Annotated in this window: 47 protein-coding genes and 1 tRNA gene (1 of these 48 cut by a window edge); 26 read left to right on the top strand and 22 right to left on the bottom strand. The window is 65.3% G+C overall.

Annotated features, from left to right (window positions below):
- Nucleotides 1–74 precede the first annotated feature (74 nt).
- The 4 genes from KP010_RS00505 to rpe all read right to left on the bottom strand — a co-directional run bounded on the left by KP010_RS00505 (nt 75) and on the right by rpe (nt 3,173).
- Nucleotides 75–467, bottom strand: a complete 393-nt coding sequence (locus tag KP010_RS00505; RefSeq protein ID WP_216280277.1) for a hypothetical protein — start codon at nt 465–467, stop codon at nt 75–77.
- Nucleotides 468–757: 290 nt separating this feature from the next.
- Nucleotides 758–832: transfer RNA gene (locus tag KP010_RS00500), tRNA-Gln, on the bottom strand.
- Nucleotides 833–912: 80 nt separating this feature from the next.
- Nucleotides 913–2,403, bottom strand: coding sequence for a pyruvate kinase (locus KP010_RS00495; RefSeq protein ID WP_142862473.1), 1,491 nt, complete (start codon nt 2,401–2,403; stop codon nt 913–915).
- Nucleotides 2,404–2,486: 83 nt separating this feature from the next.
- On the bottom strand, nt 2,487–3,173 hold the full coding sequence (rpe, locus tag KP010_RS00490; RefSeq protein ID WP_142862543.1) for a ribulose-phosphate 3-epimerase: 687 nt from the start codon (nt 3,171–3,173) through the stop codon (nt 2,487–2,489).
- A 178-nt stretch (nt 3,174–3,351) separates the two neighbouring features.
- Here rpe and KP010_RS00485 point away from each other — a divergent pair, with 178 nt between their 5' ends.
- Nucleotides 3,352–3,714 (top strand): hypothetical protein, encoded by a 363-nt coding sequence (locus tag KP010_RS00485; protein WP_142862474.1) that lies wholly within the window; start codon nt 3,352–3,354, stop codon nt 3,712–3,714.
- A gap of 53 nt (nt 3,715–3,767) precedes the next feature.
- Here the strand turns inward: KP010_RS00485 and fba are convergent, their stop codons facing one another.
- The 3 genes from fba to KP010_RS00470 all read right to left on the bottom strand — a co-directional run bounded on the left by fba (nt 3,768) and on the right by KP010_RS00470 (nt 8,005).
- Nucleotides 3,768–4,850, bottom strand: a complete 1,083-nt coding sequence (gene fba / locus KP010_RS00480) for a class II fructose-bisphosphate aldolase (protein ID WP_108915999.1) — start codon at nt 4,848–4,850, stop codon at nt 3,768–3,770.
- A gap of 265 nt (nt 4,851–5,115) precedes the next feature.
- Nucleotides 5,116–7,116 (bottom strand): transketolase, encoded by a 2,001-nt coding sequence (gene tkt / locus KP010_RS00475; protein WP_142862475.1) that lies wholly within the window; start codon nt 7,114–7,116, stop codon nt 5,116–5,118.
- Nucleotides 7,117–7,129: 13 nt separating this feature from the next.
- The gene (locus tag KP010_RS00470; RefSeq protein WP_142862476.1) at nt 7,130–8,005 is read right to left on the bottom strand and encodes a phosphoribulokinase; all 876 of its coding nucleotides are present in this window, start codon (nt 8,003–8,005) and stop codon (nt 7,130–7,132) included.
- 317 nt (nt 8,006–8,322) lie between these two features.
- On the opposite strand from KP010_RS00470, the gene KP010_RS00465 reads away from it, so the two are divergent.
- Nucleotides 8,323–9,324 carry an adenosine kinase gene (locus tag KP010_RS00465; protein WP_142862477.1) on the top strand — a complete coding sequence of 334 codons (1,002 nt, stop codon included), beginning with the start codon at nt 8,323–8,325 and terminating at the stop codon, nt 9,322–9,324.
- A 150-nt stretch (nt 9,325–9,474) separates the two neighbouring features.
- Here the strand turns inward: KP010_RS00465 and KP010_RS00460 are convergent, their stop codons facing one another.
- From KP010_RS00460 to ubiE, 3 genes are read right to left on the bottom strand one after another with little or no spacing between them, the layout of a single operon-like run.
- Entirely contained in the window at nt 9,475–10,383 is a 909-nt protein-coding gene (locus KP010_RS00460) for a hypothetical protein (protein WP_142862478.1), read from the bottom strand.
- A gap of 5 nt (nt 10,384–10,388) precedes the next feature.
- On the bottom strand, nt 10,389–11,957 hold the full coding sequence (ubiB, locus tag KP010_RS00455; protein ID WP_142862479.1) for a 2-polyprenylphenol 6-hydroxylase: 1,569 nt from the start codon (nt 11,955–11,957) through the stop codon (nt 10,389–10,391).
- A 36-nt stretch (nt 11,958–11,993) separates the two neighbouring features.
- Nucleotides 11,994–12,755, bottom strand: coding sequence for a bifunctional demethylmenaquinone methyltransferase/2-methoxy-6-polyprenyl-1,4-benzoquinol methylase UbiE (ubiE, locus tag KP010_RS00450; RefSeq protein WP_142862480.1), 762 nt, complete (start codon nt 12,753–12,755; stop codon nt 11,994–11,996).
- A 248-nt stretch (nt 12,756–13,003) separates the two neighbouring features.
- Here ubiE and thyX point away from each other — a divergent pair, with 248 nt between their 5' ends.
- The 9 genes from thyX (at nt 13,004) to KP010_RS00400 (ending at nt 20,405) form a co-directional block, all read left to right on the top strand.
- Nucleotides 13,004–13,684, top strand: a complete 681-nt coding sequence (thyX, locus tag KP010_RS00445; RefSeq protein WP_142862481.1) for an FAD-dependent thymidylate synthase — start codon at nt 13,004–13,006, stop codon at nt 13,682–13,684.
- 4 nt (nt 13,685–13,688) lie between these two features.
- A complete protein-coding gene (gene mutM / locus KP010_RS00440; RefSeq protein WP_142862482.1) occupies nt 13,689–14,561 on the top strand; it encodes a bifunctional DNA-formamidopyrimidine glycosylase/DNA-(apurinic or apyrimidinic site) lyase in 873 nt (290 codons plus the stop codon).
- An 89-nt stretch (nt 14,562–14,650) separates the two neighbouring features.
- Nucleotides 14,651–15,526 (top strand): FkbM family methyltransferase, encoded by an 876-nt coding sequence (locus KP010_RS00435; RefSeq protein ID WP_185966456.1) that lies wholly within the window; start codon nt 14,651–14,653, stop codon nt 15,524–15,526.
- A gap of 204 nt (nt 15,527–15,730) precedes the next feature.
- Nucleotides 15,731–15,835, top strand: a complete 105-nt coding sequence (locus tag KP010_RS23170) for a zinc finger domain-containing protein (RefSeq protein ID WP_142862544.1) — start codon at nt 15,731–15,733, stop codon at nt 15,833–15,835.
- A 133-nt stretch (nt 15,836–15,968) separates the two neighbouring features.
- Nucleotides 15,969–16,427 (top strand): hypothetical protein, encoded by a 459-nt coding sequence (locus KP010_RS00420; protein ID WP_142862484.1) that lies wholly within the window; start codon nt 15,969–15,971, stop codon nt 16,425–16,427.
- A 133-nt stretch (nt 16,428–16,560) separates the two neighbouring features.
- Nucleotides 16,561–17,316 carry an ABC transporter ATP-binding protein gene (locus KP010_RS00415; protein ID WP_185966457.1) on the top strand — a complete coding sequence of 252 codons (756 nt, stop codon included), beginning with the start codon at nt 16,561–16,563 and terminating at the stop codon, nt 17,314–17,316.
- Nucleotides 17,313–18,140 carry an ABC transporter permease gene (locus KP010_RS00410; protein WP_108915988.1) on the top strand — a complete coding sequence of 276 codons (828 nt, stop codon included), beginning with the start codon at nt 17,313–17,315 and terminating at the stop codon, nt 18,138–18,140. The genes KP010_RS00415 and KP010_RS00410 overlap by 4 nt, the downstream gene beginning before the upstream one ends.
- Before the next feature lie 145 nt (nt 18,141–18,285).
- A complete protein-coding gene (locus KP010_RS00405) occupies nt 18,286–18,966 on the top strand; it encodes a response regulator transcription factor (RefSeq protein ID WP_108916017.1) in 681 nt (226 codons plus the stop codon).
- Nucleotides 18,963–20,405: a HAMP domain-containing sensor histidine kinase gene (locus tag KP010_RS00400; RefSeq protein ID WP_108915987.1), complete on the top strand. Its 1,443-nt coding sequence runs from the start codon at nt 18,963–18,965 to the stop codon at nt 20,403–20,405. Before KP010_RS00405 ends, KP010_RS00400 begins: the two co-directional genes overlap by 4 nt.
- Here KP010_RS00400 and KP010_RS00395 read toward each other — a convergent pair.
- The 3 genes from KP010_RS00395 to KP010_RS00385 all read right to left on the bottom strand — a co-directional run bounded on the left by KP010_RS00395 (nt 20,369) and on the right by KP010_RS00385 (nt 23,354).
- Nucleotides 20,369–21,208: a tRNA nucleotidyltransferase gene (locus KP010_RS00395; protein ID WP_343219785.1), complete on the bottom strand. Its 840-nt coding sequence runs from the start codon at nt 21,206–21,208 to the stop codon at nt 20,369–20,371. The genes KP010_RS00400 and KP010_RS00395 overlap by 37 nt on opposite strands.
- A 56-nt stretch (nt 21,209–21,264) precedes the next feature.
- Nucleotides 21,265–23,013, bottom strand: coding sequence for a SulP family inorganic anion transporter (locus KP010_RS00390; protein ID WP_142862485.1), 1,749 nt, complete (start codon nt 23,011–23,013; stop codon nt 21,265–21,267).
- Between the two features lie 71 nt (nt 23,014–23,084).
- A complete protein-coding gene (locus tag KP010_RS00385) occupies nt 23,085–23,354 on the bottom strand; it encodes a helix-turn-helix domain-containing protein (protein WP_108915984.1) in 270 nt (89 codons plus the stop codon).
- A gap of 132 nt (nt 23,355–23,486) precedes the next feature.
- Between KP010_RS00385 and ung the strand changes: the two genes are divergently transcribed.
- Together ung and KP010_RS00375 are read left to right on the top strand one after the other, a co-directional pair.
- Complete coding sequence (ung, locus tag KP010_RS00380; protein ID WP_142862486.1) at nt 23,487–24,152, top strand: uracil-DNA glycosylase; 666 nt, start codon at nt 23,487–23,489, stop codon at nt 24,150–24,152.
- Nucleotides 24,153–24,320: 168 nt separating this feature from the next.
- Complete coding sequence (locus tag KP010_RS00375) at nt 24,321–25,367, top strand: phosphatase PAP2 family protein (RefSeq protein ID WP_142862487.1); 1,047 nt, start codon at nt 24,321–24,323, stop codon at nt 25,365–25,367.
- Between the two features lie 124 nt (nt 25,368–25,491).
- On the opposite strand, the gene KP010_RS00370 is transcribed toward KP010_RS00375, so the two are convergent.
- Nucleotides 25,492–26,214, bottom strand: coding sequence for a TonB family protein (locus KP010_RS00370; protein ID WP_142862488.1), 723 nt, complete (start codon nt 26,212–26,214; stop codon nt 25,492–25,494).
- Nucleotides 26,215–27,171: 957 nt separating this feature from the next.
- Here KP010_RS00370 and KP010_RS00365 point away from each other — a divergent pair.
- A complete protein-coding gene (locus tag KP010_RS00365; protein ID WP_142862490.1) occupies nt 27,172–27,699 on the top strand; it encodes a hypothetical protein in 528 nt (175 codons plus the stop codon).
- Nucleotides 27,700–27,808: 109 nt separating this feature from the next.
- On the opposite strand, the gene KP010_RS00360 is transcribed toward KP010_RS00365, so the two are convergent.
- The 4 genes from KP010_RS00360 to recF all read right to left on the bottom strand — a co-directional run bounded on the left by KP010_RS00360 (nt 27,809) and on the right by recF (nt 31,257).
- Nucleotides 27,809–28,108, bottom strand: a complete 300-nt coding sequence (locus KP010_RS00360; protein ID WP_142862491.1) for a hypothetical protein — start codon at nt 28,106–28,108, stop codon at nt 27,809–27,811.
- Between the two features lie 26 nt (nt 28,109–28,134).
- A complete protein-coding gene (locus KP010_RS00355) occupies nt 28,135–28,947 on the bottom strand; it encodes a GDSL-type esterase/lipase family protein (protein WP_142862492.1) in 813 nt (270 codons plus the stop codon).
- The gene (locus tag KP010_RS00350) at nt 28,887–29,990 is read right to left on the bottom strand and encodes an OpgC family protein (RefSeq protein WP_142862493.1); all 1,104 of its coding nucleotides are present in this window, start codon (nt 29,988–29,990) and stop codon (nt 28,887–28,889) included. The genes KP010_RS00355 and KP010_RS00350 overlap by 61 nt, the downstream gene beginning before the upstream one ends.
- 106 nt (nt 29,991–30,096) lie before the next feature.
- On the bottom strand, nt 30,097–31,257 hold the full coding sequence (gene recF / locus KP010_RS00345) for a DNA replication/repair protein RecF (protein ID WP_185966458.1): 1,161 nt from the start codon (nt 31,255–31,257) through the stop codon (nt 30,097–30,099).
- Here recF and KP010_RS00340 point away from each other — a divergent pair.
- Complete coding sequence (locus tag KP010_RS00340) at nt 31,235–32,809, top strand: M48 family metalloprotease (RefSeq protein WP_246659796.1); 1,575 nt, start codon at nt 31,235–31,237, stop codon at nt 32,807–32,809. The genes recF and KP010_RS00340 overlap by 23 nt on opposite strands.
- Before the next feature lie 12 nt (nt 32,810–32,821).
- On the opposite strand, the gene KP010_RS00335 is transcribed toward KP010_RS00340, so the two are convergent.
- The gene (locus KP010_RS00335) at nt 32,822–33,229 is read right to left on the bottom strand and encodes a type II toxin-antitoxin system HicB family antitoxin (protein ID WP_142862494.1); all 408 of its coding nucleotides are present in this window, start codon (nt 33,227–33,229) and stop codon (nt 32,822–32,824) included.
- A 40-nt stretch (nt 33,230–33,269) separates the two neighbouring features.
- Complete coding sequence (locus tag KP010_RS22535) at nt 33,270–33,482, bottom strand: type II toxin-antitoxin system HicA family toxin (protein WP_371824173.1); 213 nt, start codon at nt 33,480–33,482, stop codon at nt 33,270–33,272.
- 61 nt (nt 33,483–33,543) lie between these two features.
- Here KP010_RS22535 and pdxA point away from each other — a divergent pair, with 61 nt between their 5' ends.
- The 7 genes from pdxA to rplA all read left to right on the top strand — a co-directional run bounded on the left by pdxA (nt 33,544) and on the right by rplA (nt 37,956).
- Nucleotides 33,544–34,548, top strand: coding sequence for a 4-hydroxythreonine-4-phosphate dehydrogenase PdxA (gene pdxA, locus KP010_RS00325; protein ID WP_142862496.1), 1,005 nt, complete (start codon nt 33,544–33,546; stop codon nt 34,546–34,548).
- Nucleotides 34,545–35,408: a 16S rRNA (adenine(1518)-N(6)/adenine(1519)-N(6))-dimethyltransferase RsmA gene (gene rsmA, locus KP010_RS00320; protein ID WP_142862497.1), complete on the top strand. Its 864-nt coding sequence runs from the start codon at nt 34,545–34,547 to the stop codon at nt 35,406–35,408. The genes pdxA and rsmA overlap by 4 nt, the downstream gene beginning before the upstream one ends.
- Nucleotides 35,409–35,441: 33 nt before the next feature.
- Nucleotides 35,442–35,663 (top strand): hypothetical protein, encoded by a 222-nt coding sequence (locus KP010_RS00315; protein WP_142862498.1) that lies wholly within the window; start codon nt 35,442–35,444, stop codon nt 35,661–35,663.
- Nucleotides 35,664–35,879: 216 nt separating this feature from the next.
- The gene (gene secE, locus KP010_RS00310; RefSeq protein WP_108915970.1) at nt 35,880–36,071 is read left to right on the top strand and encodes a preprotein translocase subunit SecE; all 192 of its coding nucleotides are present in this window, start codon (nt 35,880–35,882) and stop codon (nt 36,069–36,071) included.
- A 61-nt stretch (nt 36,072–36,132) separates the two neighbouring features.
- Entirely contained in the window at nt 36,133–36,663 is a 531-nt protein-coding gene (gene nusG / locus KP010_RS00305) for a transcription termination/antitermination protein NusG (protein ID WP_108915969.1), read from the top strand.
- 155 nt (nt 36,664–36,818) lie between these two features.
- Nucleotides 36,819–37,247 carry a 50S ribosomal protein L11 gene (rplK, locus tag KP010_RS00300; protein ID WP_108915968.1) on the top strand — a complete coding sequence of 143 codons (429 nt, stop codon included), beginning with the start codon at nt 36,819–36,821 and terminating at the stop codon, nt 37,245–37,247.
- Nucleotides 37,248–37,251: 4 nt separating this feature from the next.
- Nucleotides 37,252–37,956 carry a 50S ribosomal protein L1 gene (rplA, locus tag KP010_RS00295; protein WP_142862499.1) on the top strand — a complete coding sequence of 235 codons (705 nt, stop codon included), beginning with the start codon at nt 37,252–37,254 and terminating at the stop codon, nt 37,954–37,956.
- A 65-nt stretch (nt 37,957–38,021) separates the two neighbouring features.
- Here rplA and KP010_RS00290 read toward each other — a convergent pair whose 3' ends face one another.
- Nucleotides 38,022–38,636, bottom strand: a complete 615-nt coding sequence (locus KP010_RS00290) for a PAS domain-containing protein (RefSeq protein WP_185966459.1) — start codon at nt 38,634–38,636, stop codon at nt 38,022–38,024.
- A gap of 245 nt (nt 38,637–38,881) precedes the next feature.
- Nucleotides 38,882–39,067 carry a hypothetical protein gene (locus tag KP010_RS00285; protein ID WP_142862501.1) on the bottom strand — a complete coding sequence of 62 codons (186 nt, stop codon included), beginning with the start codon at nt 39,065–39,067 and terminating at the stop codon, nt 38,882–38,884.
- Nucleotides 39,068–39,708: 641 nt separating this feature from the next.
- Here KP010_RS00285 and rplJ point away from each other — a divergent pair.
- The 4 genes from rplJ to rpoC form a co-directional block, all read left to right on the top strand.
- Nucleotides 39,709–40,230 (top strand): 50S ribosomal protein L10, encoded by a 522-nt coding sequence (gene rplJ / locus KP010_RS00280; RefSeq protein ID WP_108915963.1) that lies wholly within the window; start codon nt 39,709–39,711, stop codon nt 40,228–40,230.
- Nucleotides 40,231–40,281: 51 nt separating this feature from the next.
- Nucleotides 40,282–40,662, top strand: coding sequence for a 50S ribosomal protein L7/L12 (rplL, locus tag KP010_RS00275; RefSeq protein WP_108915962.1), 381 nt, complete (start codon nt 40,282–40,284; stop codon nt 40,660–40,662).
- 155 nt (nt 40,663–40,817) lie between these two features.
- A complete protein-coding gene (gene rpoB / locus KP010_RS00270; RefSeq protein WP_142862502.1) occupies nt 40,818–44,966 on the top strand; it encodes a DNA-directed RNA polymerase subunit beta in 4,149 nt (1,382 codons plus the stop codon).
- A gap of 235 nt (nt 44,967–45,201) precedes the next feature.
- Nucleotides 45,202–46,536 carry the beginning of a DNA-directed RNA polymerase subunit beta' gene (gene rpoC, locus KP010_RS00265; RefSeq protein ID WP_166143119.1) on the top strand. 2,856 nt of this gene lie beyond the right edge of the window, so the window shows 1,335 of its 4,191 coding nt (coding positions 1–1,335); its start codon is at nt 45,202–45,204; the stop codon falls past the right edge of the window.

Raw genomic sequence — 46,536 nt, 5'->3', positions numbered from 1 at the left:
GCCCTGGAATTTCAAGCCCACCGAGTGAACGGCGCCGGGTGTGCGCTTACGATGCGTCGTCACGATCGGAATCTTCATGATGCTCGGCAGCATGTCGGCGAGCGCGATCGCGTCGCAGTAGATTTCCTCGCTCGGCGTAGCGCCCGAATGCCCCATGATGTCGTCCCGACCTTCTTGCGCTCCTCGGCGTCGGGAATGGCTTGGTGCAGCCTGGCGATCAGCTCGTCATAGAGCCGATCGCCCAGAGGGGACGAGGATGTCGGCGATTTGAGATCGGGGAAGACCATCTCATAGCCGAGCGCTCTCATGGCTACGACATAATCGAGAAAGCCGAGGCGGATGGGCTCTGGATGCAGGACGACCGAGCGCTCGGAATACAGATTCTTGACGCGCCGAACTTCGCTCGTTCCGATCTTTATATAGTGGAACACCTTCTGGATTTGCGGCTGGGAGAGGCGGCGGGTCATGGAGGCCGGAAAGAAACAGCGATCGGCGAGCGCTTAAAATCTGGCCGGCGAGGTAGCGCGCTCTCCCGGGGTTGCTGGCGCCCCGGCCGAGAATCAGCGTCGCAGAATTTCTCGATTCGGCAAGGGCCGACGGCAGTCGACGCCGCCAATAATAGTATGCGCCGCGACGCACGACATGGGGGATGGCGGGCACGAAAATCTCCGTGGTGTGCCAGCCATGTGTCACACGGATGTGGAAACGCGCCCCAGCTGAGGCGATTTTCTAGCAATTCCAATGATTTGCGGAGTTCTGGCTGGGGCGGGAGGATTCGAACCTCCGTATGGCGGAATCAAAATCCGCTGCCTTACCACTTGGCGACGCCCCAATGCGCCGACCGGCCGAGTCGCCGGGCGGCGGCTATCCAATAATGCCCCGGCGTCGGCTCCGCAACTTTTTCGCGCGCCTCTAGTCCCAGGCGCGCAGCGGCATGAAGCGGGCGAATTTCTTCGATTGATGGCGATCCATGCGGGCCAGCACGTCGCATAGGAATGTCACCGCCTCGGCGAGATACGGCCCTTTGTTCAGCATCACGCATTCGGCGCGCTGGGCCATGGCGGCGTCCGTGGTCTCGGCCCGGCTCGGCGCGCCGTCCTTGATGAACTGGTCGAGCACCTGCGTCGCCCAGATCACCGGCGCATGGGCGGCCTCGCAGAGCCATAAAATCTCCTCCTGCATTTCGGAGAGCCGCGCGAAGCCGAGCTCGACGGCGAGATCGCCGCGGGCGATCATCACGGCGGTCGGATGATGCTGGGCCGAGCGCAGAATGAGCTGCGGCAGATTGCGCACGGCGAGGGGCGTCTCGATCTTCAGCACGATCGTCTGCTTCGGCAGCGCGCCGCGCCGCGCCGCGAGATGATCCTGCAGGAGATCGACGTCGCTCGTCTCCTGCACGAAGGAGAAGCCGACGAGATCGGCCTTGGCCGCGACGAAATCGAGATCGCGGAAATCCTTCGGCGTCAGCGGCGGCAGGCGCAGATCGATGGTGGGGAAATTGAGGCCCTTCTCGACCTTCAGCCGCTCGCCCTTGCCGCGCGCGCTGAACACTTCCAGCTCCACGGCGCCCGCGCGCGCCTCTATGACGCGGGCGCCGATCTTCCCGTCATTGATCCACACTTCGGCGCCCGGCGCGAGCTGGTCGATCGCCTGCGGAAAGGAGGGGCGGATCGCGACCGGCCCGGCGGCGCGCGGATCGAGCGCGGCGACCATGGCGAAACGGTCGCCGCGGTAGAGGCGCAGCTTCTCGGGCGCGCGCACTTGCTCGATCCGGCATTTCGGACCGGCGATATCCATCAGCACGCGGCAATTGCGCCCGAGCGCGGCCTCCGCGCCGCGAATATTGGCGATCATCGCCTCCCAGGCGGCGGCGTCGTCATGCGCGCAATTTATGCGCGCGCAGCCCATGCCGGCCTCCATCAGCCGGCGGATGAGCGCAGGCTCGCTCGCCGCCTCGCTCGGCAGCGTCACCATCACCACGGCGTGCGGCTTCGTGGGGACGGTGCCGAAAATCTGGTCGCGCGCGGCGCTCAAGGCGTCCTCGCCGGCGCGCATCGCGGCCGGCGTGGGGTAGGGGGCGTCGGCCTCGCCGTCGAGCCGCCTGAGCGTCGCGAGCAGCGCGTCCAGCGCCTCCATCACCTTGGCCTCGCTGCGGCCGAGCGAGGAGAGGCCGAAGGCCGAGAGGCGAGATTGCAGAGCGCTGAGATCGCGGCGCCGCAAGGCGATGTAATGGGCGAGATTCTCCGCCGCCGGAGCGGCCTGCGGCGTGAAGGGCTCGCCCCAGCGTGTGAGGAGGGCGGCGCCGTCGGCGATGATCTCCTCGCGCAGGCGCGACAGAGCGGTCGATAGCTCGTGGAGTTCGGCGCGAGCCTCGCTCGCCGGCCTGTGTCTGGCGTCGTTCATCCGGTGAGGTCCATTCGCGGCGAGGCCCTCATGGTTTCTTCCTCCATCATGACGATTTCGTAACGTCGCTGTGCGACGCGCCGTCACACGGCGAGCGCGCCGGCCGCCGCCGCCGCATGACGTAGCGCGGCGATATTGTCGCGATAGGCGGAACCCCCCGCGCCGGCGAAGACGGCGGAGCCGGCGACGAGAACGTCCGCGCCCGCTTCGACGATCGCCGTCGTCGTCTGCGGCGTCACCCCGCCGTCGACCTCGAGCATGATGTCGCGACGACCGATCATCTCGCGAATGCGCCGAAGCTTGTCGAGCTGCGAGGGAATGAAGCTCTGCCCGCCGAAGCCTGGATCGACGCTCATCACGAGAATGAGATCGACATCGTCGAGCACATAATCGAGCGTGCGCTCGCTGGTGGCCGGATTGAGCGACACGCCGGCCTTTTTGCCGAGTGAGCGGATGAGCCGCAGCGAGCGATGCAGATGCGCGCCCGCCTCGGCGTGAACGGTGATGATGTCGGCGCCCGCCTCGGCGAAGGCCGCGACATAAGGGTCGATCGGCTCGATCATCAGATGCGCGTCGAAAGTGCAGGCGGCGTGCGGGCGCAGCGCCTTCACCACGGCGGGGCCGAAGGTGATGTTGGGCACGAAGTGCCCGTCCATCACATCGAGATGAATCCAATCGGCGCCGGCGGCGACGACGTCGCGCACCTCCTCGCCGAGCCGTGCGAAATCGGCGGAGAGAATGGAAGGAGCGATGACGATGTCATTGGGCATATGAGAGGCTCCGTCTATGTCGATGTCGAGAGATTGGCGGGACTCCCCGATTGCGATTGCGATTCGGCGGGCCGCGTCGATTTGCGTCACGCAGATTTCGTAATGGCGGTGCACCAATGAGATGGCAGGCGCGCTCAAAACCGCTCGCCCGCCGTACATCACATAGAGGGGGGATCCCATGAAAAAAGCCATCGCTCTCGCGGCGCTGCTGGCGTTGCCGTTCTCGAACGCTTTCGCCGCCGATTGCGTCGTTCACATCAAGCGCACGGCCTGCGCCGGCCAGGAGGCGGAGTCTTACAAGAAGTGCAACGGCAAGCAGGAGTGCGACACGCAGGAATCCGCCGAGAGCGAAGCCGAGTGCTCCGCCGTGGCGCTGAAGCATTGCGACAATTCCCGCCTGGATATCACGAAATACAAAGTCGTGACGGCGACCTTCAAGGGCGCGACGCTGACGGGCGGCTTCGCTTCCAGCGGCAAGCCCAGCTCGAAGGGCGCGAATTTCTGCGCCGGCGATCGCCCCGATCTCAATCAGTGCAAATAAGCTCGAAGCGAGCTTTGGCGCGCCCGACGTTTTAGGGCGCGCCGTTCGCCGCATCACTCCGCGGCCCTCTTTTCTGCGAATTGCGGATCGAGCGCGCCTGCGGCATAGCGCTTCGCCATTTCGCTGAGCGGGATCGGCTTGATCTTGTTCGCCTGGCCCGCCGCGCCGAATTCCTCATAGCGCTGCTTGCACACTTTGCGCATCGCCTCCTGCGCCGGCTTCAGATATTTGCGCGGGTCGAACTCGCCCTTGTTCTTCAGCAGCGTCGCGCGGATGGAGGCGGTGACGGCGATGCGGCAATCGGTGTCGATATTGATCTTGCGCACGCCGAATTTGATGCCGCGCTGAATCTCTTCGACCGGCACGCCCCATGTCTGCGGCATCTCGCCACCGGCCGCATTGAACGCGTCCTGCAAATCCTGCGGCACGGAGGAGGAGCCGTGCATCACGAGATGCGTGTTCGGCAGGCGATTGTGAATCTCCTCGATCACATGCATCGCGAGAATGGCGCCGTCCGGCTTGCGTGAGAATTTGTAAGCGCCATGCGAGGTGCCCATGGCGATGGCGAGAGCGTCGACCTTGGTGCGGGCGACGAAATCCACCGCCTGAGCGGGATCGGTCAGCAGCTGGTCATGGCTGAGCTTGCCTTCGGCGCCATGGCCGTCTTCCTTCTCGCCCTCGCCGGTCTCGAGCGAGCCGAGCACGCCGAGCTCGCCCTCGACCGAAGCGCCGACCCAATGGGCGAGATCGACGACGCGTCGCGTCACCGCGACATTGTAGTCGTAGCTCGCCGGCGTCTTGCCGTCGGCCTCCAGCGAGCCGTCCATCATCACCGAGGTGAAGCCGAAGCGAATGGCGCTGGCGCAGGTGGCTTCGCTATTGCCATGGTCCTGATGCATGACCAGCGGAATGTCGGGATACATGATCGCCAGCGCCTCGATCATCTTGGCGAGCATCACGTCATTGGCGTAGGAGCGGGCGCCGCGGCTCGCCTGGATGATGACCGGAGCGTCGACCGAGGCGGCGGCCTCCATCACCGCGAGGCCCTGCTCCATATTGTTGATGTTGAAGGCCGGCACGCCATAGTCGTGCTCGGCGGCGTGGTCGAGCAATTGTCTCAGGGTGATGAGCGCCATTTGCGGTGTCCTCCCAGTGCCGGAATTCGATCGAAGTCTACGACGGCGCCGCCAGAGCAATGAGTGGGGCGCAGGCCGATTCCGCTGATAGCGATATAGCGGAGCGCGGGCGATGTCATCACCTCCCGCGGCCGCTCGCCGAGAATTGCGGCGCCCTCTCGCGAGGGTTTCTCTTGGTCTATTCGTTCGAGCTCGAAATCGACTATTCATTCCTGCCGGCGCGACGCCCGCGAAGCCGCGGGCGCCGTTCCGATCACGCCGATCGTCAGAGCAGCGCTTGCGCGGTCCCGGCGACGCCTTCGGCCGTTATGCCGAAGCGGGCGTAGAGCGCATCCGCCGGCGCGCTCGCGCCGAAGCCCGTCATGCCGACGAAGGCGCCGCGCTCGCCGATCCAGCGGTCCCAGCCGAGCCGCGCGGCGGCCTCGATGGCGACGCGCGGCGCCGAGCCGAGCACGCTGGCGCGATAGGTCGGCGATTGCGTCTCGAACAGCTCCCAGCAGGGCATGGAGACGACGGCGGCGCGCACGCCCCGCGTCCACAGAAGGTCGGCGGCGGCGAGCGCGATCTGCACTTCCGAGCCGGTGGCGATGAGCGTTACATGGCGCCCGCCGCTCGGCTCGCGCAGCACATAGGCGCCGCGGGCGGTGAGATTCTCGCCGAGCGGCCGCTCCAGCGTCGCCAGATTCTGGCGCGACAGGCTCAGCACGGAGGGCGTCGTCTTCGCATTGAGGGCGATTTCCCAGCTCTCCGCCGTCTCGATCGCATCCGCCGGGCGGAACACATAGAGATTGGGCAGAGCGCGCAGCGAGGCGAGATGCTCGATCGGCTGATGCGTCGGACCATCCTCGCCGAGGCCGATCGAATCATGGGTCAGCACATAGACGACGCGCTGGCCCATCAACGCGGAGAGGCGGATCGCGCCGCGCGCATAATCGGAGAAGACGAGAAAGGTTCCGCCATAGGGAACGAAGCCGCCATGCAGCGCTATGCCGTTCATCGCCGCCGCCATGCCGTGCTCGCGCACGCCATAGTGGATGTAGCGGCCGGCGAAATTCTCCGCCGAGACGGAGCCGAGCCCCTTGGTGATGGTGAAGTTGGAATGGGTGAGATCGGCGGAGCCGCCGATCGTGGCGTCGGTCGCGGCGTTGATGACGCCGAGCACGGTCTCGGAGGATTTGCGCGTCGCCACCTTGGGCCGCTCGGTGGCGAAGCTCTCGCGCAGCGCGCGCAGCGGCGCGGCCACCGCGCCGGAGACGTCGCCTTTCAGAAAATTCTCGAATGCGTCGCGCTTGCCGGAGGCGGCGAGGCGCTGTTCCCAGGCGAGCCTTTCGCTCGTCCCGCGGCGGCCGGCGGCGCGCCAGGCCTCCAGCGTCTCCGCCGGAATCTCGAAGGGCTCATAGGGCCAGCCGAGCTCGGCGCGGGCGAGCTCGATCTCCGAGGCGCCGAGCGGCGCGCCGTGAACCGTCTCCTTGCCCTGCTTGCCCGGCGCGCCATAGCCGATGACGCTGCGGCAGGCGATCAGCGACGGGCGCGGGTCCTGCTGCGCGGCGGCGAGCGCGGCGGCGATCTCCGCCGGCGCATGGCCGTCCACGCGCTGCACATGCCAGCCGGAGGCGGCGAAACGCGCCAGCTGATCGGTGGAGGTGGAGAGCGTCGTCGGCCCGTCGATGGAAATGCCATTGTCGTCCCACAGCACGATCAGCCGGCCGAGCTTCAAATGGCCGGCGAGATCGATCGCCTCATGGCTGACGCCTTCCATCAGGCAGCCGTCGCCGGCGATGACATAGGTGCGATGGTCGACGATCTCATCGCCGAAACGCGCCGCCTGCAGCCGCTCCGCAATGGCGAGGCCGACGGCCGTGGCGAGGCCCTGGCCGAGCGGGCCGGTCGTCGTCTCGACCCCGATCGTGTGGCCGAACTCGGGATGGCCCGGCGTCTTCGAGTCGAGCTGGCGAAAGTTTTTCAGATCGTCGATCGAAACGCCCGGATAGCCGAGCAGATAAATCAGCGCATAGAGCAGCATGGAGCCATGGCCGGCCGACAGCACGAAGCGATCGCGGTCCGCCCAGTCCGGCGCCGAGGCGTCGAATTTCACGAATTGACGAAACAGCACCGCGGCGACGTCGGCCATGCCCATGGGCATTCCGGGGTGGCCGGATTTGGCCTTCTCCACCGCGTCCATCGCCAGCGCGCGAATGGCGTTGGCGGCGCGGCGCTCGTCCTCGGCCGCGGCGACTTCGGCGACAGTCTCCAGAACATTCGACATCGGATTCGTTTCCTCAGGCTTCGCCACGTTTGCGTTTCATCAGCTCCAAGATCCGCGGCGTGAGTATGAGCTGCATGGCGAGATCGAGCTTATTGCCCGGAATGACGATGGAATTGGCGCGCGACATCCAGCTGCCGGCGATCATCGTCACGAGATAGGGAAAATCGACGCCGCGCGGATCGCGAAAGCGAATGACGACGATCGATTCGTCCGGGCTCGGAATGGAGCGCGCGACGAAGGGATTGGATGTGTCCACCGTCGCGGCGCGCTGGAAGTTGATGTCCGTCTCCGAGAATTGCGGGCAGATGTAATACACATAATCGTGCATCCGGCGCAGGATCGTCTCGGTGACGGCCTCGGTGGTGTAGCCGCGCGTGTTGCGGTCGCGATGGAGCTTCTGCGTCCATTCGAGATTGATGACCGGCACGACGCCGATTTTGAGATCGGCATAGCGGGCGACATTGACCTCCTCGGTCACGACCGCGCCATGCAGGCCTTCGTAGAACAGAAGATCGGTATTGGCGGGCAGCTCGCGCCAGGGCGTGAAAGTGCCCGGCGGCGAGGCGAGCACGGCGCCCTCGTTCGCGTCATGGACATAATGGCGATATTGCCCGCTTCCGGTCTCGCCATATTCCTTGAACAAGGTCTCGAGCTCGCCGAGCAGATTGGCCTCTGGGCCGAAATGGCTGAAATGCTGATTGCCCTGCGCCTGAGCGTCGGCCATGGCCGCTTTCATCTGATCGCGGTCGAAGCGGTGGAAGGAGTCGCCTTCGACATAGGCGACCTCCACCTTCTCGCGGCGGAAAATCTGCTCGAATGTCTGTTTGACCGAGCTGGTGCCGGCGCCGGACGAGCCGGTGATCGAGATGATCGGATGCTTGATCGACATGACGACGCTCACCGCAGGCCGGAACGGGACGCGCGAGCCGGAAGGCCGCGCTGTAATTCTCCTACAAGAAAAGCCGGGCGTTTGCTCGGCCCGCGCAAAAAAAATCTCGGACGCTGCCGCGCGCCGTCCCGCGCGCCCGGGCGCATTTTATATAATTACGTTGAATCAGTGTGTTATGTGAAATTTACGGTTTCCCCCCGTCCCGCCGCCGCCGCCGTCGACCGGGCGCGCGGGGAGGCGGCCGGTTGACCTCCCGGCGGCGTCGATTAGGAAGGGCGCTCCGGCGCTCGCGCCCCCGTTCTGCAGCAGGTGATTTCATGTCCGCCACCTATGACGTCCTCGGCGTCGGAAACGCCATTGTCGACACTCTTTCGCGCGCGGAGGACGATCAGCTGGTCGCCGCCGGCCTGCACAAGGGCGCGATGCAGCTCGTCGACGAAGTCCGCGCCGCCGAAATCTATGCGGCCATGGGGCCGACGACGGTGATGTCCGGCGGTTCCGCCGCCAACACTCTGGTCGGCGTCGCCGGCTTCGGCCTCGCCGCGGCCTTCATCGGCAAGGTGAAGGACGACGACGCCGGGCGCGAGTTCGCCCATGACATTCGCAAGGCGGGCGTCGCCTTCGAGACGCCGGTCGCGGCCGACGGCGCCGCCACCGCACGCTGCCTCATTCTGGTGACGCCGGACGGCCAGCGCACGATGAGCACATTCCTCGGCGCCTGCCAGGCTCTCGGGCCGGAGGATGTCGACGAGGCGCTCGTGCGCTCGTCCAAAATTCTCTATCTCGAAGGCTATCTCTGGGATCCGCCGGCCGCCAAGGAGGCGTTTCTGAAGGCGGCCAAGGCCAGCCGCGCCGCCGGCAATCGCGTCGCGCTCTCGCTGTCCGACGCTTTCTGCGTCGATCGCTATCGCGGCGAGTTCCTGGGGCTGGTGCGCGACGGCCTCGTCGATATTCTCTTCGCCAATGAGAGCGAATTGCATTCGCTCTATGAGACGGCCGATTTCGCCACCGCGGTGAAGGCGCTCGGCGCCGAGGCTAATCTTCTCGGCGTCGTCACGCGCTCGGAGAAAGGCGTCGTCGTCGTCGAGGGGAAGAAATGCGTCGCCGTTCCGGCCTATCCGGTGACGGAATTGGTCGACACCACCGGCGCCGGCGATCTCTTCGCCGCGGGCTTCCTGGCGGGCCTCGCGCGCGGCGCGCTCTATGAGGGCGCGGCCTCGCTGGGCGCTCTGGCGGCGGCGGAGGTCATCGCCCATGTCGGCGCGCGGCCGCAGAAGAATCTGCTGCAGCTCGCCCGCGACCACGGCCTGCTGGCCTGACGCGACGCGCGCTTTTACCTCCCCCTAGAGGGGGGAGGTCGAGCGCGAATGCGCTCGGGAGGGGGTGAAACCCCCGAGTCTTCGCCGTTGAACCCCACCCCGGACCGCTTCGCGGTCCGACCCTCCCCCTAGAGGGGAGGGTGGCGTCCTTCAGCGCTTCGCCGCGGCCAATTTGTCGGCGAGCGCTTGCGCCTCCTGCGTCAGCGCGGCGAAGAATTTCTCCGATTTCGCATGTTCGGCGAAGCAGCGGCGGAAGGCGGTCGAGCCCTCGGCCTGCAGATTCGCGTAGTTCTCGAAATCCTTCTCATTGGCGAGGCCGGAGGCGGAATAGGACTCCATCGCCTTCTTGGCCTCGGCTTGATGCTCGGCCCAGATTTTCTCGCAAGCGGGCGCAGACTCGATCTTCGCCTTGGCAGGCGTCGAGGCGATGTAGAGCCGCCCTTCGCGGGCGACGGCGACGATGATCTCGTCGGGCAGCACGCCGCCGGCGTCGTCCTGGCTGCGTAGGTCCAGAATGGCGGCGGCGAGCGTCGCCACCGCGGGCTTGGCGATGGGCAGATCGGCGTATTTCTCGACGCCCGCATCCGGGCTCACCGCCAGAGTGTAGAAAAAGGGCGAAGCCAGCGCCTCGCCGAGCGTTTGCGGCGGCTTTTCGCTTTTCTCCCAATCCTTGCGACGGGCGCGCAAAAAGGCCTCGGCGAGGCCTTGCGTCGAGACGGTGAGCAGCGATTTCTCGTCGTCGCCGGTGAAGGCGAGGCCGTCGAGCTGATCCGCGCCGACGCCCTCGAATAGCGTCTCTATGCTGTATCTGCCGAGCTTCTGAAAACCAGGGACGGAGACGGGGCCGATGATCGCCTCCATCTTCTCGCCGAGCTCTTTGAGGGTCTTCCGCTCCTCCGCCTCGGCCGCTCCGGCGGCTTTGCCGGCCGCCTCCAGCTTGCGCAGCTTGGCGGTCGCGCGGTTGCGGAGGGAGAGATAGGCTTCCTCCGGCGTCGCGGCCGTGGCGGCGATGGGCGTGAAGGAGAGCAGGAGCGCGAGCGACGCCGTTTTCGCCATCATCGATCTCACCTCATCCAGTGAATGGCCAGCAGCGCCACCAGCACGACGGCCAGCATGAACCAGCGATCCGACCGCCGCCGCGCCCGCGCCAGACCTTCGAGCGAATCTTCCGAGAGCCGCAGGCCCTTCGTGCCCGCGGAGGCCAGCATTTCGACGGCGGCCTCGGCGTCATTGAGAATCTTGGGCAGGCGCGTCGTGAATTTGGCGACCTCGATCGCGGCGCGGCCGGCGTCCTCGAGCTTGGCCTTGGGGCCGAGATTATCCTCGATCCAGCTGCGCACGACCGGATCGGACGTCCGCCAAATATTCAGCGTCGGGTCGAGCGAGCGGGCGACGCCCTCGGCCACCACCATGGTCTTTTGCAGCAGCACCAGCTCGGTGCGTGTGCGCATGTCGAACAGCGCCGTCACCTCGAAGAGCAGAGTGAGCAGCCGCGCCATGGAAATGTCCTGCGCATTCGCCGTATGCAGCGGCTCGCCGATGGCGCGCAGCGCCTGCGAGAATTCCTCGACCGAATGGATCGGCGGCACATAGCCCGCCTCGAAATGCACCTCGGCGACGCGCTTGTAATCGCGGGTGATGAAGCCGAACAGGATTTCGGCCAGAAAGCGCCGCTCCTTGAAGCCGAGCCTTCCCATAATGCCGAAGTCGATGGCGACGAGCCGACCCTTGCGATCGACGAAGAGATTGCCCTGATGCATGTCGGCGTGGAAGAAGCCGTCTCGCATCGCCGTGCGCAGGAAGGACTGCAGCACTTTCCGCCCGAGGTCCTTGAGATCATGGCTCATGGCGGCGACGCGGGCGATGTCCGACAGCGGCGCGCCGTCGATCCATTCCAGCGTCAGCACCTCGCGCGTCGTGCGGTCCCAATCGACGCCGGGGGCGCGAATATCGGGATCATCCGCCACATTGTCGCGAAATTCCGAGGCCGCCGCCGCCTCCAGGCGGAAATCTGTCTCGAGCTTCACCGAGCGGGCCAGCGTGTCGACGACCTGGATCATCCGCAGCCGCCGCGCCTCCGCCGAGAAACGCTCGGCGGCCCGGGCGAGAATATACATGTCGGCGAAGTCGCGGCGGAACTGACGTTCCACATCCGGCCGCAGCACCTTCACCGCGACCTTGCGCTCACCCTCGGCATAGGCGACGCGGGCCGGATGCACCTGGGCGATGGAGGCCGCCGCCACCGGCTCTCCGAAGGAGAGGAAAATCTCGTCGATCGGCTTGCCGAAAGCTTTTTCGATGATCTCGACCGCGGCCTTGCGGCCGAAAGGCTCCATGCGGTCCTGCAGCGCGGTCAGCGCGTCGGCGATCTCGCCGCCGACCACATCCGGCCGCGTGGCCAGAAACTGGCCGAGCTTCACATAGGAGGGGCCGATCTGCGCGAAGGCGCGCACCAGCGCCTGCGGCGCGCCGCCGGCGCTGCTGCCGGGCTTGGCGAGGAGATTGCCGAAGCGCAGCAGAAATTGCGCCGGGACGGGCAGGATCGCCGGATCGACGCTCTTGAACACGCCTTCGCGCGCCAGAATGAAGCCGGCGCGCGCCAGTCGGAAGAGATGCCCGAAGCCGATGAGCACGAAGAGCCGCCGTTCGCGTTTAGTTTTAAGGAAAGGTCAGAGCTTCCAGCCGGAGTGGATCGCCACCACGCCGCCGGTCAGCCGCTCGAAGCCCGTGCGGCGGAAGCCCGCCCGACGGATCATCCGCTCGAACTCGTCCGCGCGGGGGAAGCGCTGAATGGATTCGACGAGATAGCGATAGGGCTCGCCGTCGCCGGCGACGAGCTTGCCGATCGCCGGGATCACATTGAAGGAATAGGCCTCGTAGATCTTGTCGAGGCCCGGAATCGCGACTTGCGAGAATTCCAGGCACAGGAAGCGCCCGCCCGGCTTCAGCACGCGATGCGCTTCGGCCAGCGCGACCTCGATCCTCGGCACGTTGCGAATGCCGAAGGCGATCGTATAGGCGTCGAAATGTGCGTCCGGGAAGGGCAGGGATTCGGCGTTGGCCTGGACGAATTCCAGCTTGTCGGAGAGGCCGCGCTCCTGCGCGCGGTCGCGGCCGACGTCCAGCATGTCGCCATTGATGTCGAGCACGACGATCTCCGCCTCTGGCCCGGCGGCCTTGGCGATGCGGAAGGCGATGTCGCCCGTGCCGCCGGCGACGTCCAGATGGCGGAAGGGGCCGCGGCGGGAGGGCCGCACCTTGGCGGCGAAGACATCCTTCCACAGCCTGTGCATTCCGCCGGACATCAGATCGTTCATAATGTCGTAACGGCGCGCCACCTTGTGGAAAACATCGTCCACGAGGCCCTGTTTTTCATCCAATCCGACTTCGGAGAAACCGAAATGGGTCGAGGTCTCGTGCTCAGAGGTCATAATCTCTCGCGTCCGGTGGCGTTCCGGGCGATATAACGCGCCTTCGCGCCTATGGCTATGGCTGGGGGCGAAATGGGCGTAGATGAGGGCGCGGAGCCCGAGCGCCCCCTCCCCAGCCCTCGCGGGAGAGGGAGTAGGGTTCGGGGCTGTCCGAGGTTTTGCGAAACGCCGATCGTAGGCGTCCCGTTCTCCCGCAGAGCGGGGGAGGGCCGGGGAGGGGGCGCGCGGAGCGCTTTGAAGAGAAACGAATGTCCGATCAGATCAAAGTCCTGGACCATGGTTTCGTCCGCCTCGTCGATCATATGGGCTCGGACCTCTCCATCGTGCGCGCGGCCCGTGTCTCCTATGACGCCGCCTGGCGCGCCGGCGAGAATGAGGGCTCGGACAAGAAGCTCATCGATTACCTCTGGAAGAACCGCCATACGACGCCCTTCGAGGTGGTGGAGTTCCAATTCGAGGTGATGGCGCCGATCTTCGTGCTGCGCCAATGGCACCGTCACCGCACCTGGACCTATAATGAGCTTTCCGGCCGCTACCGCGAATTGCCGGAGACCTATTACCTCCCCGACCCGGAAAACATCGGCGAACAGGCGACGACCAATAAGCAGGGCCGCCAGCCCGGCGGCGATCTCGAGGCGCGCCGCGCCGAGGTGGAGAAGCTGCGCGCCGGCTTCGAGGCCGCCTTCGCCACATATCGCGAGCTGCTGGCCGCGGGCTGGCCGCGTGAGCTCGCCCGCACGGTTCTGCCAGTGTCCACCTACAGCCATATGTTCGCAAAGGTCAATTTGCTGAATTTATTCAAGTTTCTGTCGCTCCGGGCCGATCCGCACGCGCAATATGAGATTCGCGTCTATGCCGAGGCGATGGAGACGCTCATCGAGCCCATCGTCCCGGTCGCGGTCGCGGCCTGGAAAGCGGGGCGGTTCTGAGCCCATGCCCGAGCTGCCCGAGGTCGAGACGGTCCGCCGCGGGCTAGAGCCCGTCTTCACCGGCTCGGGCCTCGCGCAGGTGGAGCTGCGCCGCGCCGATCTGCGCTTTCCCTTTCCCCAGGGCTTTGCCGCGCGGCTCGCGGGACGACGCGTCGAGGCGCTGAAGCGGCGGGCCAAATATCTCCTCGGCGAGCTGGACAGCGGCGAGACGCTCATCATGCATCTCGGCATGAGCGGCTCCTTCCGCATCGACGCCGACGACCCCGAGGGCGCCTATCACCGCGCCGTGACCACAAAGCCGGCGCATGACCATGTCGTGTTCCATTTCACGAGCGGCGCCAGCGTCACCTATAACGACCCGCGCCGTTTCGGCTTCATGCTGCTGGTCCCGCCCGGCGAGATGGCGGCGCATCCGCTGTTCGATGGTCTCGGCGTCGAGCCGCTGGGGCCGGAGCTGACGCCGCAGCGCCTCGCTTTAGGATTGCGCGGCCGCAAGGCGCCGCTCAAAGCGGCTCTGCTCGATCAGCGCATCATCGCCGGCCTCGGCAATATCTATGTTTGCGAGGCGATGCACCGCTCGCATCTCTCGCCTTTGCGCGCGGCGGGAACGCTGGTCGACGCCAAGGGCAAGCCGAAACGCGGCCTCGTCGATCTCGTCGAGGCAATCAGGCAGGTTCTGGGCGAGGCGATAGAGGCGGGCGGCTCCAGCCTGCGCGACCATCGCCAGACCGACGGTTCGCTCGGCTATTTCCAGCACTCTTTCCGCGTCTATGACCGCGAGGACGCGCCCTGCCCGACGCCCGGCTGCCGCGGCCATGTCTCGCGCGTGATCCAGAGCGGGCGCTCGACCTTCTTTTGCCGCGATTGCCAGAAATGAGCGCGCGCCAGTCCCGCGCAAGCGGCGGCGCTCAAAGCTCGCTGATATTGGCACGCCGATCGACGCGCCGGCTATCGGGCGAGGCTTTCATGGAACCTGCGGACCTTCTCCCTCCCTTCATCGAGCTCGCCGGGGCGAGCGTCCCGCACAGAATCGTCGACATTGGCGCGCGCCATATCAGCGGCGAGCCGGTCTATGCGCCGCTGCTGCGCGGCGGCGAGGCGACCATCGTCGGCTTCGAGCCCGACGAGGCCGCCGTCGAAGAGCTGAACGCGCGCAAAAATCCGGGCGACGTCTATCTGCCGCACGCCGTCGGCGATGGCGGACGCCATACGCTGCATATATGCGCCGCGCGCGACATGACCTCGCTGCTGAAGCCCAATCCGGCGGCGATGGAGATGTTCCACGGCTTTCCGGTGTGGTCGGAAGTCGTCGCGACGCAAGAGATCGACACGGTGCGGCTCGACGATGTGGCCGAGACAGAAGGCGCGACCTTTCTGGAATTGGACGTGCAGGGCGCGGAGCTGATGATCCTGCAAAACGCAGTCGAAAGGCTGCGGCGCGCCTATGTGCTGCATATCGAGGTCGAGTTCCTGCCGCTCTATGAAGGCCAGCCGCTGTTCTCGGAAATAGAGCTGTTCCTGCGTTCGCAGGGCTATGTGCTGCATCGCTTCACGCCGATGATGAGCCGCGTGCTCAAGCCTTTGATGCTCGGCAATAATGTCTTCGCCGGCATGAGCCAGATCGTCTGGAGCGACGCGATTTTCGTGCGCGACTTCATGCGTCTCGATCTGCTCGCCGACGACGAATTGATCGGCGTCGCGCAGATCGCGCATGATTGCTATCGCTCTGCCGATCTCGCTCTGCGCCTGCTGACCGAGCATGATCGCAGAAGCGGCCGCAATCTGGCGCGCGCTTATATGTTCGGCCTGCGCCATCGTGCGCCGCGTGAGGCTGCGGAGTAGGGCGCCGGTTGATCTCGCCGCCCGGACTTTGCGATAAGGGCGCCGCGAAGCTCGTCGCAACCTTTCCGGGACCCGCAATATCGCCCGACACCTCCCCCATCCTCCGCGTCGCCGGCGTCTCCAAAACCTACGCCGAGACTGTGGCCGTGAAGCCGCTGAGCTTCGCGCTTCCCGCCGGCTCGGTGACGGGGCTGCTCGGCGGCAATGGCGCCGGCAGGACAAGGTCCGACGCCGGGATGCCGCGGCCATGTTTCGCGCGTGATCCAGAGCGGGCGCTCGACGTTTTTTTGTCGCGATTGCCAGAAGTGACGGGCAAGACCGATGATTGCGACGCGGGATCGCGCGGCCGATGCGCTGTCGTTCGAGAGCGAGCGTGAAGGCTCGCTGTCCGAGCGCGTCCTTGACCGCGAGCCTTCAGTCTCGCTCTTCGGAGGGTCGATAAATGAGACGCGTCGTAGAGGAGCTGCTACGCAATGACATGCTGCGCGCCGCCGGCGGATTTCTGCTGCGGGTGGCGGCGTTTTTCGCTTTGATCGCGCTCATCCCTCTGCTCGATCCGTATCGACCGGTCGAGGCTCTCGTCACGAAAGCGGAGCAGCTCTGCGACTTCTACCATCCGAAGACCACGGCGCTCTGGCCCGAGCGCAAGCCCACGCCGCCCGGCTCGATCCCCTGCGACACGGCGAAGGAGCGTGAGCTCGACCGCCTCTACTACCCGGAATTCGCAGCCAGGCGATATTACATCCTCCGAGTCGACTACCGGTCCCCGGCCGATGGAAACGCCTATTCGCAGCGCATCGAGATCGCGGCGGATTTGCTGCCTGAGGACGTTGCGCCGGGTATGACGATAGAGCTGTTCGCTTCGGCGAGGGAGCCCTATTCCTTGCGCAGCGCCCGGTGAAGGCGGCTCCGCCGCTGGAAAGATGCCCGCTCGTCGTTCCGAGCTCAAAGCCCTGGGCTTCACCCTCCCGGATTTGATTTCCCGGCTCGATATGCCGATAAGGACGCGTCTCCGGAAACCATCGCAGAATAGAATGTCGCCCGACACTTCCCCCATCCTCCGCGTCGCCGGCGTCTCCAAAACCTACGCCGAGACCGTGGCCGTGAAGCCGCTCAGCTTCGCGCTTCCCGCCGGCTCGGTGACGGGGCTGCTCGGCGGCAATGGCGCCGGCAAGACCACCACGATCGGCATGGTCATGGGCCTCATCGAGCCGACGACGGGAACAATCGAAATCTTCGGCCGTGATTTTCTGAAAGACCGCTATCACGCGCTCGGCCGCATGAATTTCGAGAGCCCCTATGTGGACATGCCGCATCGTCTCACCGTGCGGCAGAATCTCGCCGTCTTCGGCCGGCTCTATGGCGTGCGCGGCGTCGCCGAGAAGATCGAGGAGCTGGCCGCCGATCTCGCCTTGAAAGAATTTCTCGATCGTCCGAGCGGGCGTCTCTCGGCCGGGCAGAAGACGCGCGTCGCGCTCGCCAAGGCGCTCATCAACGAGCCGGAGCTGCTTCTGCTCGACGAGCCCACCGCCTCGCTCGATCCCGACACGGCCGATTGGGTGCGCGGGCATCTCGAGGATTATCGCCGCCGGCGCAATTGCGCGATCCTGCTCGCCTCGCACAATATGGCGGAGGTGGAGCGGCTCTGCGATCGCGTGATGATGCTGAAGGAGGGAAGCCTCGTCGACGACGGCTCGCCCGCCGAGCTTTTGGCGCGCTATGGCCGCGCCAATCTCGAGGATGTGTTTCTCGACGTCGCGCGCGGGCGCGGCAATGGAGCCGCCGCATGAGCGCGTCTTTGGAATTCTCGCTCGCGCGCGTCGGCGCGATGACCTTGCGCTATTCCTATCTGCTGCGCTCGTCGATGCCGCGCATGTTGGAGATGATGTATTGGCCGACGGTGCAAATGCTCACCTGGGGCTTTCTGCAGACCTATCTCCTGCGCGCGCCGGGCGGTCTCGCGGGCGCCGATAAGACGACGATCGCCGCCGGCTCGCTGATCGGCGCGGTGCTGCTGTGGGATATTTTGCTTCGCGGCCAGCAGGGATTTTCTTTCTCTTTTCTCGAGGAGATGTGGTCCCGCAATATCGCCAATCTCTTCATGAGCCCGCTGCGGCCGGCGGAATTCGTCGTCTCCATGATGGCGATGAGCCTCATTCGCCTCCTGGTCGGCATGGTTCCGGTGACGATCCTGGCCATTTGGTTCTTCGGCTTCAATCTCTGGGCGCTCGGCTTTGCTTTCGCCGCCTTTTTCGCCATTCTGATCTTCTTCGCCTGGAGCGTCGGCCTGTTCGTGTCGGGGTTGCTGCTGCGCTATGGATTGGGCGCGGAAAGTCTCGTCTGGTCGCTGATGTTCGTCATTCAGCCGCTCGGCTGCGTCTATTATCCGGTCGCCGTTCTGCCTTCCTGGCTGCAGCCGATCTGCTGGGCGCTGCCGCCGACTTATGTGTTCGAGGGGCTGCGCGGCGTTCTCGTCGACCATGCGCTTCGCCTCGATCTGATGATTTATGGATTGGCGCTGGACGCCGCGCTATTCGCCGTCGCCTCTTTCGCCTTTGTGCGCCTGCTCGCCGCAGCGCGCCGGGCCGGGACTTTATTACAGACCGGCGAGTGAGCGCGCGCGAGCGACGCGCGCATTTTCTGTTGCGGCCGGCCGGCCGGCGCTCGATAATGGCGCGACAGTCAGTCGAGTGGCGCGCTTTCGGCGTCTCGCGCCTTACGATCTTCGCCTGTCGAAGCTCGATGGGGACTGTCGTTCGATGCGAATTCTGATCGTCGAAGATCAACCCGATATTTCGACATTGATCGCCGATCGCGTCCGGCGCGCCGGCTATTTTCCAGATTGCGTCCGGGCTTTGGCGGATGTGCCGGGGGCGCTCGGCGCCCGCGACTATGCGGTGATGCTGCTCGATCGGCGTCTGCCCGATGGCGACGGCCTCTCGATCGTCGCCGCGGCGAAGCGTATTCGGCCGGGAATCCGCATTCTGGCGGTGACGGCGGCGCGCTCGATCGAGGACCGGGTCGACGGACTCGACGCGGGCGTCGACGATTATCTGACCAAGCCCTTTTCTCCCGAGGAGTTGCTGGCGCGCATTCGCGCGAGCCTTCGGCGCCCCGGCGGCGAAGCGGCGCCGCCGGTCGTCGTCGGCCGGCTCGCTTTCGATCTCAATTCGGAGAGCGCCTCCATCGGCGGGCATCCGCTCGTCGTGCCGAAACGGGAGCTGGTGCTGCTGGGGGCGCTGATGCGTCGCGCCGGACGGGCGGTCACTTTCTCGACGCTGCTCGAAGAGCTCTATGGGGCGGACGATCCCTCGCACATAGGCGCGCTGAAGATGGTCGCCATGCGACTGCGGCAGCGTTTAAAGGATCAGCAGGCCGACGTCGAAATTCACGCGCCGCGCGGCATCGGCTATCTCATCCGCGAAGCGCATGGGCCATGAGGCTGCGGTCGCTTTCGTCGCGATTGATCGTCTATGCGATCTTCGGCTCGATTCTCGGCTATCTCACTCTGCCGCCGGTCGTCGTCGGCGGCGTTCTGGTCTCGGGGTTTCCGGGCGGGCTCGGGTCTCTCGACGATCTGATGCGTCCTCGCGTGGGCTCGATCATGCTCGCGGCGCTGCGCAAGGGCGCAGACGGCGAAAGATCGATCGCGATGACCGATGAATTGCGGCAATTCATGTCCGCAAATCCGGATTTTCGTTTTGCCGCTTTCGATCCGCGCACGGGCAAAGCGCTTCCAGGATCGGCGCCGGAATTGACGAAGGCCTTCGAAGGCGTCGGTCGGCTGAAGCTGTTCCGCTCGCCTATCGAGATCGCTGTCGGCGGCTCCTTGCGCCATGGCGAATCCGCGGTTTTCGATTCGCCGATCGGCGAGGTCGTCATCGCGACTTATGGCGCGAAATTCCAGTGGCGCGACTTTTTTCTGCTGCCCTACCGAATGACCTCGATCTATGGGGCGCTGATCTTTCTTCCGCATTGGGCGGCCATGTGTCTCATCGCGCTATTCGTGGTCGATCGCGGGCTCGCGCCTTTGCGCGCCGCCGCGACGAAAGTCGCGAAAATCGACGTGAATTCGTTGAAGGAGCGCATCGCGCCGGAGGAGGCGCCGTCGGAAGTGCTGCCCTTCGTCGAAGCGGTGAACAAGGCGTTCGAGCGTGTGCGCGAGGGCGTCGAGCGTCAGCGGCGTTTCTCCGCCAATTCGGCGCATGAGCTGCGCACGCCGATCACGATTTTGCGCGCGCGCGTCGGCAAAATGGAGGAGGGCCCGCTCAAATCGGAAATGGAGCGGGATGTGCTGCGCGTGCAGACGATCGTCGAGCAGATGCTGCTGCTCGCGCAGATCGAGGAACGCGGGCGTATCGCGCCGCAGAAGATCGATCTCTACGATGTCGCGCTGACGGTCGCCGCGGATTATGTGCCGATCGCGATCGGCAATAATCGCGAGATTCAGTTCGAGGCGCCGTCGCGTCAAGTCGCGGCGCTCGCATCGCGATGGAGCGTCGACAGCATCGTCACCAATCTCATCGCCAATGCGGTGCGCGCGGAGCCCGAAGGCGGCGTCGTCATCGTTCGCGTGCTGCCCGAATGTGCGATCGAGGTCGTCGATCACGGCGTCGGCGTCGCCGAAGCCGACCGCTCCCGCATTTTCGAGCCCTTCTGGCGAAAGGACGAGGCGACGCCGGGCACGGGGCTCGGATTGGCGATCGTCCGCGAGCTGGTCGATCTGCTCGGGGGCGAAATTCGCGTCGAGGAGACGCCGGGCGGCGGCGCGACCTTCAAGGTGCGGCTCCCCGCCGCGGGCGTCGAGCCGGGCGAGGCGACGGAGGCCGTGGCGCTCGACGTTCAGCCGTTCGACCAGCGCTGCGAGCGCAGCGCCTGAGCGATCGCCTCGGCGCGCGCCTCGGGCGTCGCCGGCTCGATCGGCAGACAGGCGTCGCGCGCCGTCTCCAGCAGCACGGCCTTTGGATAGGCCTCGCCGGAGCGCCCGGAATGGGCGGTGAAATCGCAGCTGCACACTTCCATCAGCAGAGCGAAGCTCTCCGGCGCGTCGAAGGCGCCGAGCCGCTCCAGCATTTGCGCCACCGGGCCGGCGCGCACTTCCGAGGCGCGATGCACGCGCTCGCATTCGCTGAGCGCCGTCAGCGCCAGCGGGACGCAATCCTCTGGAACGCCGAAGCGCTCGGCGATCGAATTTATGCGCGGGCCGCCGCGGTCTATGTGCTTGTAATGATGCGGGAGATGCTCGCGTGGCGAATCCCCTTTGCCGACATTCATCACCAGCAGGGCGAAGCGCACGGGAAGCGGCGCCTCTCTGCGTCCGGCCTCGTCCAGCGAACGCAGCAAATGGGCGCCGAGATCGACCTCGTTCTGGCCGTCCGACAATTGCGGCACGCCGAAAAGGGCGTCGACCTCGGGCAGAACGATCTGCAGCGCGCCGCAGATGCGCAGCACGCGGAACGCCTTGCCGGGCGCCGGCCCGCCGAGCGAGAGCAGCAGCTCCGGCCAGATATCGGCCGGGTCGAGGCCGGCGAGGCAGCCGCTTTCGACCTGCTCGGCCATGAGATCGAGCGTCTCTTCGCCGGGATCGTCATCGGTCTCGGCGAGCAGCGCCGCCATGCGGAGAAGGCCGAGGCCGGGGTCTGTCTGGCCGAATTCGGGCAGGAAGAAAGGTTCTGAGGGCATGAGGCTTCGCGGGTGAGTGGTCGGCTGACGGCCAAGCAAACACCTTGCCGCGCGCCTCACGCACGGCCGGGGAGGGCGGCCCCGCTCAGACGCGGGGCGCGATTTTCGGGCGGCTGCGGCGCCGTGGCGCGCCGTCGCGCATCGGCGACCGTGCCGGCGTAGAGCGTCTCCGGCTCATGCAGCCCGGCCGAGAGCAGCGCCCGCCGCACGGCGGGCCGCGCCCCGGCGACGCAAACCACGGTTCCCGCCTTTCGCAGCCGCGCGACAAAGCTCTCCAGAGCGCGCGCGGCCGTGCTGTCGATCAGCGGCGCCTCGCTGAAATCGAAGATGAAGACATGCGGATAGCGGCCGATCTCGTCCAGAGCCGCGCTCACCGTCGCCGAGGCGCCGAAGAAGATCGCGCCGCTGATCTTATAGACCATCACCTCGGCGTCGGAGGCGGCTGCGGAATCATAGGCGGGGCGATGGCCGCCGTAATCATCCGCCCGGTCTTCGTCGAGAAAGGCCTCGCCGGTCTGCACCTCGACGCTCTCGGCGAGGCGATGCAGGAAGAGGAAGGCGCCGAGCGTCACGCCGACGCCTATGCCCACGGTCAAATCCTCGAAAATGGTGAGCAGGAAGGTCGAGAGCAGCACCAGAGCGTCGCCGCGCGAGGCGCGGAACAGAGCGACGAATTCCTTCTTCTCGGCCATGTTCCAGGAGACGACGGCGAGCACGGCGCCGAGCGAGGCGAGCGGGATGTACGCCGCCAGCGGCGCGGCGACCAGCATGAAGCCGAGCAGGAACAGCGCATGAAGCATTCCCGAGACCGGCCCCTTGGCGCCCGAGCGCACATTGGTCGCGGTGCGGGCGATGGTTCCCGTCACCGGAATGCCGCCGAAGAGCGGCGCGACGACATTGGCGACGCCCTGCGCGGCGAGCTCGCAATTGGAGCGATGGCGTCGGCCGCTCATGCCGTCGGCGACGACGGCGGAGAGCAGCGACTCCATCGCGCCGAGCACGGCGATGGTCAGCGCGTCCGGCAGCAGCGCGCGCAGCCGCGCGAGATCGAAATGCGGGACCGCCGGCGCCGGCAGCGTGCTCGGCACGCCGCCGAAGCGCGAGCCGATCGTCTCTATGTCGAGATGCAGCGCCGCCGTCGCCGCCGCGCAGACCGTCACGGCGATCAGCATTCCCGGCCAGCTCGGACGCCAGCGCCGCAGGCCCAGGATGATGGCCAACGCCAGCGCCGAGACGCCGACCGTCGCCGGCTTCAGCGTGCCGCGCGCCTCCCACAGAGCTGTGAGCTTAGGCGCGAGCGCGGCCGGCTCATTGGCGATGGAGAGGCCGAAAATCTCCTTGAGCTGGCTGGCGAAGATGATGACCGCTATGCCGGCGGTAAAGCCGACCGTCACCGGAAAAGGGATGTATTTTATGTATGTGCCCCAGCGCAGCAGGCCGATGGCGAAGAGAATGACGCCCGCCATCATTGTGGCGAGCGCGAGCCCGTCATAGCCCTGGCGCTGCACGATGGCGAAGACGAGAACGATGAAGGCGCCCGCCGGCCCGCCGATCTGGAAGCGGCTGCCGCCGAGCATGGAGACCAGAAAGCCGCCGATGATCGCCGTATAGAGTCCGCGGTCCGGGCTCAGCCCCGAGGCGATGGCGAAGGCCATGGAGAGCGGAAGCGCGACGATGGCGACAGTGAGGCCGGCGATGGCGTCGGCGCGCAGATCCGCGAGGCCATATCCCTCGCGCAAAATGGTGACGAGCTTGGGCGTGAACAGCTCGATGAAGCTCGGCTGGCGAAAACGTCGATCTCTCAACACTGGCTCCTTTGGTCGAGGAGCGGCGGGATCGTCGGCGCGAAGTCGGCGGTCGTCGTCGCGATTTATCCTCAAGTCGTCGGATTGGGCGGACCGGGGCGACGCATCCTCACGCCGCGTCCGCCGCTTTCGCTGCGGGCGTTCTCGCCGAGCAGTTCGACGCCGGCCTCGTTCAGCGCCTCGACGACCTTGGTGAGCGTCTCGATCACGCCGCGGACATTGCCGTCGCTCGCCTCCATGCGCTGTATGGTCGGCAAAGAGACGCCGGAAAGCTCGGCCAGCTTCTTTTGATCTATGCCGAGCAGCGCCCTCGCGGCGCGCAATTGAGCGGCGGTGATCATCTCATATGCTCACGCTTATTATATTAGCAGGCATGTTTTATCTCGCCAAGATGATGTTTGAAACATCATTCTCGCGCTTTTGCGACACGGCCGGGTTCTCGCCCGGCGCCGACGCATGTTAGCTTGGCGGATATGAACAAACCCGTGCAGATGGACGAGAGCTGGAAGCTGCGCCTTTCGGCGGAATTCGAGCAGCCCTATTTCGATGCTCTGCGCCAATTCGTGCGCGGGGAATATGCGCGTGGGGCGGTCTATCCGCCGGCCAAGCAGATTTTCCGCGCCTTCGACGAATGCCCTTTCGACGCCGTGGAAGTGGTGATCCTCGGCCAGGATCCCTATCACGGCCGCGGCCAGGCCAATGGCCTGTGCTTCGCCGTCGGCCGCGACATTCCGCCGCCGCCTTCGCTGCAGAACATCTTCAAGGAGATCGAGAGCGACCTCGGCCGGCCCGCCTCGCGCGATCCCGATCTCTCGCGCTGGGCGCGGCAGGGCGTGCTGCTGCTCAACGCCACGCTCACCGTGCGCGACAGCGCCGCCGGCTCGCATCAGGGCAAGGGCTGGGAGCGCTTCACCGACGCCGCCGTGCAGGCGCTCTCGCGCGAGCGCGAGGGAATTGTCTTCCTGCTCTGGGGCAATTACGCGCGGCAGAAGGGCGCGGGCGTCGATCGCTCGCGGCATCTCGTGCTCGAGAGCGCGCATCCCTCGCCGCTGTCGGCGCGCGGCTTCTTCGGCTGCAGGCATTTTTCCAAGGCCAACGCCTATCTCGAATCGAAAGGACGCGCGCCGATAGACTGGTGAGACGGCTATATTACTGGAAGACAATATAAAATTAGTCGTTTACCGAAATGTAACCGCGGTTTCGTAATCAGGTATTCATTGGGAAGCCGGCGCGTGTCGGCAATTTCCGGGGCGTTTTCGTCGCGTCCGGCGGCGCGTCTCCAAATCATTTCGAGACGAGAGTTGCGCATGTATTCGACGTTAATTTGCAATTCGCTCCATGTTTCCTGCCGATTTTGCGACCTTTGCCTCGATCATCTACGATTGCGTTTCGTCGCCGTCCCATTTGCTGCCGTGCGTCTCGGCCTCGCATTGATGGCGAGCGCCTGTGTCGGCGCAAAAGCGACGGGGCTGACGCTGCCATCCGTCCCGGACCTCAGTCTTTTCCTCGGCGCGATCGTCGCGCTCGACGTCTATTGTCGCTTCGCCTCGCCGAGCTTGGTCTCGCGCGCCGCGCCGATTTTCGTCTATTCAATGATCTATCTGGTGGCGACGTCGCTCGCGGGCGCCTTTGCGAGCTATGCGACGCAGCGTCTCGCCATGCCGCTGCAGGACGAGCTGTTTCTCTCGCTCGATCGATGGCTCGGCGTCGATTGGCTGGCCTTCGTCCATTATATCGACGATCGTCCCGTGTTGGCGGAATGGCTGCGGAAAGCCTATGCGAGCATGGCCATTCAGATCATCGCGCCGGCGCTTCTGCTGGCCGCGCTCGAGCGCATCGACGAATTGCGCGTCTATCTTCTCTCCTACGCGATCGCACTCACGGCGACGATCGTCATCGCCGCTGTGCTTCCGGCCTCGAGCGCGGTCACTCTCGTCGACAATTCGATGTTTCACGAGCTTCGGTTCGCCGGCCGCACGCCGCTGGATCATCTGGCGCGCTTGCGCGAGGCCGGTCCATTGGATTTCACGAACAGCGGGATCGGCGGCCTTGTGAGCTTTCCTTCCTTTCATGCCGTGGTCGGCGCGCTGACGCCTCTCAGCCTGCGCTCCGTGCGCCCGGTCTTCTATGTCTTGTGCCTCGTCGACGCCGGTCTGATGGTGGGCACGGTGACGGACGGCGGGCATTATGTCGTGGACCCTATCGGCGGAATCGCGGTCGCCTATCTGTCCTATCGGATGGCGCAGAGCATCGAGAGCCGGCGGCGCCGACCCTCGCCAATCGTCGAAGCGCATGGCGCCCGCGCCGCGCATCTGTCGCCGCCCTCCGCGGGGCGGGCGTCCGCCGTCGCCTGAGCGGCGCGACAGCATCCTCCGCTCCGAGCGCTTTCAGCCGACGTGGACGCCGATCGGACATTGGGCACGCGTCGAAGCGAGAGCTTCGAATCTCTCTGCGCCTTCTATGAGATACGGAAAGATTTCAGGGGCCGAAGACGACATCGAGCGCGAAAGTCATCGGCCGCGGCGGCGGAGCGAAGGGCGCGCTCGCGCGAACTCTCTGTAGAGCGGCCGCGTCGAGCTGCGGCTGACCGCTGCTCGACGCCACTTTCACGCTGTCGGCGCGTATTTCGCCGCTCTCCAGAATGAAGAAGGACACTTTCGTCACGCCGCGCCAGGCGGTAGGTCGTCCGGCCTCTGGATAGATGAGCTTCCCTTTTATCTTCTTGCTCACCAGGACGGCATAGGCGCGATCCAGCGTCTCTTTCGACACCTGACGATGTGCGGTCGTGCTGGCGACCTGCTGGAGTTCGGCGCCATCCACCTGCGTCGAGCCGGCGGGCGCCGACTTTGCGGGCGATCGCGCCTGCGCGGCGACCGACTTCGCCGTGATCGGCGCGCCATCTTCTTCTATCGGCTTTTGCTCCGTCGGCGGAGTCGGCTGCGCCTGCGTGGCGTTCTGCGCCCTCTGCTGCGTATCGCCCGCCGTGTCCCGCTGAACTTTTTCGTCGGCCTGGTCGTCCGAGAGGAGGTCGCTCACCTCGAAGATGAACGTGCTATCGTCTTCCGCTGGCTGGAGACGAGAGAGGAAATAGGGCAGCGTCAGCGCCGCGTGCAGGGCGAGCGACGCCGCGAGGCCATGATAAATCGTGAAGCGGCTCGCGCCCCCGCCATTGCTCGTCGTCATCGTCAATTGCATGGTCATCGTGCGTCTCTCAATTCTCGCCGGCTCTGATCTGCGCGCGGAGGCCGCAGCGCCGGCGAGCGCGCCGACGTCGATCCGAGAGGCGGACGAGGCCGAAATCGAACGTCGTCGACAGCCGCTTCATCTGCATTTCTCCAAACTCTCCCGCACGCGAAGGCAATTTATCCGATTTACAGGAATAAGCCGACGCTCTCCCATTATACAGCAAGAAGCGCGCCTTCTTTCGTCGACGAGCTTCACGATGATGGGGCTCCGCATTTTTCGACTGTAGAATCTTTCTGCGTTTCGTTGAAACATAGAAAGATTATAAGCTCCTGTTTCGATGCGTTTCCAACGCCGGACCGGCGTCTGCTTCGGCTGAAAGCGCTCCGAGCGGCCGCCGATGGCGATGGCGTTTATTGCTTTCGCTTTATCGCACGGCGCCACGCGACGCAAAAATCAGCCGAACGCCTGTTCTTTCGGCATGGACGAAAAGTCGAATCGTAATATAAACAAGACATATTTTCGTGTCGAAGCCGATCGACGCCGTCGGTAAGCCGTCCGATGATCGCTTTCGCGAAGACCGCTCGCCTTCTCGCGAGCGTCGGGGCCGCCGAGTGGCGCCAAATATGCTTGGCTTCGTCGAGGAGCGACGAACGTCGTCGTACGGATCGAAAGCCGACATTTTTGTGGGCTTTGCGTCAGCGACAATTGCAACAGGCCGTTCTGCTCGATCTTTCGAGAGCGCTCCCTCATCACGGCTCTCGTCGGGACGATGTGCGCGCTGTCGATGCGAATCCCGTCTCCTGATCCCCCGATCGAGGGGCTCGGCGTTTCCTCCCCCTCTCTGCGCGCGTGCGAGAAGGAAAGCGCCGGACGCCGCGCGAATCGATCAGCCGGCATCCATACGTCTACCCCTGAAAAATCGACCGTCACGGCCTCGAATGTTTCGAGAAGGGCGGATAGCGAAAGCAGAACATGACGTCTATCGAAACGACCGCCTTCCAGCGCCTCGACGCCGAGGGCCGGCTCTTGAAGCCCAGCCACAAGGGGGCGACCCATCACGCCGGCCGTTTCGGCTTTCGCGGCGAGATCGCCGTCACGCTCGATCCGCTGCTCGCATTGGCGGGCGTTCACGCCACGGCGCAGGAAGGCGAGGCGGCGCTGTCGTTTCTCGCTGGATCGCTGGCTTCTTTCCGCGAGCTTCCCGCTCTCGTCGCGGCGCTCGGCGCGAGCGCGAAGCCGGAGGGCAAATATTTCATCTATGTCTCTGATCTCGACCGCGCCTCGCGCTATGAGATCAGCATAGACGGCGTGCCGCTCTATGTTCTACCGATCGACGACACATCCGTCTACAATGAGCTGATCGAGCTTCTCTATCTCGACAAGACGAAGATGAAGAAATACGACACGGCGGAGAAGATCGACACGCTCGCCGATGGCGCCGCCAAATATGATCAGCGCTTCGAGGCCATCAGCTTCGAGGAAGGGCTGAAGCGGCTCTGAGCCTTCGGCGCAAAGTCGGCGCAGCGGCTTTCGCCGGGCGCCGACGTTTGCGCGAAATGCTCCACTATGCGTCGATAGCGGAGATCGCCGATTGTCGTGATTATCCGTGTCAGCGGAGTGTCTCGCCTCGCCCCGATCCTACGTCCGAGAGCCCAGCAGCCAATCGCGCCATAGAATTCTTATCGAGGTAGAATTCATCCACGCTTCCGGCTCCGCTGATATTCAGCACGCCAAAAATCCCATCTTCATTTTGTCGGCATTCTAAAGTGATGCAGAATGGAGCTTTGCTGATATCAATTCTCTTCACGAGCTCGCCTTCGAAGCGCGCGCTGCCCAAGAGCTTACAAAAGAACGCTTTCAAGTCCATTCCCTTGGCCTCCTCTGTCGGCAAAACGAGTGTGTCGGCCAAAACACGCGCTCTCCATCGACGAAGCGTCAATTCCCGCTCGGGCGGCGCTTGGCGAAGGCGCCGACGATCACCGCCCGCGCGATATGCTCGGCCATGCATTGATAGCCGAGATCGTTGAGGTGGAAATTGTCGCGCGCCATCATCTGCAGATTGGCGTGGTTCTGCGCGATGAAGCGCATGGCGTCGTAGCGGCGCACATAGGCGACATTCTCGGTGGAGGCGACGCGCTGCAGCACATTGCGTATCGCGAAATATTCCTCGTCGCGCGAAAAGCGCGAGCTGTATTGCAGGCCGACGAGAACGACGTCGATCTCGTTCTCCTTCAGCCAGCGGATCGTCGAGCGCACCGTGTTCTCGAACTCCTCCGGCGCGACGCGCACCAGCGCGTCATTGGTGCCGAGCTGCCACAGCAGCATATCTGGCTTCTCGCGCGCCACCTCGCTCTTGATGCGCTCGGCGGTGACGGCGGCGACCTCGCCCGAGACGCCGCGATTGGCGACGACGACATCGACGCCTTTCATCGCGCCCTCGAGAATGGCCTCGAGCTGCGCCGGATAGGTCTTGGCGTCGGAAGAGGCGCCGACGCCCGAAGTGGAAGAGGAGCCGATGGCGAGAATGCGCGCCGTCTTGCGCTCGCGCAGCGCTTTGGCGAAATGCGGCAGCGAGGCGGGCGCCGCGATGTCGCCGGCCGGCGCCTCGCAGGCGGGGCTGAGTGGCGGCGCCTCGGTCGGCGGCGCGACTTCCTGCGCGAGCGGAGCCGCGACGGCGAACGTGAGCGCTAAGCCGCAGGCGCCCGCGACAATTTTGTCCGCAGCCTGTCCCGCCATTCCGAAGCCCATGCGGCCGCTCCCATCGTAAGGATGCCGAACATAACGATAAAAGCGTCGCTTACAACATCTCCGCCATAGGCGAAGCGGAAGATCTGCCCGGCGAGGCTCAGCAGCGAGCCGGCGCAGAACACCTGGAGCGAATTGCGGCCGAGCAGCGACAGGAAGCCGGCGATGCGCGGCAGCGCCCCCGCGATCGCGCCGAAAGCGCCCGCGAAGACTGTGACGATCGCGAGATTGGAGAGCAGCCGCGCCGGCGAGAGAAAGGTCTTGTCGAAGACGAAGAAGAGCTTGGGCTCCGGCAGAGCGATCGGGGAGGGGTCGAAATCGGTCTTGGCCGCGACCGCGCCGAGCAATACGAGGGGCAGAGCGAGTCGCCAGAGCCATTTTCGATGGCGGCGGGCGAGGCCGCCCAATCCGTCTTCGCCGGCCAGCAGAAAGCCGAGCACGAAGACGAGCTGCCAGGCGAGCGGATCGAAGAACCAGGAGCCCTCGGTCGGCCATGTCGGGAAATTCACGCCGAAAGTCAGAGCATAGGCCCAGATGGCGAGCGAGGCCGGCAGCAGCGCGGGCCGCGCATGGCGATAGCAGAGCGCGATCAGCGGCGAGGCCAGCATCAGCGCCACATAGAGCGGAAGAATGTCGAAATAGCCGAGCTGAAAAGTGAGCGCCACGAGGCCGAGATTGGCGCGCACCGGATCGGTGAAGATGGCGGAGGCGTTGTTCCAATCGAGCAGAAAGGGCGCGTCCAGCAGCAGCGAGGCGCCGGCGAGAAGCGCGACGGCCAGTTGCGCAATGACGAGCTGCGCCAGATAGACGGTGAAGGCGCGGCCCTCGAGCCGCAGGATCAGATAGCGCGCCGAGAGCGGCTTCGCCGGTCCGTCGACGAGCTTGCGCAGCGCGAAGCCGGCGAGAAAGACGAACAGCTCCGCCGAATCGGAAATCGCCACATTGCGGAAGGTGAAGCGCTCGAAAAAAATCCCGGGAATGTGATTGACGAATATTGTGACGAGAGCGAAGCCGCGCCAAAAATCGATTTCGTTCGGCTCGCGCATTCGCTTCTTCGATCGTTCGGCGGTTTCGTCGTCCCGCGCGAAGGCGGGCCGGGCGCGCTCGTTCATGGCCAGGAATGCGGCCTTTTTTAGGACCTCGCGGCGCAACTCACAGCGCGCGCTCGACGCGGCCCGGAAAGACGCGCAAAAGCTGCGCATTTCCGCCGAGCGCGGCGAAGGCTTCGGGATCGGCGCCCGTCATCCACACCTGTCCGCCGATGCGCGAGAGCTCGGCGAAGAGCGCCGCGCGCCGCAACGGATCGAAATGGGCCGCGACCTCGTCCAGCAGCAGCAGCGGCGCGCGCCCGGTCGTCGCCCGCACCAGACGGGCGTGGGCGAGCACGAGGCCGGTCAGCAGCGCCTTCTGCTCGCCGGTGGAGCAGGCGCGCGCCGCCTCGTCCTTGGGGCCGTGGCGCACGCGAAGATCGCTCGCCTGCGGTCCCTCCAGCGTGCGGCCGGCCGCGGCGTCGCGGCGGCGCGCAGCGGCGAGCCGCGCGCGATAGCGATCCTCGACGCGCAGCGCCGGCTCCTCGCCGAGCATTCGCTCGAGCTCCCCCTCGATCGCGACATCGGCGAAGGGAAAGGGCGAGCTGTCGTCGCGCTCGCCGGCGATGAGCGCGCGCAGCCGCATCACGGTTTCAACCCGCGCCGCGGCCACGGCGACGCCGAGCGCGGCGATCTCCCGTTCGGCCGCGTCCAACCAGCGGGCGTCGGCGGTCTCCTCGGCGAGCAGCCGATTGCGATTGCGCAGCGCGCGCTCGAGCTTCGCCGCGCGGGCTCCATGCTCGGCGTCGACGCTCAGCACGAGCCGATCCAGGAACCGCCGCCGATCGCCCGCCGGGCCGGCGAACAGCCCGTCCATCGCCGGCGTCAGCCAGAGCGGGCGCAGATGATCGGCGAATGCGCGGGCCGAGGAAACGGGCGCGCGATCGATGCGGAAGCGGCGCGCCGCGCTCTGCTCGCCGCTCGCCGGCTCCAGCCCATGGCCGAGCTGCGTGGCGACGCCGTCGGCGGAAAGCTCGATCGAGACGGCGAAGCCGCCCGCGCCCTGGCGGCGCGCGCAATCGGCGAATTCGGCGCCGCGCAGCCCGCGCCCCGCCGAGAACAACGACAGCGCCTCGAGAATATTGGTCTTGCCGGCGCCGTTCTCGCCGGTGAGCGCGACCAGCGGCGCCTCGATCATGCAATCGAGCGCGGCATAGGAGCGAAAATCGGCGAGCTGCAGCCGCCGCGCCATGGGGGCGAGAATGGGTGTGTCGCTCGGCGTCATGCCGCACGCTTTGCCACGGCCGGGCGCCGAGGGCCAGCGCCGAGGCCGCATCGTCGTCGTGGCGCATCTGTCCTCCGCCGATCCCGCCAACTCCGCCGCCGCCGCGGCCGAGCCGGGTTTGCTTTCCGTCCTGGCTTACGCCACTCTCCACCGCATGGATCGCAAAAGCGGCAGGCGGCGGACGCTTCTCACCTGCGTCTTGATCTTCGCTCTCGGCGCGCCGTCCCGCGCCGAGGACGATGGTCCGCGCGTATCGATCATTCGCGACGCGGAGATCGAGCAATTGTTGCGGGACTACACCGCGCCCGTGCTGAAGGCGGCGGGGATTCACAGCGAGGCGGCCAAGATCATTCTGGTCGGCGACCGCTCCTTCAACGCCTTCGTCGCCGACGGCCAGAAAATCTTCGTCAACACCGGCGCGCTGATGGAGGCGAAGACGCCCAATGAGATCATCGGCGTGCTCGCGCATGAGACCGGCCATATCGCCGGCGGCCATTTGGCGCGCGGGCGCCAGGAGCTCGCCAAGGCGACCATCCTCTCCGTCGCCGGAATGCTGGCCAGCGCCGGCGCCATGGTCGCGGCGCGCGGCGCCTTCAACCGCCGCGACGGGCAGGTGGGCATGGATTCGGCCGGAGCCGTCGGAATATTGCTCGGCCCGCAAGAGGCGGTGAAGCGCTCGCTGCTCGCCTATCAGCGCGGCGAGGAGCAGGCCGCCGACCGCATGGCGGTGCGCTTCCTCACTGCGACGCGCCAGTCGGCCAAAGGAATGCTGGAAGTGTTCAACCGCTTCGCCGGCGAATCCTTGTTCAAGACGACGGCGATCGACCCCTATCTGCAATCGCATCCGCTGCCCAATGAGCGCATCTCCAATCTCGATCAGGCGGCCAAGCAGTCGCCCTATTTCGACACTCCAGATGCGCCGGCGCTGCAGGCCCGTCACGATCTGATGCGCGCCAAGCTCGTGGGCTTCATGGGCAATTCCGGCGAGGTGGCGCGGCGCTATCCGATCTCCGATCTATCGCTGCCGGCGCGCTACGCCCGCGTCATCGCCGATAATCGCTTCGGCCGGCTGGAGGATGCGCTGCGCGGCGCCGACGCGCTGGTCGCGGCCGATCCGAAGAACCCTTACTTTTGGGAGCTGAAGGGGCAGATATTGCTCGAGGCCGGCCGCGCCGATCAGGCCATCGCGCCTTTGCGCAAGGCCGCCGCCATCGCCGGGCCGAAAGCGACGCCGATCCGCGTGCTGCTCGGCCATGCGCTGGTCTCGGCCGACGATCCCAAGCTGCTGAACGAGGCGGTGAGCGTGCTCGCCAACGCCACGCAGCGCGACGAGGACAGCGCCGACGCTTGGGAGTTTCTGTCCATGGCCTATTTCCGCAAGGGCGAGAACGCCAAGGCACAGCTCGCGGCGGCCGAGGGCCTCTTCGTCGCCGGCAAATATGTCGAGGCGCGCACCCAGGCGACGCGCGCCCAGGCGCAGTTCAAGGAAGGCACGCAAGGCTGGCTGAAGGCGGACGATATATTGACCTATCGGCCGCCGGGGAGCGAGTGAGGCTACGTGTCTTCAGGTGGATTGCTCGGTGAGCCGGCGCTTGGCGGCCTCGGCGAGAAATGACGATCGCGTCTGGCCGGCCGCGCGGGCCGCGCGATCGACCCGTTCGAGCAGGTTCTCGTCGATCGAGATGTTCACGCGCACGGCGCGGCTCGGAAGCTCGATCTCCACAGCGGCGATAGTCGCGTGGTCGAACCACTCCTCCACTTCTGGATCGGCGCGCAATTGCGCGACATTGCGCAAGTGAGGCAGCGGCTCGCCGTCGGCCGTCATTCCCTCGACGTGAAGCGCGAGCGCCTGCCCGCCTTTGAAAATCGCTTCGTCAATGGAGTCGCCGACGCTGACGCAGCCCGGAAAATCAGGAAAGCATATGCCGAATTTGCCGCTATCCTCGTGAATGAGCGCGATCGCATGACTCATTCTTCGTCTCCCTCGCCAGACCTCTTGAATTGTGCCGCCTTCACCAGGGCCAGCCCGCCTGCTTGTAGATCGACCGCAATGTTCCGGTCGGGAACTCCTTCGCGCCGGCGTCTATGGTCACTCGGCCCGGCCGGTCTGGATGCGTGTATTGAACATGATCGCCGGGACCCTTACGAGAGATGCGCCAGCCGTCGGCGTGCAAGCGCGCCTCTATGTCATTTCGCTTGTTGCTGCGTCCGGCGCGGCCCACCACATAACCCTCGCCCTCTTTGTGTAAATATACACAAGGGCCACGAATTCGTCGAGGCGTCGAATTGACCGCTCCGCTTCCTCTCGCCCTCACCCAGGGCGACCCTTCCGGCATCGGCCCGGAGCTGACGCTGAAGGCCTATGCCGCGCGCAAGGCGCGGGCTCTGCCGCCCTTCTTCGCGCTCGCCGATCCGGCGCAGCTGGCGCGGACGGCGGCGGCGCTCGGGCTCGAGATCGCGCTGCGCGAGGTCGAGCCGGAGGGAGCGGCGGCGGTGTTCGACGTCGCTCTGCCGGTCGTCCCGCTCGGTCTTTCGGTTCAGGGCGCTCCCGGCGCGCCCGAGCCCGCCGACGCCGCGGCGACGATCCTCTCCATCGAGCGCGCGGTCGAGCTGGTCGCGGAGGGAAAAGCGCGTGCGCTCGTCACCAATCCGATCGCCAAAAATGTGCTCTACGCCGCCGGCTTCGCGCATCCGGGCCATACGGAGTTTCTCGCGGCGCTGGCGGAGCGGCGCTTCGGCCGCCCCTTCCGCCCGGTGATGATGCTCTATTCGGAAGAGCTCGCCGTCGTTCCGGCGACGATCCACGTCGCGCTCGCCGAGGTTCCGCGCCTGCTGACCCGCGAGTTGCTGCTGGAGACGGGCGTGATCGTCGCCGCCGATCTCTCCGCGCGCTTCGGCCTCGCTTCGCCCCGCCTCGCCTTCGCCGGCCTCAATCCCCACGCCGGCGAGAGCGGCGCCATGGGCCGCGAGGAGATCGAGGTGATCGCCCCCACCGTGGCCGAGCTGCGCGCGCGCGGGATCGACGCCACCGGCCCGCATCCGGCCGATACGATGTTCCACGCCGCCGCCCGCGCGCGTTATGACGTCGCCATCTGTCCGACGCATGATCAGGCGCTGATCCCCATAAAGACGTTGGCCTTCGATCGCGGCGTCAATGTCACGCTCGGCCTGCCCTTTGTGCGCACATCGCCGGACCATGGCACGGCTTTCGACATCGCCGGCAAAGGCGTCGCCGAGGCGACGAGCGTCATAGAGGCGATCCGCCTCGCCGACCGCATGACGGCGCGATGATCGACGATCTGCCGCCATTGCGCGAGGTGGTCGCGCGCCATGGACTCATGGCCAGCAAGGCGCTCGGCCAGAATTTTCTTTTCGACCTCAACCTCACCGCCCGCATCGCCCGCGCCGCCGGGCCGCTCGAAGGCGCCACGGTCATCGAGATCGGGCCAGGGCCGGGCGGCCTCACCCGTGCGCTGCTCGCCGAGGGGGCGGGGCGCGTCATCGCCGTGGAGCGCGATTCGCGCTGCATTCCGGCGCTGCGCGAGATCGAGGCGCGCTATCCGGGTCGGCTCGTCATCGTCGAGGGCGATGCGCTGGCGCTCGATCCGGAGGAGCTGGCGCGGCTACATGGGCTCAGCGGGCCGGCGCGAATTTGCGCCAATCTTCCCTATAATATCGCCACCGAGCTGCTGGCGCGCTGGATCGAGGCGGAGCCTTGGCCCTCGGTCTTCGACCGCTATGTGCTGATGTTCCAGCGCGAGGTCGCCGAGCGCATCGTCGCGACGCCTGCGCAGCGCGCCGATTATGGCCGTCTCGCCGTGCTCTGCGGATGGCGGACGCGCTCGCGCATTTTGTTCGACCTCTCGCCCTCGGCCTTTACGCCGCCGCCCAAGGTGACGTCCTCCGTGGTGGAGCTCATTCCCAACGCCTCACCGCTGCCTTGCGACCCGAAGCTTTTGTCGCAGGTGACGCGCGCCGCCTTCGGCCAGAGGCGCAAAATGCTGCGCCAGAGCCTGAAATCCCTACCGAAGCCGGGCCTGGATGTCCCCGCTCTATTGGCCCGCGCGGGCATAGAGGAGACGCGCCGCGCCGAGGAGATCGACATCGGCGGATTCGTCGCATTGGCGCAGGCTCTGGCTGTCCTATCTTGACTGTGCGGCGCCTATCTTCGAGGAGCGGCAGCAATGGCGAAATTCTATTTTGCGGCGGTGGAGACCGAGGAAGGCCTGCGTGCCGAGCTCAAGATCGCAACCCCTTATTCGCTGGCGGCGGATGTCTTCGATCCGAGCGAGAGCTTTGCCGATTACGAGGCGAAGCTGGACGGCGCTCTGCGCGAGCTGGAGCGCACGCGCGACGAGGCGCGCGCCTGGTTCGCCAAGCATAATGGCGGGGCGGCGGCCGGGTGAAGCGACGCGCTCCGCAAAAGCCCTGACGTCGGCCCGAGTCTCGAGGCTTAATCTCGCTCTCGAATTTCCGCTTGGCGGCGTCGTCGGACTCGATTATAAGCACCTCATACGTGGCGCGCGGCCTGTGGCCCCGCGCCGCGACTGTTTTGTGGCGCGTCTCGACGAGTTTCGGGGCTGCGATCCTCGGCTCGGTGAAACATCTCGGCTCGGTGAAGAATGGCCAATCCGTTTCAGTTCCTGCAAGAAGTGCGCTCGGAAGCGAGCAAGGTCGTGTGGCCGACCCGCCGCGAGACCTTGATCACCTCCGGCCTCGTGGTCCTCATGGTGCTGGCCGCGAGCATTTTCTTCGTCGTCGTGGATCAGGGGCTGCGACTCGCCGTGGGCATGTTGCTGCGGCTCGGCCAGTAAGGCCGAGGAATTCGCCGGCGCGCCGATCGTCGAGAGCGAAAATTTTGGAGCTTGTCGCGCCGTGAGCATGCGCTGGTATATCGTCCACGCCTATTCGAACTTCGAGAAGAAGGTCGCCGACTCCATTCGCGAGGGCGCCGCGCAGCGCAATCTCACCGATCAGTTCGAGGAGATTCTCGTGCCGACCGAGCAGGTGGTCGAGGTGCGCCGCGGCCGCAAGGTCAGCTCGGAGCGCAAATTCTTCCCCGGCTATGTGCTGGTGAAATGCGATCTCTCCGATCAGGTCTTCTCTCTCATCAAGAACACGCCGAAAGTGACCGGCTTCCTCGGCGCCGACAATAAGCCGATGCCGATCAGCGAGGCGGAGGCGATGCGCATCAAGGGGCAGGTGGCCGAGGGCGTCGAGCGTCCCAAGCCCACCATCTCCTTCGAGATCGGCGAGACGGTCCGCGTCGCCGACGGCCCCTTCGCCTCCTTCAACGGCGTGGTGGAAGAGGTCGACGACGCCCGCTCGCGGCTCAAGGTGGCGGTGTCCATCTTCGGCCGGCCGACGCCGGTGGAGCTGGAATTCGCGCAGGTGGAGAAGGTTTGAGGTTTCTGTGAATTCCCTCTCCCGCCTACGGGAGAAGGAAAAGCCGTGGCGGGCGCGCCCCTGTCGCCAGGGGGATCACGCGTCGGACCACGAACTGCAACCGGCGGCCCGGGACGCGGAAGCGTCGCGGGACCGCCTTTCGTTGGAGATGAGACATGGCGAAGAAAATCGCCGGCTACATCAAGCTGCAAGTGCCGGCGGGCGCGGCCAATCCGTCGCCGCCGATCGGTCCCGCGCTCGGTCAGCGCGGCCTCAACATCATGGAATTCTGCAAGGCGTTCAACGCCAAGACGGGCCAGATGGAGAAGGGGACGCCCATCCCCGTCATCATCACCGCCTTTCAGGACCGCTCCTTCACTTTCGAGCTGAAGCAGCCCCCGGTCTCCTACTTCCTCAAAAAGGCCGCCGGCATTCAGTCCGGCTCCAAGACGACGGGCCGCGGCTTCGTCGGCAAGGTCACGCGCGCGCAGATCCGCGAGATCGCCGAGAAGAAGATGCAGGACCTCAACACGACGTCGGTCGATTCGGCCGCGTCGATGATCGAGGGCTCCGCCCGTTCCATCGGCCTCGAAGTGGTGGGGTGAGATCATGGCCCATATCGGAAAACGCATCGCCAAGGCGCGTCAGGCCGTCGAGCGCACCAAGCTCTACCCGGTCGAGGAAGCGATCAAGCTGGTTCGCGCCAACGCCACCGCCAAATTCGACGAATCGGTCGAGATCGCCATGAATCTCGGCGTCGACCCCAAGCACGCCGACCAAATGGTGCGCGGCGTCGTCAATCTGCCGAACGGCACCGGCCGCACGCTGCGCGTCGCCGTCTTCGCCCGCGGCGCCAAGGCCGACGAGGCCAAGGCCGCTGGCGCGGACATCGTCGGCGCCGAGGATCTCGTCACCATCGTCCAGGGTGGCACGATCGAGTTCGATCGCTGCATCGCCACGCCGGAGCTGATGCCGCTCGTCGGCCGTCTCGGCAAGGTGCTCGGTCCGCGCGGCCTGATGCCGAACCCCAAGGTCGGCACGGTGACGATGGATGTCGCCGGCGCGGTGAAGGCCTCCAAGGGCGGCGCGGTCGAGTTCCGCGTCGAGAAGGCCGGCATCGTGCAGGGCACGGTGGGCAAGACCTCCTTCGAGGAGGGCGCGCTCGCCGAGAACATCCGCGCCTTCGTGGATGCGGTGGCCAAGGCCAAGCCGACCGGCTCCAAGGGCACCTATATCCAGCGTGTGGCGCTGAGCTCCACCCAGGGGCCCGGCGTCAAGGTGGATGTGGCGACGCTCGGCGCGACCCAGGGCTGATACGAGGCGGCGGCCGCTGGGCCGCCGCTCTCCGACTGTTCGCGCAAGATCATCGACGCGAGGAATCAATCGTCTTCTCGTGTCGAACCTTTCGGGGTCGCGCCTCCCTCATAGATCGTGAGATGCGGCCGCCTCGGCAGATCCCGCATCGGCGTCCCGGGCGTAATCGGCAGCATCAGAGCCGTTTCCTCTCCGAGCACGCGCAGCGATACGATGTGCAGCGCCTCGACCGGAGTCCGCCCGAGCCATAGTGGCCGCTCTCCGGGCGCCAGAGAGCCCAGCACGCGGGCGTGCGTTTTCCCGAAAAACCGGACCGGCAGGAGCAGGAGCTCGAAATCCGCGATTTCGATCCCTCCCACCAGATAGCCCCGCGCCCCGGCGATGACCGGCGTCGCATCGTCCGTGACGATGCGAAGGATCGTCCTCACATCGTCGCGTCCCGCCTCGCTCCAAATTCCGAGGAATGATCGGCTCGGCCGCTCTGGGGGCCAAAAGGCGCCGACGCGCGCTCCGCAGAGCTTGGCCGGAACGAAATAGCTCAACTCCGTTTCGATGACGAATGCGTCGGAAAGAGTCTGAAACGTGTTCGCCAGATCCATTTCGTGGCAATCGGGGGCCGCGCGCTCCCCTTTGAAGCCCCGCCAATAATCGTACAATATTCGATTGGCTGGATGTCTCATGCCCGCATTCCGCCCTCCAGCGACGCTCCCGGCCCGTTCAAGTCGCCGCCGAGGCTGTGTTTTCGAATCGCGGCGCATGGCTGTCCGCGACGAACCGTCCGCACGACGGTCAATTTTCTGAGAATCTAGAGATAGCGAATAGAGACGTTCGACACGCCGATCCCCGGATGAACATCCCGGTCGACGAGCTTCGACAATTCGAATGATCGGACGCTTGCTTTCATCAAATCATCAGCCGGGACGTTTTAAGGTAAACAGACCGTGTTTTTTCCGTTATGATCTCGCTCCAGAGCGACCGTCTGAATTTTTCGGGATAAAAAATGTTCGATGAAGCTGGCGCCGAACGGCGTGAGATCGACCGAAGGGGGCTCGATGGGCGTGGCGCCCGCCTCGAACTCCTGTCTCAGGGATTTTGCCGGGCTCTGGGTCATTCGATCATCGCTCTCGTCATCGCTTTCGGTTTCGTGAAAATCGCCTATGTCGAAGCTCGAGCTATCATCTGGGCGAGCCGCGGCTTTTTCAGGGCTGGAGCCGAGGCGTGGCGAAGGTCTGGAGCATGGACGGGGGCCAAATTTTTGCTTGGCAAACGCATTAGCCCACTTTAATAAGGCCTTTCCGGGGTCGGCCAGCGTTCGCGACCCCCTTTTCAGATATCAGCTTCCGTCGAACCCGTTCCCTCGATGTGGGAAAGGGCGAGACGGTGGATAGGCCGGCGGACCCGGGGGAGATTCCTCGCGTCCCGTCCGGCCATGTCCTGTCCGAGACTGCCGGCGCCCGACCGAGGATCACACCGAGGGACGGCTCAATCAGCTCGCGGACCGGCGGATCCCTCCGCCCCCCGACGAGCGGCCTGCATAGACGGGGAAGACCGGAATTGTAGGGCCGGCGCGGCGCTTTTCAAAGCTCGCGCGCGGTCTTTCGAATTTGGTTGGCGCCCCTCTGATCCGAGGCGAGGCCGTTTCGGCCGACGTCGAGGGGACAGGATCTACGGCGCCGTCGTTCCGCCGCTGCCGCGGCGATGCGACGGCTCATCGCAGCGGCGGGGTTCGCCCCGCTCGAGGAGAGAGCAACCGTGGACAGAGCGGAGAAAAAGCAAGCCGTCGCGGCGCTGAACGAGGTCTTTGCGAAGACCCCGGTCGTCGTCGTGGCGCATTACTCCGGCCTGACCGTCGCCCAGATGCAGAAACTGCGCAAGCAGGCTCGTGAATCTGGCGCTTCCGTTCAGGTCGCCAAGAACCGCCTCGCCAAAATCGCTCTCGACGGCACGAGCGTCGCCTCTATCGGCTCCCTTCTGAAGGGGCCGACCCTGATCGCCTATTCGGACGATCCGGTGGCGGCGCCCAAGGTGGCCGCAGCCTTCGCCAAGGATCACGACAAATTCGTCATCCTCGGCGGCGCGCTCGGCGCCCAAGCCCTCGACCCCGACGGTGTGAAGTCGCTCGCGACTCTGCCGTCGCTCGACGAACTGCGCGCGAAGCTCGTGGGCCTCATCCAGGCGCCCGCGACCAAGCTGGCGCAGCTCACGACCGCTCCGGCCGGAAAGCTGGCGCGCGTGGTCCAGGCCTATGCCGACAAAGACGCGAACGCGGCCTGATAGGCGGCTCGTATCCAACCAACCGAACCGAATTCGAAGGACTGAAACATCATGGCTAATCTCGAAAAGATCGTCGAAGACCTGTCGAGCCTGACCGTGCTCGAGGCCGCCGAGCTGGCGAAGCTCCTCGAGGAGAAGTGGGGCGTCTCGGCCGCCGCCGCCGTCGCGGTGGCCGCCGCTCCGGGCGCCGGCGCCGCCGCCGCCGCTCCGGTCGAGGAAAAGACCGAGTTCAACGTGATTCTGGCCGCCGCCGGCGACAAGAAGATCGAGGTCATCAAGGAGGTCCGCGCGATCACCGGTCTCGGCCTCAAGGAGGCCAAGGATCTGGTCGAGGGCGCGCCCAAGCCGGTCAAGGAAGGCGCTTCCAAGGAAGAGGCCGAGAAGATCAAGGCCGCTCTCGAGAAGGTCGGCGCCAAGGTCGAGCTCAAGTAAGACGAGAATCGCCCCTCTCCCGCTTCACGGCGGGAGAGGGTTTTCCGCACTGATGACCAGGAGCGAATGGCGAATAGCGAATAGCGAATAGACAGGCCCTCTATTCGCTATTCGCAACTCGCTATTCGCTTTCAATAAGAGGATCGAGAGGCGACATGGCTCAGACTTCGGCGCAAACTTTCTCCGGTCGCAAGCGTGTCCGCAAATTTTTCGGCCATATCCGCGAAGCCGCGGAAATGCCCAATCTGATCGAAGTTCAAAAGGCCTCCTACGATCAGTTCCTTCTCGTCGACGAGCCCGCCGGAGGGCGCCCCGACGAGGGTCTGCAGTCGGTTTTCAAATCCGTCTTCCCGATTTCCGATTTCTCTCAGGTCGCTCTGCTGGAATTCGTCCGCTACGAATTCGAGCCGCCGAAATACGACGTCGACGAGTGCCGCCAGCGCGGAATGACCTTCGCTGCGCCGCTGAAGGTGACGCTGCGCCTCATCGTGTTCGATGTCGATCCCGACACGCAGGCGAAGTCGGTCAAGGACATCAAGGAGCAGGACGTCTATATGGGCGACATGCCCTTCATGACGGCGAACGGCACCTTCATCGTCAATGGCACGGAGCGCGTCATCGTCTCGCAGATGCACCGCTCGCCGGGCGTCTTCTTCGATCACGACAAGGGCAAGAGCCACTCTTCCGGCAAGCTGCTGTTCGCGGCCCGCATCATTCCCTATCGCGGCTCCTGGCTCGACATAGAGTTCGACGCCAAGGACATCGTCTATGCGCGCATCGACCGTCGCCGTAAGATTCCGGTGACGTCGCTGCTGTTCGCGCTCGGCATGGACGGCGAAGAGATTCTCTCCACCTTCTACAAGACCATCACCTTCGGGGCCGACGGCGACAGCTGGCGCCAGCCCTTCGATCCCGAGCGGCTGAAGGGCGTGAAGGCCGTCAACGACATCGTCGACGCCGATACGGGCGAAGTGATCGTCGAGGCGGGCAAGAAGCTGACCGCGCGCGCCGCCCGCCAGCTCGCCGAAAAGGGCGTGAAGGCGATCAAAATCCAGCCCGAGGACCTCTATGGGCAATTCCTCGCGCAGGATCTCTACGATCCGTCGACGGGCGAGATTTTCGCCGAGGCCGGCGACGAGATCACGGTGAAGTCGTTGCCGCTGCTGGTCGAGAAGGGCTTCGACGAGCTGCCGGTGCTCGACATCGATCACATCAACATCGGTCCCTATATTCGCAACACGCTGGCGGTCGACAAGAACTCGTCGCGCGAGGAAGCGCTGTTCGACATCTACCGCGTCATGCGTCCGGGCGAGCCGCCGACGATGGATACGGCGGAGGCGATGTTCTATTCGCTGTTCTTCGATCCCGAGCGCTATGACCTCTCGGCTGTCGGCCGCGTGAAAATGAACATGCGTCTCGACCTCGACGCGCCGGACACGATGCGCGTGCTGCGCAAGGACGACATCGTCGCCGTGGTGCGCGCGCTCGTCGATCTGCGCGACGGCCGCGGCGAGATCGACGATATCGACCATCTCGGCAATCGCCGCGTCCGCAGCGTCGGCGAGCTGATGGAGAATCAGTATCGTCTCGGCCTCCTGCGCATGGAGCGCGCGATCAAGGAGCGCATGTCCTCGGTCGACATCGACACGGTGATGCCGCAGGACCTCATCAACGCCAAGCCGGCGGCGGCGGCGGTGCGCGAGTTCTTCGGCTCGTCGCAGCTCTCGCAATTCATGGACCAGACCAATCCGCTGTCGGAGATCACCCATAAGCGCCGTCTCTCGGCGCTGGGCCCGGGCGGTCTGACGCGCGAGCGCGCCGGCTTCGAGGTGCGCGACGTGCATCCGACGCATTACGGCCGTATCTGTCCGATCGAGACGCCGGAAGGTCCGAACATCGGCCTCATCAATTCGCTCGCCACCTTTGCGCGCGTGAACAAATACGGCTTCATCGAAGGCCCGTATCGCCGCGTGCGCGACGGCAAGGTGACGGATGAGGTCGCCTATCTCTCCGCCATGGAGGAGCAGAAATATCACGTCGCCCAGGCCAACGCCCCGGTCGATGCGGAAGGCAATCTCACCGAGGATCTGGTGCTCTGCCGCCACGCCGGCGATGTCGTGCTCGTCCCGCGCGAGCGCGTCGACGCCATGGACGTGTCGCCCAAGCAGCTCGTCTCGGTCGCCGCGGCGCTCATTCCCTTCTTGGAGAATGACGACGCCAACCGCGCGCTGATGGGCTCCAACATGCAGCGCCAGGCCGTGCCGCTGGTCAAGGCGGACGCGCCGCTCGTCGGCACCGGCATGGAGCCGATCGTCGCCGCCGACTCGGGCGCCGCCATCGCCGCGCGCCGCGCCGGCGTCGTCGATCAGATCGATGCGACGCGCGTCGTCATTCGCGCGACAGAAGAGCAGGACCCGACCAAGCCGGGCGTCGACATTTATCGTCTGATGAAGTTCCAGCGCTCGAACCAGTCGACCTGCATCAATCAGAAGCCGCTCGTGAAGGTCGGCGACTATGTGAAGAAGGGCGACATCATCGCCGACGGTCCTTCGACCGATCTCGGCGATCTGGCGCTCGGCCGCAATGTGCTCGTCGCCTTCATGCCGTGGAACGGCTACAATTTCGAGGACTCGATCCTTCTCAACGAGCGCATCGTCAAGGACGACGTCTTCACCTCGATTCACATCGACGAATTCGAGGTGATGGCGCGCGACACCAAGCTCGGCCCGGAGGAGATCACCCGCGACATTCCCAACGTCTCGGAAGAGACGCTGAAGAATCTCGACGAGGCGGGCATCGTCTATATCGGCGCGGAAGTGCAGGCGGGCGATATTCTCGTCGGCAAGATCACGCCCAAGGGTGAAAGCCCGATGACGCCGGAGGAAAAGCTCCTGCGCGCCATCTTCGGCGAAAAGGCCTCGGACGTTCGCGACACGTCTCTGCGCGTGCCGCCGGGCGTGCAGGGCACGATCGTCGAAGTGCGCGTGTTCAACCGCCACGGCGTCGAGAAGGACGAGCGCGCCCAGGCGATCGAGCGCGAGGAGATCGAGCGTCTCGCCAAGGACCGCGACGACGAGCTCGCCATTCTCGACCGCAATACCTACGCGCGTCTTTTCGAGATGCTGGTCGGCAAAATGGCGGTCGCCGGTCCGAAGACGCTCAAGAAGGACCAGCCGCTGACCTTGGCGCTCCTCGACGAATTTCCCCGCTCGCAATGGTGGACGATCGTCGTCGACGACGACAATCTGATGAGCGGCATCGAGGCCGTGCGCAAGCAATACGACGAGTCGAAGAAGGGTCTCGAGAACCGCTTCCTCGACAAGGTCGAGAAGCTGCAGCGCGGCGACGAGCTGCCGCCCGGCGTGATGAAGATGGTCAAGGTCTTCGTCGCGGTGAAGCGCAAGATCCAGCCCGGCGACAAAATGGCCGGCCGCCACGGCAACAAGGGCGTGGTCTCGCGCATCGTGCCGCAGGAGGACATGCCCTTCCTCGAGGACGGCCAGCCTGTCGACATCGTGCTGAACCCGCTCGGCGTGCCGAGCCGCATGAATGTCGGGCAGATTCTCGAGACGCATCTCGGCTGGGCCTGCGCCGGCCTCGGCAAGCAGGTTGGCGCCGCCGTCGACGCCTATATGCGCAGCAAGGACCGCAAGCCGCTCGAGGACAAGCTCGTCGACATCTATGGTCCCAACGAGTCGCTGCAGAGCCTCGACGAGCCGACCCTGGTGGAAGTCGCCAAGAATCTGCGCCGCGGCGTGCCGATCGCGACGCCGGTGTTCGACGGCGCGCGCGAGAAGGACATTGTCGAAATGCTGACGCGGGCAGGGCTCTCCTCCTCCGGTCAGGTCACGCTGTTCGACGGCCGCACGGGCGAGCCCTTCGATCGCAAGGTGACGGTCGGCTACATCTATATGCTGAAGCTGCATCATCTCGTCGACGACAAGATCCATGCGCGCTCGATCGGCCCCTATTCGCTGGTCACGCAGCAGCCGCTGGGCGGCAAGGCCCAATTCGGCGGACAGCGTTTCGGCGAGATGGAGGTGTGGGCGCTCGAGGCCTATGGCGCGGCCTATACGCTGCAGGAGATGCTGACGGTGAAATCCGACGACGTCGCCGGCCGCACCAAGGTCTATGAGTCGATCGTGCGCGGCGACGACACTTTCGAGTCGGGCATTCCCGAGAGCTTCAACGTGCTCATCAAGGAAATGCGCTCGCTGGCGCTCAACGTCGAGCTCACCTCCGCCGAGCCCGAGGAGGGCGAGGAGACGCCGCCCGCCGAGACCACGGCCGAGGCGGCCGAATAGAGCCGCCGCTCTTCCTTCTCCCGCTCTGCGGGAGAAGGTGGCCCCGCGGAGCGGGGTCGGATGAGGGCCGCCGCGGATCGCGCGAGCCCTTGGAGCCCTCACCCGACCCGACTGACGTCGGGCCACCCTCTCCCACAAGTGGGAGAGGGGATGCGCACATGAGATTTATGGACGTAGCGGAGAGACATCGCGAGGCGAGCGCGCTTCATCCGTTCTGCGTCTCTAGGAGAAGACCATGAATCAGCAAGAGGTCATGAATCTCTTCAATCCGGTCGTTCAGCCGCAGGCGTTCGATCAGATTCAGATTTCGATCGCGAGCCCGGAGAAAATCCTCTCCTGGTCGTTCGGCGAGATCAAAAAGCCGGAGACGATCAACTACCGCACCTTCAAGCCGGAGCGCGACGGCCTGTTCTGCGCCCGCATCTTCGGCCCGATCAAGGATTACGAGTGCTTGTGCGGCAAGTACAAGCGCATGAAATACAAGGGCGTCATCTGCGAGAAATGCGGCGTCGAGGTCACGCTCGCGCGCGTTCGCCGCGACCGCATGGGCCATATTTCGCTGGCCGCCCCGGTCGCGCATATCTGGTTCTTGAAGTCGCTGCCCTCGCGCATCGGCCTTCTGCTCGACATGACGCTGAAGGATTTGGAGCGCATCCTCTACTTCGAGAGCTATATCGTCATCGATGCGGGCCTGACGCCCCTGAAGGAGCGCCAGCTCCTCACCGAGGACGAATATCTGCGCGCCCAGGACGAATATGGGCAGGATCACTTCACCGCCATGATCGGCGCCGAGGCGATCCGCAAGATTCTCGAGTCGATGGACCTCGAGGGCATCGCCGCGCGCCTGCGCACGGAGATCGCCGAGGCGACGACCGAGCTCAAGCCCAAGAAGCTCGCCAAGCGGTTGAAGATCATCGAGGCCTTCATCCAGTCCGGCAATAAGCCGGAGTGGATGATCCTGAAAGAGATCCCCGTCATTCCGCCGGACCTGCGCCCGCTGGTTCCGCTCGACGGCGGCCGTTTCGCGACCTCCGATCTCAATGATCTCTATCGCCGCGTCATCAACCGCAACAATCGTCTGAAGCGGCTGATCGAGCTGCGCGCGCCGGACATCATCATCCGCAACGAGAAGCGCATGTTGCAGGAGGCCGTCGACGCTCTGTTCGACAATGGCCGTCGCGGCCGCGTGATCACAGGCGCCAATAAGAGGCCTTTGAAGTCGCTCGCCGACATGCTGAAAGGCAAGCAGGGGCGCTTCCGCCAGAATCTGCTCGGCAAGCGCGTCGATTATTCCGGCCGCTCGGTCATTGTCGTGGGCCCGGAGCTCAAGCTCCATCAATGCGGCCTGCCCAAGAAGATGGCGCTCGAGCTGTTCAAGCCCTTCATCTATTCGCGCCTCGACGCCAAGGGCCACTCGGCCACGGTGAAACAGGCCAAGAAGCTGGTCGAGAAAGAGAAGCCGGAGGTTTGGGATATCCTCGACGAGGTGATCCGCGAGCATCCGGTGCTGCTCAACCGCGCGCCGACGCTGCACCGCCTCGGCATTCAGGCCTTCGAGCCGGTGCTGATC

It is taken from the genome of Methylosinus sp. KRF6 (assembly GCF_018887255.1).
GTDB lineage: Bacteria > Pseudomonadota > Alphaproteobacteria > Rhizobiales > Beijerinckiaceae > Methylosinus > Methylosinus sporium.
Note: the sequence above shows the minus strand (reverse complement) of the source record. Positions and strands in the feature narration are given on the sequence as shown.

What these genes read in the sequence shown, in the direction of transcription:
- KP010_RS00505 (WP_216280277.1), bottom strand. Translation starts at nt 467, where the DNA reads ATGACCCGCCGCCTCTCCCAGCCGCAAATCCAGAAGGTGTTCCACTAT.
- KP010_RS00495 (WP_142862473.1), bottom strand. Translation starts at nt 2,403, where the DNA reads ATGAACGACGCCAGACACAGGCCGGCGAGCGAGGCTCGCGCCGAACTC.
- rpe (WP_142862543.1), bottom strand. Translation starts at nt 3,173, where the DNA reads ATGCCCAATGACATCGTCATCGCTCCTTCCATTCTCTCCGCCGATTTC.
- KP010_RS00485 (WP_142862474.1), top strand. Translation starts at nt 3,352, where the DNA reads ATGAAAAAAGCCATCGCTCTCGCGGCGCTGCTGGCGTTGCCGTTCTCG.
- fba (WP_108915999.1), bottom strand. Translation starts at nt 4,850, where the DNA reads ATGGCGCTCATCACCCTGAGACAATTGCTCGACCACGCCGCCGAGCAC.
- tkt (WP_142862475.1), bottom strand. Translation starts at nt 7,116, where the DNA reads ATGTCGAATGTTCTGGAGACTGTCGCCGAAGTCGCCGCGGCCGAGGAC.
- KP010_RS00470 (WP_142862476.1), bottom strand. Translation starts at nt 8,005, where the DNA reads ATGTCGATCAAGCATCCGATCATCTCGATCACCGGCTCGTCCGGCGCC.
- KP010_RS00465 (WP_142862477.1), top strand. Translation starts at nt 8,323, where the DNA reads ATGTCCGCCACCTATGACGTCCTCGGCGTCGGAAACGCCATTGTCGAC.
- KP010_RS00460 (WP_142862478.1), bottom strand. Translation starts at nt 10,383, where the DNA reads ATGATGGCGAAAACGGCGTCGCTCGCGCTCCTGCTCTCCTTCACGCCC.
- ubiE (WP_142862480.1), bottom strand. Translation starts at nt 12,755, where the DNA reads ATGACCTCTGAGCACGAGACCTCGACCCATTTCGGTTTCTCCGAAGTC.
- thyX (WP_142862481.1), top strand. Translation starts at nt 13,004, where the DNA reads ATGTCCGATCAGATCAAAGTCCTGGACCATGGTTTCGTCCGCCTCGTC.
- mutM (WP_142862482.1), top strand. Translation starts at nt 13,689, where the DNA reads ATGCCCGAGCTGCCCGAGGTCGAGACGGTCCGCCGCGGGCTAGAGCCC.
- KP010_RS00435 (WP_185966456.1), top strand. Translation starts at nt 14,651, where the DNA reads ATGGAACCTGCGGACCTTCTCCCTCCCTTCATCGAGCTCGCCGGGGCG.
- KP010_RS23170 (WP_142862544.1), top strand. Translation starts at nt 15,731, where the DNA reads ATGGCGCCGGCAGGACAAGGTCCGACGCCGGGATGCCGCGGCCATGTT.
- KP010_RS00420 (WP_142862484.1), top strand. Translation starts at nt 15,969, where the DNA reads ATGAGACGCGTCGTAGAGGAGCTGCTACGCAATGACATGCTGCGCGCC.
- KP010_RS00415 (WP_185966457.1), top strand. Translation starts at nt 16,561, where the DNA reads ATGTCGCCCGACACTTCCCCCATCCTCCGCGTCGCCGGCGTCTCCAAA.
- KP010_RS00410 (WP_108915988.1), top strand. Translation starts at nt 17,313, where the DNA reads ATGAGCGCGTCTTTGGAATTCTCGCTCGCGCGCGTCGGCGCGATGACC.
- KP010_RS00405 (WP_108916017.1), top strand. Translation starts at nt 18,286, where the DNA reads ATGCGAATTCTGATCGTCGAAGATCAACCCGATATTTCGACATTGATC.
- KP010_RS00400 (WP_108915987.1), top strand. Translation starts at nt 18,963, where the DNA reads ATGAGGCTGCGGTCGCTTTCGTCGCGATTGATCGTCTATGCGATCTTC.
- KP010_RS00395 (WP_343219785.1), bottom strand. Translation starts at nt 21,208, where the DNA reads ATGCCCTCAGAACCTTTCTTCCTGCCCGAATTCGGCCAGACAGACCCC.
- KP010_RS00385 (WP_108915984.1), bottom strand. Translation starts at nt 23,354, where the DNA reads ATGATCACCGCCGCTCAATTGCGCGCCGCGAGGGCGCTGCTCGGCATA.
- ung (WP_142862486.1), top strand. Translation starts at nt 23,487, where the DNA reads ATGAACAAACCCGTGCAGATGGACGAGAGCTGGAAGCTGCGCCTTTCG.
- KP010_RS00375 (WP_142862487.1), top strand. Translation starts at nt 24,321, where the DNA reads ATGTATTCGACGTTAATTTGCAATTCGCTCCATGTTTCCTGCCGATTT.
- KP010_RS00370 (WP_142862488.1), bottom strand. Translation starts at nt 26,214, where the DNA reads ATGACCATGCAATTGACGATGACGACGAGCAATGGCGGGGGCGCGAGC.
- KP010_RS00365 (WP_142862490.1), top strand. Translation starts at nt 27,172, where the DNA reads ATGACGTCTATCGAAACGACCGCCTTCCAGCGCCTCGACGCCGAGGGC.
- KP010_RS00355 (WP_142862492.1), bottom strand. Translation starts at nt 28,947, where the DNA reads ATGGGCTTCGGAATGGCGGGACAGGCTGCGGACAAAATTGTCGCGGGC.
- KP010_RS00350 (WP_142862493.1), bottom strand. Translation starts at nt 29,990, where the DNA reads ATGCGCGAGCCGAACGAAATCGATTTTTGGCGCGGCTTCGCTCTCGTC.
- KP010_RS00340 (WP_246659796.1), top strand. Translation starts at nt 31,235, where the DNA reads ATGGGTGTGTCGCTCGGCGTCATGCCGCACGCTTTGCCACGGCCGGGC.
- recF (WP_185966458.1), bottom strand. Translation starts at nt 31,257, where the DNA reads ATGACGCCGAGCGACACACCCATTCTCGCCCCCATGGCGCGGCGGCTG.
- KP010_RS00335 (WP_142862494.1), bottom strand. Translation starts at nt 33,229, where the DNA reads ATGAGTCATGCGATCGCGCTCATTCACGAGGATAGCGGCAAATTCGGC.
- rsmA (WP_142862497.1), top strand. Translation starts at nt 34,545, where the DNA reads ATGATCGACGATCTGCCGCCATTGCGCGAGGTGGTCGCGCGCCATGGA.
- KP010_RS00315 (WP_142862498.1), top strand. Translation starts at nt 35,442, where the DNA reads ATGGCGAAATTCTATTTTGCGGCGGTGGAGACCGAGGAAGGCCTGCGT.
- secE (WP_108915970.1), top strand. Translation starts at nt 35,880, where the DNA reads ATGGCCAATCCGTTTCAGTTCCTGCAAGAAGTGCGCTCGGAAGCGAGC.
- rplK (WP_108915968.1), top strand. Translation starts at nt 36,819, where the DNA reads ATGGCGAAGAAAATCGCCGGCTACATCAAGCTGCAAGTGCCGGCGGGC.
- rplA (WP_142862499.1), top strand. Translation starts at nt 37,252, where the DNA reads ATGGCCCATATCGGAAAACGCATCGCCAAGGCGCGTCAGGCCGTCGAG.
- KP010_RS00290 (WP_185966459.1), bottom strand. Translation starts at nt 38,636, where the DNA reads ATGAGACATCCAGCCAATCGAATATTGTACGATTATTGGCGGGGCTTC.
- KP010_RS00285 (WP_142862501.1), bottom strand. Translation starts at nt 39,067, where the DNA reads ATGACCCAGAGCCCGGCAAAATCCCTGAGACAGGAGTTCGAGGCGGGC.
- rplL (WP_108915962.1), top strand. Translation starts at nt 40,282, where the DNA reads ATGGCTAATCTCGAAAAGATCGTCGAAGACCTGTCGAGCCTGACCGTG.
- rpoB (WP_142862502.1), top strand. Translation starts at nt 40,818, where the DNA reads ATGGCTCAGACTTCGGCGCAAACTTTCTCCGGTCGCAAGCGTGTCCGC.